Origin of the sequence: Dactylosporangium sp. CS-033363 (genome assembly GCF_050942475.1) — a bacterium.
Taxonomy (GTDB): domain Bacteria; phylum Actinomycetota; class Actinomycetes; order Mycobacteriales; family Micromonosporaceae; genus Dactylosporangium.
Map to the genome: position 1 here is coordinate 4,690,927 of NZ_CP192032.1, position 55,938 is coordinate 4,746,864.

At 72.3% G+C, this 55,938-nt stretch carries 54 protein-coding genes (2 of these 54 cut by a window edge); 32 read left to right on the top strand and 22 right to left on the bottom strand.

Annotated elements, in window-relative coordinates; all coding sequences use genetic code 11:
* The 4 genes from ACQPZ4_RS21680 to ACQPZ4_RS21695 form a co-directional block, all read right to left on the bottom strand.
* A protein-coding gene (locus ACQPZ4_RS21680) for an FHA domain-containing protein (RefSeq protein WP_433064045.1) crosses the window boundary here: on the bottom strand, positions 1-416 show its 5' portion. 727 nt of this gene lie to the left of the window's left edge; the window shows 416 of its 1,143 coding nt (coding positions 1-416); the start codon lies at positions 414-416; its stop codon lies beyond the left edge, outside the window.
* A 10-nt stretch (positions 417-426) separates the two neighbouring features.
* Entirely contained in the window at positions 427-1,941 is a 1,515-nt protein-coding gene (locus ACQPZ4_RS21685; protein WP_433064048.1) for a protein kinase domain-containing protein, read from the bottom strand.
* A gap of 98 nt (positions 1,942-2,039) precedes the next feature.
* On the bottom strand, positions 2,040-2,663 hold the full coding sequence (locus ACQPZ4_RS21690; RefSeq protein WP_433064051.1) for a hypothetical protein: 624 nt from the start codon (positions 2,661-2,663) through the stop codon (positions 2,040-2,042).
* A gap of 25 nt (positions 2,664-2,688) precedes the next feature.
* Entirely contained in the window at positions 2,689-3,165 is a 477-nt protein-coding gene (locus tag ACQPZ4_RS21695; RefSeq protein WP_433064053.1) for a MarR family winged helix-turn-helix transcriptional regulator, read from the bottom strand.
* 58 nt (positions 3,166-3,223) lie between these two features.
* Here ACQPZ4_RS21695 and ACQPZ4_RS21700 point away from each other — a divergent pair, with 58 nt between their 5' ends.
* From ACQPZ4_RS21700 to ACQPZ4_RS21715, 4 genes are all read left to right on the top strand, one after another.
* Positions 3,224-4,054 carry an LLM class flavin-dependent oxidoreductase gene (locus ACQPZ4_RS21700; RefSeq protein WP_433064056.1) on the top strand — a complete coding sequence of 277 codons (831 nt, stop codon included), beginning with the start codon at positions 3,224-3,226 and terminating at the stop codon, positions 4,052-4,054.
* 40 nt (positions 4,055-4,094) lie between these two features.
* On the top strand, positions 4,095-4,538 hold the full coding sequence (locus tag ACQPZ4_RS21705; protein WP_433064059.1) for a MarR family winged helix-turn-helix transcriptional regulator: 444 nt from the start codon (positions 4,095-4,097) through the stop codon (positions 4,536-4,538).
* Positions 4,539-4,630: 92 nt separating this feature from the next.
* On the top strand, positions 4,631-6,061 hold the full coding sequence (locus ACQPZ4_RS21710) for an MATE family efflux transporter (protein WP_433064061.1): 1,431 nt from the start codon (positions 4,631-4,633) through the stop codon (positions 6,059-6,061).
* Positions 6,062-6,081: 20 nt separating this feature from the next.
* Positions 6,082-6,648 (top strand): dihydrofolate reductase family protein, encoded by a 567-nt coding sequence (locus ACQPZ4_RS21715; RefSeq protein ID WP_433064063.1) that lies wholly within the window; start codon positions 6,082-6,084, stop codon positions 6,646-6,648.
* Position 6,649: 1 nt separating this feature from the next.
* On the opposite strand, the gene ACQPZ4_RS21720 is transcribed toward ACQPZ4_RS21715, so the two are convergent.
* On the bottom strand, positions 6,650-6,832 hold the full coding sequence (locus tag ACQPZ4_RS21720) for a hypothetical protein (protein ID WP_433064066.1): 183 nt from the start codon (positions 6,830-6,832) through the stop codon (positions 6,650-6,652).
* A 155-nt stretch (positions 6,833-6,987) separates the two neighbouring features.
* Between ACQPZ4_RS21720 and ACQPZ4_RS21725 the strand changes: the two genes are divergently transcribed.
* From ACQPZ4_RS21725 to ACQPZ4_RS21740, 4 genes are all read left to right on the top strand, one after another.
* Positions 6,988-7,920 carry an AraC family transcriptional regulator gene (locus tag ACQPZ4_RS21725; protein ID WP_433064069.1) on the top strand — a complete coding sequence of 311 codons (933 nt, stop codon included), beginning with the start codon at positions 6,988-6,990 and terminating at the stop codon, positions 7,918-7,920.
* A 71-nt stretch (positions 7,921-7,991) separates the two neighbouring features.
* Positions 7,992-8,303 carry a hypothetical protein gene (locus tag ACQPZ4_RS21730; RefSeq protein WP_433064072.1) on the top strand — a complete coding sequence of 104 codons (312 nt, stop codon included), beginning with the start codon at positions 7,992-7,994 and terminating at the stop codon, positions 8,301-8,303.
* 171 nt (positions 8,304-8,474) lie between these two features.
* A complete protein-coding gene (locus tag ACQPZ4_RS21735; protein ID WP_433064075.1) occupies positions 8,475-8,621 on the top strand; it encodes a hypothetical protein in 147 nt (48 codons plus the stop codon).
* A 286-nt stretch (positions 8,622-8,907) separates the two neighbouring features.
* Complete coding sequence (locus ACQPZ4_RS21740; protein ID WP_433064077.1) at positions 8,908-9,414, top strand: AAA family ATPase; 507 nt, start codon at positions 8,908-8,910, stop codon at positions 9,412-9,414.
* Between the two features lie 207 nt (positions 9,415-9,621).
* On the opposite strand, the gene ACQPZ4_RS21745 is transcribed toward ACQPZ4_RS21740, so the two are convergent.
* A complete protein-coding gene (locus tag ACQPZ4_RS21745) occupies positions 9,622-10,005 on the bottom strand; it encodes a VOC family protein (RefSeq protein WP_433064080.1) in 384 nt (127 codons plus the stop codon).
* 46 nt (positions 10,006-10,051) lie between these two features.
* Between ACQPZ4_RS21745 and ACQPZ4_RS21750 the strand changes: the two genes are divergently transcribed.
* Positions 10,052-11,167, top strand: coding sequence for a M48 family metalloprotease (locus ACQPZ4_RS21750; RefSeq protein ID WP_433064083.1), 1,116 nt, complete (start codon positions 10,052-10,054; stop codon positions 11,165-11,167).
* Here ACQPZ4_RS21750 and ACQPZ4_RS21755 read toward each other — a convergent pair.
* Positions 11,154-11,858, bottom strand: a complete 705-nt coding sequence (locus ACQPZ4_RS21755) for a hypothetical protein (protein ID WP_433064086.1) — start codon at positions 11,856-11,858, stop codon at positions 11,154-11,156. The two genes, ACQPZ4_RS21750 and ACQPZ4_RS21755, sit on opposite strands and share 14 nt — an antisense overlap.
* A gap of 43 nt (positions 11,859-11,901) precedes the next feature.
* Here ACQPZ4_RS21755 and ACQPZ4_RS21760 point away from each other — a divergent pair, with 43 nt between their 5' ends.
* Positions 11,902-12,813: an aldo/keto reductase gene (locus ACQPZ4_RS21760; protein ID WP_433064089.1), complete on the top strand. Its 912-nt coding sequence runs from the start codon at positions 11,902-11,904 to the stop codon at positions 12,811-12,813.
* Positions 12,795-13,370 (top strand): hypothetical protein, encoded by a 576-nt coding sequence (locus ACQPZ4_RS21765; protein WP_433066603.1) that lies wholly within the window; start codon positions 12,795-12,797, stop codon positions 13,368-13,370. The genes ACQPZ4_RS21760 and ACQPZ4_RS21765 overlap by 19 nt, the downstream gene beginning before the upstream one ends.
* Here the strand turns inward: ACQPZ4_RS21765 and ACQPZ4_RS21770 are convergent.
* On the bottom strand, positions 13,367-13,942 hold the full coding sequence (locus ACQPZ4_RS21770; protein WP_433064092.1) for a TetR/AcrR family transcriptional regulator: 576 nt from the start codon (positions 13,940-13,942) through the stop codon (positions 13,367-13,369). The genes ACQPZ4_RS21765 and ACQPZ4_RS21770 overlap by 4 nt on opposite strands.
* Positions 13,943-14,045: 103 nt before the next feature.
* Here ACQPZ4_RS21770 and ACQPZ4_RS21775 point away from each other — a divergent pair, with 103 nt between their 5' ends.
* Complete coding sequence (locus ACQPZ4_RS21775) at positions 14,046-14,597, top strand: hypothetical protein (RefSeq protein WP_433064095.1); 552 nt, start codon at positions 14,046-14,048, stop codon at positions 14,595-14,597.
* Positions 14,598-14,599: 2 nt separating this feature from the next.
* Here ACQPZ4_RS21775 and ACQPZ4_RS21780 read toward each other — a convergent pair whose 3' ends face one another.
* Positions 14,600-20,662 (bottom strand): caspase, EACC1-associated type, encoded by a 6,063-nt coding sequence (locus tag ACQPZ4_RS21780; RefSeq protein ID WP_433064097.1) that lies wholly within the window; start codon positions 20,660-20,662, stop codon positions 14,600-14,602.
* Between the two features lie 23 nt (positions 20,663-20,685).
* Here ACQPZ4_RS21780 and ACQPZ4_RS21785 point away from each other — a divergent pair, with 23 nt between their 5' ends.
* A complete protein-coding gene (locus ACQPZ4_RS21785) occupies positions 20,686-21,120 on the top strand; it encodes an effector-associated constant component EACC1 (RefSeq protein WP_433064099.1) in 435 nt (144 codons plus the stop codon).
* 13 nt (positions 21,121-21,133) lie between these two features.
* Here the strand turns inward: ACQPZ4_RS21785 and ACQPZ4_RS21790 are convergent, their stop codons facing one another.
* Genes ACQPZ4_RS21790 through ACQPZ4_RS21815 form a run of 6 tightly spaced genes read right to left on the bottom strand, consistent with a single transcriptional unit; the run spans position 21,134 to position 27,397 of the window.
* Complete coding sequence (locus ACQPZ4_RS21790; protein WP_433064102.1) at positions 21,134-22,123, bottom strand: zinc-binding dehydrogenase; 990 nt, start codon at positions 22,121-22,123, stop codon at positions 21,134-21,136.
* 2 nt (positions 22,124-22,125) lie between these two features.
* Positions 22,126-22,839, bottom strand: a complete 714-nt coding sequence (locus tag ACQPZ4_RS21795; RefSeq protein ID WP_433064105.1) for a phosphonatase-like hydrolase — start codon at positions 22,837-22,839, stop codon at positions 22,126-22,128.
* A 9-nt stretch (positions 22,840-22,848) separates the two neighbouring features.
* Positions 22,849-23,958 carry a TIGR03364 family FAD-dependent oxidoreductase gene (locus tag ACQPZ4_RS21800; protein WP_433064107.1) on the bottom strand — a complete coding sequence of 370 codons (1,110 nt, stop codon included), beginning with the start codon at positions 23,956-23,958 and terminating at the stop codon, positions 22,849-22,851.
* Positions 23,955-25,664, bottom strand: a complete 1,710-nt coding sequence (gene phnE, locus ACQPZ4_RS21805; protein WP_433064109.1) for a phosphonate ABC transporter, permease protein PhnE — start codon at positions 25,662-25,664, stop codon at positions 23,955-23,957. The genes ACQPZ4_RS21800 and phnE overlap by 4 nt, the downstream gene beginning before the upstream one ends.
* Positions 25,661-26,446, bottom strand: coding sequence for a phosphonate ABC transporter ATP-binding protein (phnC, locus tag ACQPZ4_RS21810; RefSeq protein ID WP_433064111.1), 786 nt, complete (start codon positions 26,444-26,446; stop codon positions 25,661-25,663). The genes phnE and phnC overlap by 4 nt, the downstream gene beginning before the upstream one ends.
* Positions 26,447-26,458: 12 nt before the next feature.
* Complete coding sequence (locus ACQPZ4_RS21815) at positions 26,459-27,397, bottom strand: phosphate/phosphite/phosphonate ABC transporter substrate-binding protein (protein ID WP_433064114.1); 939 nt, start codon at positions 27,395-27,397, stop codon at positions 26,459-26,461.
* Between the two features lie 163 nt (positions 27,398-27,560).
* Here ACQPZ4_RS21815 and ACQPZ4_RS21820 point away from each other — a divergent pair, with 163 nt between their 5' ends.
* From ACQPZ4_RS21820 to ACQPZ4_RS21875, 12 genes are all read left to right on the top strand, one after another.
* A complete protein-coding gene (locus ACQPZ4_RS21820; protein ID WP_433064117.1) occupies positions 27,561-28,292 on the top strand; it encodes a GntR family transcriptional regulator in 732 nt (243 codons plus the stop codon).
* A gap of 84 nt (positions 28,293-28,376) precedes the next feature.
* Positions 28,377-30,572 (top strand): alkaline phosphatase family protein, encoded by a 2,196-nt coding sequence (locus tag ACQPZ4_RS21825; RefSeq protein WP_433064120.1) that lies wholly within the window; start codon positions 28,377-28,379, stop codon positions 30,570-30,572.
* A gap of 92 nt (positions 30,573-30,664) precedes the next feature.
* Positions 30,665-31,195, top strand: a complete 531-nt coding sequence (locus tag ACQPZ4_RS21830) for an SUKH-4 family immunity protein (RefSeq protein ID WP_433064123.1) — start codon at positions 30,665-30,667, stop codon at positions 31,193-31,195.
* On the top strand, positions 31,195-33,477 hold the full coding sequence (locus tag ACQPZ4_RS21835) for a hypothetical protein (RefSeq protein ID WP_433064126.1): 2,283 nt from the start codon (positions 31,195-31,197) through the stop codon (positions 33,475-33,477). The genes ACQPZ4_RS21830 and ACQPZ4_RS21835 overlap by 1 nt, the downstream gene beginning before the upstream one ends.
* Before the next feature lie 160 nt (positions 33,478-33,637).
* Complete coding sequence (locus ACQPZ4_RS21840) at positions 33,638-34,075, top strand: hypothetical protein (protein WP_433064128.1); 438 nt, start codon at positions 33,638-33,640, stop codon at positions 34,073-34,075.
* 72 nt (positions 34,076-34,147) lie between these two features.
* Positions 34,148-34,237, top strand: a complete 90-nt coding sequence (gene kdpF, locus ACQPZ4_RS21845) for a K(+)-transporting ATPase subunit F (RefSeq protein ID WP_344617409.1) — start codon at positions 34,148-34,150, stop codon at positions 34,235-34,237.
* On the top strand, positions 34,237-35,892 hold the full coding sequence (kdpA, locus tag ACQPZ4_RS21850) for a potassium-transporting ATPase subunit KdpA (protein ID WP_433064131.1): 1,656 nt from the start codon (positions 34,237-34,239) through the stop codon (positions 35,890-35,892). Before kdpF ends, kdpA begins: the two co-directional genes overlap by 1 nt.
* Positions 35,889-37,901 carry a potassium-transporting ATPase subunit KdpB gene (gene kdpB, locus ACQPZ4_RS21855; protein WP_433064133.1) on the top strand — a complete coding sequence of 671 codons (2,013 nt, stop codon included), beginning with the start codon at positions 35,889-35,891 and terminating at the stop codon, positions 37,899-37,901. Before kdpA ends, kdpB begins: the two co-directional genes overlap by 4 nt.
* Positions 37,901-38,749, top strand: a complete 849-nt coding sequence (locus ACQPZ4_RS21860; RefSeq protein WP_433064136.1) for a potassium-transporting ATPase subunit C — start codon at positions 37,901-37,903, stop codon at positions 38,747-38,749. Before kdpB ends, ACQPZ4_RS21860 begins: the two co-directional genes overlap by 1 nt.
* Positions 38,750-38,821: 72 nt before the next feature.
* The gene (locus tag ACQPZ4_RS21865) at positions 38,822-39,511 is read left to right on the top strand and encodes a response regulator (RefSeq protein ID WP_433064138.1); all 690 of its coding nucleotides are present in this window, start codon (positions 38,822-38,824) and stop codon (positions 39,509-39,511) included.
* A gap of 54 nt (positions 39,512-39,565) precedes the next feature.
* Positions 39,566-40,867, top strand: a complete 1,302-nt coding sequence (locus tag ACQPZ4_RS21870; RefSeq protein WP_433064141.1) for a diaminopimelate decarboxylase family protein — start codon at positions 39,566-39,568, stop codon at positions 40,865-40,867.
* Positions 40,868-40,921: 54 nt separating this feature from the next.
* Positions 40,922-41,497, top strand: coding sequence for a hypothetical protein (locus ACQPZ4_RS21875; protein WP_433064144.1), 576 nt, complete (start codon positions 40,922-40,924; stop codon positions 41,495-41,497).
* On the opposite strand, the gene ACQPZ4_RS21880 is transcribed toward ACQPZ4_RS21875, so the two are convergent.
* Complete coding sequence (locus tag ACQPZ4_RS21880) at positions 41,494-42,900, bottom strand: DHA2 family efflux MFS transporter permease subunit (protein WP_433064147.1); 1,407 nt, start codon at positions 42,898-42,900, stop codon at positions 41,494-41,496. The genes ACQPZ4_RS21875 and ACQPZ4_RS21880 overlap by 4 nt on opposite strands.
* Positions 42,901-42,973: 73 nt before the next feature.
* Here ACQPZ4_RS21880 and ACQPZ4_RS21885 point away from each other — a divergent pair, with 73 nt between their 5' ends.
* Complete coding sequence (locus ACQPZ4_RS21885) at positions 42,974-43,585, top strand: TetR/AcrR family transcriptional regulator (protein ID WP_433064150.1); 612 nt, start codon at positions 42,974-42,976, stop codon at positions 43,583-43,585.
* Here the strand turns inward: ACQPZ4_RS21885 and ACQPZ4_RS21890 are convergent.
* The 3 genes from ACQPZ4_RS21890 to ACQPZ4_RS21900 all read right to left on the bottom strand — a co-directional run bounded on the left by ACQPZ4_RS21890 (position 43,564) and on the right by ACQPZ4_RS21900 (position 48,363).
* Positions 43,564-44,214: a response regulator transcription factor gene (locus ACQPZ4_RS21890; protein ID WP_433064152.1), complete on the bottom strand. Its 651-nt coding sequence runs from the start codon at positions 44,212-44,214 to the stop codon at positions 43,564-43,566. The two genes, ACQPZ4_RS21885 and ACQPZ4_RS21890, sit on opposite strands and share 22 nt — an antisense overlap.
* Positions 44,211-45,560, bottom strand: coding sequence for a sensor histidine kinase (locus tag ACQPZ4_RS21895; protein ID WP_433064155.1), 1,350 nt, complete (start codon positions 45,558-45,560; stop codon positions 44,211-44,213). The genes ACQPZ4_RS21890 and ACQPZ4_RS21895 overlap by 4 nt, the downstream gene beginning before the upstream one ends.
* 142 nt (positions 45,561-45,702) lie before the next feature.
* Entirely contained in the window at positions 45,703-48,363 is a 2,661-nt protein-coding gene (locus tag ACQPZ4_RS21900) for an MMPL family transporter (protein ID WP_433064157.1), read from the bottom strand.
* A gap of 158 nt (positions 48,364-48,521) precedes the next feature.
* Between ACQPZ4_RS21900 and ACQPZ4_RS21905 the strand changes: the two genes are divergently transcribed.
* The gene (locus tag ACQPZ4_RS21905) at positions 48,522-49,673 is read left to right on the top strand and encodes an MFS transporter (protein WP_433064160.1); all 1,152 of its coding nucleotides are present in this window, start codon (positions 48,522-48,524) and stop codon (positions 49,671-49,673) included.
* A 37-nt stretch (positions 49,674-49,710) separates the two neighbouring features.
* Entirely contained in the window at positions 49,711-50,361 is a 651-nt protein-coding gene (locus ACQPZ4_RS21910) for a hypothetical protein (RefSeq protein WP_433064163.1), read from the top strand.
* On the opposite strand, the gene ACQPZ4_RS21915 is transcribed toward ACQPZ4_RS21910, so the two are convergent.
* Positions 50,351-50,692: a DUF952 domain-containing protein gene (locus tag ACQPZ4_RS21915; protein ID WP_433064165.1), complete on the bottom strand. Its 342-nt coding sequence runs from the start codon at positions 50,690-50,692 to the stop codon at positions 50,351-50,353. The two genes, ACQPZ4_RS21910 and ACQPZ4_RS21915, sit on opposite strands and share 11 nt — an antisense overlap.
* Positions 50,693-50,830: 138 nt before the next feature.
* Here ACQPZ4_RS21915 and ACQPZ4_RS21920 point away from each other — a divergent pair, with 138 nt between their 5' ends.
* A complete protein-coding gene (locus tag ACQPZ4_RS21920) occupies positions 50,831-51,211 on the top strand; it encodes a RidA family protein (RefSeq protein ID WP_433064167.1) in 381 nt (126 codons plus the stop codon).
* A gap of 48 nt (positions 51,212-51,259) precedes the next feature.
* On the opposite strand, the gene ACQPZ4_RS21925 is transcribed toward ACQPZ4_RS21920, so the two are convergent.
* Positions 51,260-52,756, bottom strand: coding sequence for a DUF7402 domain-containing protein (locus ACQPZ4_RS21925; RefSeq protein WP_433064170.1), 1,497 nt, complete (start codon positions 52,754-52,756; stop codon positions 51,260-51,262).
* Positions 52,757-52,930: 174 nt separating this feature from the next.
* Between ACQPZ4_RS21925 and ACQPZ4_RS21930 the strand changes: the two genes are divergently transcribed.
* Entirely contained in the window at positions 52,931-53,260 is a 330-nt protein-coding gene (locus tag ACQPZ4_RS21930) for a hypothetical protein (RefSeq protein ID WP_433064172.1), read from the top strand.
* A gap of 10 nt (positions 53,261-53,270) precedes the next feature.
* Here ACQPZ4_RS21930 and ACQPZ4_RS21935 read toward each other — a convergent pair whose 3' ends face one another.
* Positions 53,271-53,942 carry a dienelactone hydrolase family protein gene (locus tag ACQPZ4_RS21935; protein WP_433064175.1) on the bottom strand — a complete coding sequence of 224 codons (672 nt, stop codon included), beginning with the start codon at positions 53,940-53,942 and terminating at the stop codon, positions 53,271-53,273.
* Positions 53,943-54,323: 381 nt separating this feature from the next.
* Here ACQPZ4_RS21935 and ACQPZ4_RS21940 point away from each other — a divergent pair, with 381 nt between their 5' ends.
* Entirely contained in the window at positions 54,324-54,986 is a 663-nt protein-coding gene (locus ACQPZ4_RS21940; RefSeq protein ID WP_433064178.1) for a phosphoribosyltransferase, read from the top strand.
* Between the two features lie 595 nt (positions 54,987-55,581).
* Positions 55,582-55,938, top strand: the 5' end (the start) of a protein-coding gene (locus tag ACQPZ4_RS21945) for an NAD(+)/NADH kinase (protein ID WP_433064181.1). It continues 606 nt past the right edge of the window; 357 of the gene's 963 nt are visible here — the first part of the coding sequence; its start codon is at positions 55,582-55,584; its stop codon lies off the right edge, out of view.

Genomic DNA, 55,938 nt, shown 5'->3' on the forward strand with positions numbered 1-55,938 from the left:
CGCAGCGACGGCACCTGGGTGGTGACCGGGTTGCGGGGGACCGGCGGCAGGTCCGGGTCGCCGAGCACGGGCGCGTCGAGGCTCAGGGTCAGGCCGTACGTCCACGCGTCCCCCGGCACCAGCACGGTCAGCCGCTCCTGGTCGACCGCGCGCCGGCTCAGCGGCCAGCCCGCCCGCGCGACCGGCAGCGGCATCGTGAACCCGTTCGCGTCGGCGATGTGCAGCGGGCGCTTGCGGCTCATGTTCGTCACGCACCAGGCGCCGTCCTCGACGCGGATGCGCCCGGCGGTCCTGCTCACGCCGGGGTCGTCCGCGGCGAGGCAGACGGTGCACGAGGGGTCGCGCCCGAACGTGAGCTCGTCGTCGGGGCTCAGGCTGTACCGCTGATCGTCGACCTCCACCACGAGCCGGGCCACGAAACTCCCTTCAGCTGACGAACGCCGCTTGGCCGATGATGGTCAGGGTGCAGCACCCGAAGGTCTCCAGCTCGATGGTCACCTTGCGCGCGCCGGAGATGTCGATCTGGAAGGGGGTCGGATGCTCGGCCAGGGCCCGGCGGGTGACGGTGTCCCGGTTGTCGGTCTTGACCGTGAGCACCGCCTCGCTGAAGTCCGCCTTGGTGGCCAGGACGCCGGTCAGCGTGCGGTACTTGCCGCCGACGTTGTAGATGGCCGTCGACCGCAGATCGCAGCTGCTGCAGCCGAGGCTCTGCTCGTACGTCACGTCGTCGAGCGTCCACGCCCCCTGCACGAGGTCGGAGGTCGTCGGCTGGAGGTTCACCAGCGCCACCACCACCGGCGACGGGGCCAGCGACGGCGACTTCGGGGCCGCCAGCGACTTCGCGGGCGACCCGGCGGCCACCGACGTGCCGGCCGCGGTCGGGCCGGCGCCCTCCGGGGTTTCGCCGCCGCCGCGCGAGAGGGCCGGGATCGCGACCGCCAGCGCGACGACGGCCCCGAGCACCGCGGCCGCGGCGACCGCCGCCCAGCGGGTGTCGAGCCGGGCCGCGACCGGGCGCCGCGGCGGGAGTAATCGGGCCGGCGCCGCCGTGGTGCGCACCGGCGCGGTCGAGGTGTGCAGCCGCAGCCCGCGAATCCACTCCCCGGCGGACGGGCGGCGCGCCGGGCCGGGGTCGAACATCCGGGCCAGCAGCTCGTACGTCGGGCCGGCCGGCGGCACGGTCGCCGCCAGCGCGCGCAGGGCGGACCGCAGCCGCTCCCGCTCGACCGGCGGGTGCTCGCCGGTCAGCACGTAGAGGGCCAGCCCGCCGAACGCGTACCGGTCGGAGCCCGCGCTGTACTCGCCGCCGGCGATCACCTCGGGCGCGCAGTAGCCGGGCGTGCCGGCCGGCAGCGCGGTGACGTGGCCGGTGATCCGGAACAGCCCGAAGTCGACGAGCACGGCCTGCCCGTCGCCGTTGACGATGACGTTGGCCGGGCTGATGTCACCGTGGATGACCGGGCGCCCGGACGGCGTGCCGCCGCCGGAGTGCAGCCAGTCCAGCACGTCCGCGACCTGGGTGAGGTAGCGCAGCCCCTCGGCGCGGTCGGCCGTCGCGGTGTGCGCGGGCACCCAGTCGCGCAGGTCCTGCCCCTCGACCCAGTTCATCACCAGGTACAGCGCCTGGGCCGAGCCCCGGTCGGCCTCGCCCGGCAGGTGCATCGCGGCCCCGGCGAACTGCCCGTGCACGCCGACCACGCCCGGATGGCGGACCAGGCGCAGCAGCTCGGCCTGCTCGGCCCAGCGCTCCCGCCACCGCTCGAACTCCGTCGTGTGCCGGGCCCGCAGGATCTTGACGGCCACCGGCTCGCGCCCGCCGGCGAAGGCCATGTCGGCCTTCCACAGCTCGGCCTCGCCCCCGCCGCCGACCTGGCGCAGCAGCCGGTATCGATCGGGTTCGTCGTCCGGTCCGACGTGGAACACGCGGTTGGCCGCCGCCATCAAGCATCCTCCGACAGGTGACGTGGTTGGAGCACGCACCAGGTTGGCGGAACGCAGTGATGTTTGTCCACGGGAACACGATCCCGTCGGCGTTGCAATCAGGCGAGCGCGGAGCGCTTCCGGTCCGCGAACTCGGCCTCGGTGAGCAGGCCGCGGGCGTTGTCCTCGGCCAGGTGCTGCAGCACGGCCACCCGCTGCTCGGTGCCCGGGTCGGCCAGCATCCCCTTGAGGCGGGCGAACTCGTCGCGGGTCAGCACGCCCGCGCTGCGCAGCCGGCCCAGGCTGGCCCGCACCGAGGTGCCGGCCGTGCTGCGGCGCCGCTCGAGCCAGTTGCCGGTGACGAGGCCCAGGCCGACCGGGATGAAGACGGCGCCCATGATCAAGATGCCGAGTCGGCCGTCGGACGGTACCGAATCCTGGGTTGCGGCTTTGATGATCGCGCCGAGACCCAGGGCGGTGAAGCCGACCGTCCACAGCCACAGGCCGGTGCCCTTGTTCAGGCCGCCCCGGCTGATGGCGATGCCCGCGACCCAGGCGACCGTCCCGGCGAGGAGCAGGTAGGTCATCGTCCAGGTGCCCGACGGGCAGCTGCGGGTCGAGATGTAGGGGCCGCCCGACGAGCAGCTGCCCGTGTTGGCCAGCTGGTTCAGGCCGAAGCCGAGCACGAGCAGCCCGGCCGCTCCCAGCACGATGCTCAGCGCGTCACGCGATCTCCCGGTCACGCGGCGAGGATCGCATCGAGGGGCGTCAGACGCTGTCCGGTAGGCGACCGTCCTCGGTCGCGGGCAGGTTGGCCAGCACGATCTCGGTCACCTCGCCGAAGACGCGCAGCTGCTCCTCGGTCAGCAGGTCGACGAAGTGCCGCCGGACCCAGGCGACGTGGTCCGGCGCGGCCGCCTCGATCGCCCGGCGGCCGTCCTCGGTCAGCACCACGTCGGTGGCCCGCCCGTCCGCGCGGTCCTCGCGCCGCACGACCAGCCCGCGCTCCTCCATCCGCCCGATGTGCCGGGAGAGCCGGCTCTTCGACCACTGCATCCGCGCGGCCAGGGCGGTCAGGCGCTGCCGGTGCCCGTCCGCGTCGGTCAGGTTCGACAGCACGTCATAGTCGGGCGCGGACAGGCCGGACGAGCGCAGCAGGTCCCGCCCCATTTCGGCATCCAGGAGCAACCGCATTCGCCGGTACCCGATCCACGCCCGGAACTCCCGCTCGTTCAACCACGCCATCGCCAGATCCTAGCGAGTTCGTTGACATGTAAACCGACTCGGGCCTAGGTTGGTTTACATGTCAACTCTCTCGTTCGGGCTGGGCGTGCCGGCGGGCCCCGAGCCGGGCTTCGATCCGATCGCGTACGGGCGCCGCGCGGAGGAGCTCGGCTTCGACTTCCTGTCCATCTCCGACCACCCGGCGGCCACCGGCGGCACCTACGAGGCGTGGACGGCGCTGTCCTGGATCGCCGCCTCCACGAGCCGGATCCGGCTGGCGACGCGGGTGCTCGGGGTGCCGTACCGGCCGCCGGCGCTCGTGGCGAAGATGGCCGAGACCTTCGACCGGCTCTCGGGCGGCCGGCTGATCCTGGGCCTCGGCGGCGGCTACTCGGACGGCGAGTTCCGCGCGTTCGGGCTGCCGGTGCCGACCCCGCGCGACAAGGTCGACGGCCTGGCCGACGCGATCCACATCGCGCGCGGGCTCTGGTCGACCCCGTCGTTCACGCACGCCGGGCGCGTGCACCGGGTCGAGGAGGCGGATGTGGTACCGCGGCCGGAGCATGTGATCCCGATCTGGCTCGGCACGTTCGGCGACCGCGCGCTCGCGATGACCGGCCGGCTCGCCGACGGCTGGATTCCCTCGCTCGGCTCGGCCCCGCCCGAGCGCGTCCCGGCCATGCGCGACAAGATCTACGCCGCCGCCGAGGCCGCCGGGCGCGACCCGAGTTCTCTGACCCTTGCGTACCACGTGCAGGTCGACCCGTCCGCCGAGTCCGTCGAGGCGATCGCCGAGCGGCTCAGCGGGTACACCCGCCTGGGCTTCAATGCCCTGAGCCTGGTGCCGGAGGGACCGGACCGCGCCGAGTCCGTCGAGCGGCTGGCTGCCGTCCGGGTGCTACTTAGTTAGGGGCTTGACAGTTAGGGTCCTAACTCTTAGCTTTCTCAGTATGGACGCGATGGACCGGCCCCTCACCAGCACGCTCGAGCTGCTGCGCTGGATCGGATGGGCGCAGCGCAAGGCGGGCGAGGACTGGATCCGCGCCCGCGAGCTGAGCTTCGAGCAGGGCTTCGTGCTGGGCTACCTGGCCCAGAGCCCAGGTGCCATCCAGCGCGACATCGCCCAGATCACGCGCACCAGCGCGGCCAGCGTCTCCGGGCTGCTGCAGGGCCTGGAGCGGCGCGGGCTGGTCGAGCGGCGGACCGAGGCCGGCGACGAGCGCAGCAAGCGCGTCTACGCCACCGAGGCCGGGATCGAGCTGATCTCCGGCTTCGAGGCGGCGATGACCGGCCTCGAGGACACCATCCTGGCCCCGCTCGACCCGGCCGAGCGGGCCACCCTGCACGCCCTGCTGGTGAAGATCACGGCGGAGCTGCCGCAGCCCACGCGCTGACCCCTTCGTTTCCTCACGCTTTTCCTCACGCTTTTCCTCACGCGCCGGTGACTCGCCGTCGCGCGATCCACCCTGCCTTGAAAGAGATCGCCATGAGCACCATGACCTTGGAAGCGCCACCCGAGACCGTCGGCAGCAACCGCTGGTACCTCTCCGCCGCCCCGATCGCCCGCGCCCTCGTGCACCTGTGCGTGCCGATGGCCGCCGCGATGATCGTCGGCGCCGTCTACAACGTCATCAACGCCGGGTTCATCGGCTCGCTGCACGACAGCGCCCTGCTCGCCGCGGTCACCTTCGGCACCCCGCTGCTCGGCCTGGTCATGGCCGTCGGCAGCGTGTTCGGGGTCGGCGGCGGCGCGCTCATCTCCCGGCTGCTCGGCGCGTCCGAGCGCGACCCGGCCAAGGCCGGCGAGATCAAGCGGGTCTCGTCGTTCGCCGTGTGGGGCTCGGTGCTCGCCGGCGCCGTGTTCGGCGGGCTCGGGCTGCTCCTGCTGCACCCGCTGGTCGGGCTGCTGGGTGCGGATGCGGCGGCGGTACCGGCCACGCGTTCCTACGTCGCCGTCATGCTCGCGTTCGTCCCGGTCATGGCGGCCGCGTTCTGCCTCGAACAGCTCGTGCGCGCCGAGGGCGCCGCCCGCCAGGCGATGATCGGCCTGATCGCCTCCACCGTGGCCAACCTCGTGTTCGACGTGCTGTTCATCCTCGTCCTGCCCTGGGGCGTCGGCGGCGCCGCGCTCGCCACCGGCCTGGCCAACCTCGTCAGCGTCGCGTACTGGGCCTTCTGGCTGCAGCGCAACAGCGAGCACGTGAGCCTCGCCCCGCGCTGGTTCACCCTCTCCCCGTCCGTGCTCAAGCCCGTCTTCGGCGTCGGCTCCGGCGAGCTGCTGCAGGCCGGCTTCCTGATCGTCACCGCCCTCGTCCTCAACAATCTCGCGGCCGGCTACGGCGACGGCCCGCTCGCGGCGATGGGCGTCGCCGTGCGGATCGCGCAGGTGCCGGAGTTCCTCATCATGGGCGTCACCATCGGCGTCCTGCCGCTGCTCGCGTACGCCTACGGCAAGGGCGACCGCGCCCGGCTCAACGCGGCGCTGCGGGCCGCGGCGACCACGGTCGGCGCCGTCGCCGCGGTGTTCTTCGTCGGCGTCTTCCTGTTCCGCGAGCAGGTCCTGTCGCTGTTCTCGGCCGACCACTCGGTGCTCGGCATCGGCGTCACCGTGCTCATGGCCCAGCTCACGGCCATGGTCGTCAACGGCTTCACCGGCCTGCTGACCTCGCTGTTCCAGGCGGCCGGGCGCTCGGTGCCGGCGATCGTCATGTCGCTGTCGCAGGGCGTGCTGTTCATCCCGATCGTGATCCTCGGCAACGTGTGGTTCGGCCTGGCCGGCATCATCTGGGCGCTGACCGTCACCGAGATCATCGTCTTCCTGGTCGGCGTCGCGATGTGGCTCGTGTCCCGCCGCGCGATCGACCGGGGCCTGGCCGAGGGCTCGCCGGAGCGCGCCGAAGCCGTGCTGGAAGCCTGAGCTGCGGTTAGGTTGAGTCGATGCAGACCTTGACGGTGGACTTCATCATGTCGCTCGACGGCTACGGCGCGGCCGAGGGCTGGCCCGGCTTCTGGGGGATGGAGGGGCCGGAGTACCTGGCCTGGCTGGGGGAGCAGGAGCGGCACGCGGCGCTCATGGGCGCGACCACGTACCGCCTGATGCACGGCTTCGCCACCCAGGCCCCCGGCGAGCAGGGCATGGACGCGCTGACCGCCCAGCCGAAGATCGTGTTCTCCTCGACCCTGCAGGAGCCGCTCCCGTGGGCCAACTCCCGGCTGATCACCGGCGGTGCGGTGGAGGCGGTGCGCAAGCTCAAGGCGGAGTCCGACCTGCCGCTGCGCACGCTGGGCAGCCTGTCGCTGAGCCGCTCGCTGCTCACGGCCGGCCTGGTCGACCGGTACCGGGTCGTGGTCTTCCCGGTCATCACCGGCGCCACGGGCCGGGAGCGGCTCTTCGACGGCTACCCCGACCTGAAGCTGGACCTGGTCGAGCACCGCACCTTCGACGGCCGGCTCCAGCTGCTGGAGTACGTCCCGACCGTGCTCGACGGCCCGCCCGCCCCGTAGTTCAGGCGGGGTTCCCGGCGGACCGGGGCCGGTCGCGCGTGCGGGCCGCGCTGCGCAGCTGCAGCGACTGCCGGTGGATGCGCTCGGACTCCGCGATGAGCGCCGCCGAGGCGGCCAGCGCCTCGGCCACCGCGGACGCCGGGACCCGCTCGTAGATGGCCGGCGCCGGAGCTGGTTCGACCATGCTGGTCACCGTGGCCCGCCCGCCGCTCGGCGGCTACCCCCGCAGACGAAGTCCCGGCCGGCCGCCGCATGCGCGGAACGTATAGGCGGTTCGTCTGATGTACAGCGGCACACCCCGGTCGTATGGTCGCGACCGGAGGGCGGTGCCCGGAGACGATGACGACGACGGTGTTCGAGACGCGCGACGCGGGCGCGGCCGAGCGGATGATCAGCGACACGTTCGCCCGGATGCGGATGGACGTGATCGGCGGCCGCGCCTACATGCGCATGGCGCGGACCACGCTCGGCGCGCACGCGACCCTCTCCCGGGTCACCTACGGCATGTCCTTCACCGGCGCCGGCGACCCGTTCGGGCTGCTGACCTTCGGCCGCGTGCGCGCCGGCACCGCCGTCTACCGCACCGGCGGCGTGTCGACCGACTACGCGCCCGGCGACCCGTTCCTGGCCTGCCAGCCGGACCGCGCCTGGAGCTGCGACCTCGACCACTTCGACGCCGACGTCACCTACCTCGACCCGGCCCTGCTCACCGAGGTCGCCCCGCCGGAACCGGTGCGCTTCACCGCGTACCGCCCCGTCGACGCGGCCGCCACCGCGCGCTGGAACGACGTCCTGGACTTCGCCCTGGGCCTGATCGGCCGCGACGACTGCACCGACAACCCGCTCATCGCCGGCACGACCGCCCGCCTGCTCGCCGCCACCGCCCTGACCGTCTTCCCGAACACCGCCCGCACCGACCCGACCATCGAGGACCGCCACGACGCCCACCCGGCCTCCCTGCGCCGCGCGATCGCGTTCATCGACGGCAACCCCGGCGGCGACCTGAGCATCGCCGACATCGCCGGAGCCGCCCACATCACCGTCCGCGCGCTGCAGCTGGCGTTCCGGCGCCACCTGGACACCACCCCGACGGCGTACCTGCGGCGGGTCCGCCTCGAACACGCCCACCGCGACCTGGCCGCCGCCGACCCGGCATCGACCACGGTCACGGCGGTCGCGGCCCGCTGGGGGTTCGCCAACCACAGCCGCTTCACCGCGAACTACCGCGCCACCTACGGCCGTCCGCCGAGCCACACCCTGCGCCGGGCGTGACAGATGTGTGTCATGGCTGAGCTGTCGCAGCGCGCCGGCGAGCCGCGGAGTGGCACCCGGCCCAGCGGCGGGTGGCCGAGGCCGAGGCCCGCGACCTCATCGGCGCCCTGCAGCGCGAGCTGATGCCCGATGGGGTGCCCGTGCTGCTCCGGGTGCTGCTCGCGGCCGGAGCAGCCTGCTCGCCGACGCCGACGCCGACGCCGACGCCGACGCCGACGCCGACGCCGACGCCGACGCCGACGCCGAGACTGCGGCCGGCGGGGACTGGTTCGACGCCGTCGCGCTGCCGGACGGCCGGCGTGCCGGCGCTGGTCCGGGTGCCGCACGGCACGGAGGTGGCGGATTCGCGGGGGCCGGGTACTCTTGGTCGCGAAGGGGAGTAGTCCTTCGCCGGTTCGCCGTCAGTTCGGGGCCCTTGTGGCTCCCGGTGGCCGGGCCCCGCCCCGGGGTGGACGAGACCTTCGACCCAGCAGGTGACATACGTGTTGCCGCGGACAGGGTCGAGGTCTCGCATGCGAGAGTTCGGCTCGCGTCGGCGGCGGGAAGGACACTCGATGCCCACGATCGCCGACCGCATTCGCCGGTTCCTGAGCAGCCCGCAGGGGCAGCGCCTCGTCTCCCGCGCGCAGGTTGAGCTGCGCAAGCCTGAGAACCGCCGCCGTCTGCAGCAGGTCGTGTCCCGTGTCCGCCGTCGCGGCTGAGGCCTTGACTGCGGTCGCGGCCGACGCTCGCCCGGCGGTCGCGGCTGGGGCTCGTGCCGGCGTCGCTGCTGGCGCTCGCCCCGCCGTCGCGGCTGAGGCTTGTTCCGCCGCGGTCGAGGCTGACGCTCGTCCGGCGGTTGCGGCTGCGGCTCGTGCCGCGATTGCGACTGAGGTTCGCTCCGCCGTGGCGGCGGAGGCCCGTGCCGCCGTCGTGGCTGAGGCTCGCTCCGCCGTAGCGGCTGGGGCTCGCCCCGCCGTTGCGGCTCTCTTCTATCGGGCGGACGTCGTGCTGGTGGTCGCCGGCGTCCCCGGCGCGGGCAAGACAACGCTGCTGCGGCGCCTCTTTCCGCCCGGGACCGCGGGCGTGCGCGTGCTCGACTCGGACCACACGCGCACGTGGTGGCGGCCGTACCTGGGCCGGCTTCCGTACCGCTGGTGGCGCCCGATCGTCCACGTGACCCACTACGCGCGGGTGCTGCTGGCCCTGCGCGCGCCGGGCCCCGTGGTCGTCCACGAGTGCGCGACCAAGTCCTGGGTCCGGCGGATGCTGTTCACCGCCGCGCGGCGGTCGCGCCGGCCGGTGCATCTGCTGCTGCTGGACGTACACCCGCGGGATGCCCTTGCCGGGCAGGAGTCGCGCGGGCGGCGGGTGCGTCCTTCGTCGTTCGCGACGCACTGCCGCAACTGGCGGCAGCTCATGGACGGCGCCGAGGCGACGCACGACGCCGCTTCGGTCACGCGGATGGACCGGGCGGGGGCGACGCGGCTGGAGGCGATCCACTTCACCGGGTGAGGCGGATTGTTTCAGGCCACGTCACGGGGTGCGGCGGGTTCAGGCCACCTCGTCGGGTGCGGCGGACTCGGGCCGCGTCATCGGGTGCGGCGGGTTCAGGTCACGTCGTCGGGTGCGGCGGACTCGGGCCGCGTCATCGGGTGCGGCGGGCCCAGGTCACGTCATCGGGTGTGGCGGGCTCAGGTCACGTCGTCAGGTGCGGCGGGTTCAGGCCACGCAGAACTCGTTGCCCTCGGGGTCGAGCATGACGACGTGCCCGAGCTCGTCGCCGTAGTGCTCCTCGCGGACCACGGTGGCCCCGGCCGCGACGAGCTCGGGGACCTTCGCGCGGATCAGCCGGGCCCGCTCGGCCATGTCCCACGGCCCGGGCCCGGCGACGCGTACGTCGATGTGCATCCGGTTCTTGGCCGTCTTGCCCTCCGGCACCCTCAAGAATCCAATGGCCGGCCCACGCCCGTCGGGGTCCACAATGGACGCATTACCGGGCTCGTCGAACCCGGCCTCCTTGACATAGCCCAGCGCGCCCGCCCAGAACGCCGCGAGCCGCTGCGGGTCGTCGGCGTCACAGCCGAGCGTCCAGAATGTCGCCACCGCCGCAATCTATCCTTTCGGCGATCGGCGGTGCATGATCTTCGCCGTGACGGGAGACTTCTTCTTTCGCCGGCTCGGCCGCTGGTCGCACGCGCTGGCCCGGCGGCACAGCCTGAGCGCGTTCGGGGCGCAGCTCGCCGGCCGGCCCGGCGGCCGCGCGACGTCCGCGTTGCTCATCATCACAAGCCTGCTCTTGTACTTCCTGATCCTCGCCCTCCTCGCGCTCGGCCTGTGGCTGTGCAGCCTGTCGTTCCCGGGGTTCGGCCTGGTCCCAGGCCTGCCGCTGGTGGCCATGGCGGTGGAACTGCGCCCGCGCTTCAATCGCGTACCGAAATACGCCACCGAGGTGACCGCGGCCGAGGCACCCGAGCTGCACCGCCTGATCGGCCACGTGGCGGCCGCACTGTCCGCCCCGATCCCGGCCGTCTACGTCGAGGAGGACGTGTTCAACGCCTCCGCAACACTCGTTGGATTACGCCGCCGCCCGGTGCTGGTACTCGGCCTGCCGCTGTGGGTCTCCCTCCCGGCGCAGCAGCGGGTCGCCCTGCTGGGCCACGAACTCGGCCACTTCGTCAACGGCGACCCCCGCCGCGGCCTGTTCGTGTCGCCGGCGGTGATCGCCCTGCAACGGGTCGACGAGTGGCTGCAGCCGGTGGTCGGCGTGGCCAGCATCGTGACCCGGCTCGTGCTGGGCCTGGTCACGGGCGTACTGCGCGCGGCGATCCTGCCGTTCCGCGTGGGCATCGCACTGCTGGCGGTGCGGGACGGGCAGCGGGCGGAGTACCGAGCGGACCGCCTGGCCGCCACGGTCGGCGGCCGCACGGCGGCGGTCGACCTGTTGGATATCCTGCTGCTGCGGGACAGCGTCGTCATGCTCGTCATGCGCAACGCCCGGACCGGCCGCCCGCTGGCCGAGTGGCCGGAGACGATTGCCAAACTCCTGGTCGAGGTCCGCCCCAACCTGGCCGCGCGCCGGGAGTCCTCGTTGGACAACGTGTCGCTGTTCGACTCCCACCCGCCGAACGGCCTGCGCTCCCGGGCCCTGGAGTCACTGACCTCCGAGTCGGCCGCGGTGGTGGTCACCTCGGCCCAGAACGCACGCATCGACGCCGAACTCGCGGAGCCGGCCGCCCGCTCGGCCCGCACCCTCAAACGCCTATGAACCAAACCCTGATCTTGTACCGTTCGAGCCGCTGAATCTCCGGCCAGTCCTCATTCCCGGCTCCGGCGATGCGCCGCTGGTGCTCCGCCCGCCCCGCGTGCCCGAGCGCAACCCCGTACCGCCCGGGCCCGCCGGGCAGCGGGATTTCGGGCAACGCTCCCTCGTCGGTGTCGCCCTCGATCAGGATGCGCCCGGTCGGAAAATCCAACACGGTGCGGACCTCCCAATGCCAACTCCCATCAGCGTTGGATTCACCAGGCGACCCATCGAGCAAGGTCTCGTTGGCCTTGGATTCGGCAGGCGACCCATCGAGCGGGGTCTCGTTGGCGTTGGATTCGCCGGGCGACCCATGGAGCAAGGGGTTGTTGGTGTTGGATTCGGCCGGCGGCCGGTCGAGCGGGGTCTCGTTGGTGTTGGGTTCGCCGGGCGGCCGGTCGAGCGGGGTCTCGTCGGCGTCGGCGTCGGTCGGCGGCCCGTCGAGCAGTTCCAGGATCAGTCGCGGCCGGCTGTACTGGCTTGCGCACCGCACGCGCAGCACCGCCCCGGCCGCCCCGATCATCCGCCCGCCGCGACTGCCGGGAATCCGCGCCGCGTCGGCGGCGGGTCGCTGCGCCGCGCGCGTGTCGGCCGAGACATCGCGGAGCAGGAACAATCCCTCAGCCGTTGGAATGTCGAACTCGCGTCCATCCATTGTTGGATAACCGTAGTCGGTGCGATTCGGTACCGTGGTCCGCGTGCGAGCCGCCGACCACGTCCCACTGGGCCGCACCACGCTGTCCGTCACCCGGCTGGGCCTGGGTCTCGCCTCGATCGGCGGCCTGCACACCCCGGTCTCCACCCTGGACGCGGACGAGACCATCGACACCGCCTGGCGCCTGGGCGTCCGGTTGTTCGACACCGCCCCGGTCTACGGCTACGGCCGCTCGGAACGCCGAGCCGGCCGCCGCCTGCGCACCCGCCCGCGCGACGAGTTCGTCCTGTGCACCAAGGTCGGCCGCCTCATCGAACCCGGCGGCCCGGACGGCCAACCGATCTGGGCCGACCCGCCACCGGGACTGGGCCCCCGTCTGGATTACACCGCCGACGGCGTGTACCGCTCGCTGGCCGACAGCCTCGACCGACTCGCCCTGGACCGCGTGGACGTCCTGCACATTCACGACCCCGAGTTGGATTTCCCAGCGGCCCTGGAAACCGCGTACCCGGCCCTGGCCCGCCTGCGCGCGACGGGCCGGATCGCCGCAATCTCCCTGGGCGTCAACCACGCCGACGTAGCCGCCCGCTTCATCCGCGCCGTACCCGACCCGGGCATCGACTGCGTCATGCTGGCGGGTCGCTGGACGCTGCTGGACCGTACGGGCGCGGACGACCTGCTGCCCCTGTGCCTGGAGCGCGGCGTGGCCCTGCTCGCCGCCGGGGTGTACCAGGGCGGCGCGCTGCTGGACGAGACCGATCCGGCGGCCTGGAGTATCCGCGAGACCTGCGACCGCCACGGCGTACCGGTGCTGGCGGCCGCGGTGCAGTTCCCGTTCCGCCACCCGTCGGTAGCCGCCGTGGTGGTCGGCGCCCGCTCGGCGGCCGAGATGGAACAGAGCGCGGCCCTGCTGGAGCACCCGATCCCCGATGCTCTCTGGGACGACCTCGCCTAACAGCGCACTGGCTTTGCGGCGTCCTCGTCCAACGGCGTCCTCGTCCAACGGCGTCCTCGTCCAACGGCGTCCTCGTCCAACGGCGTCCTCGTCCAACGGCGTCCTCGTCCAACGGCGTCCTCGTCCAACGGCGTCCTCGTCCAACGGCGTCCTCGTCCAACGGCGTCCTCGTCCAACGGCGTCCTCGTCCAACGGCGTCCTCGTCCAACGGCGTCCTCGTCCAACGGCGTCCTCGTCCAACGGCGTCCTCGTCCAACGGCGTCCTCGTCCAACGGCGTCCTCGTCCAACGGCGTCCTCGTCCAACGGCGTCCTCGTCCAACGGCGTCCTCGTCCAACGGCGTCCTCGTCCAACGGCGTCCTCGTCCAACGGCGTCCTCGCCCAACGGCGTCCTCGTCCAACGGCGTCCTCGTCCAACGGCGCCCTCGTCCAACGGCGCCCTCGCTCAACGGCGTCCTCGCTCAACGGCGCTTTGGTCCAGCGTCGACCACGTGTTCCTCGGCGTCGTCGAGGAGGGCGTACAGCCCCGATCCGCCGATCACGGCGCCCTATGCCTAGCGGCGCAGCAGGGCCTCTACCCCGTCGCGGAAGGTCTCCCCGATCAGCGCCGGGTCGAACAGGCACCCCGCGGCCATAGCTCCATCGCGCAGCATCACGAAATGCCGCGCGGCCGGTCCAGGCTCGTCCGTGAGGTGCGCCAGCAGCCCGGTGACCGTGTCCAGAAACCACTGCCGATGCTCCAGCACAGCCTGATGCACCGGATGCGCCGGATCGGGATACTCGGCGACAGCGTTGAGAAACGCACACCCCCGGAACCCGCGCGAGCGGATGCCCTCGGCGATCGCGTTCGCAATGGCCCGGATGGCGTCATCGGCCGGCATACCGGCAGCCAGCGCCCCGCCCATCTGTGCGCGGATGTCCTGGTCGGCCTGCCGCAGGTACGCGAGGATCAGGTCGTCCTTGCCCGGGAAGTGCCGGTACAACGTGGCCCGGGTCACCTGCGCCTCGGCCACGATCCGGTCGATTCCCACCGCGTGGATGCCCTCGGCGTAGAAGATCCGGCTCGCCGTGCCGAGCAACCGCTCCCGCGCCTCGGACGGCTTCACGGAGGTATCACTGCTGCGCACCATGCCTGCCATCTTACGCGATAGAACGTTCGGTCTTGCATTGCGAACGAAGAGCTGTCATGGTGGTCGGTAGACAGAACGTTCTACCTCTCAAAAGGAGCTCCCGATGAACGCGTCGGCACTGCGTCGGCTGTACCTCGTGCGGTTCGGCTTCGCCGCCATCTGGGCCGTCCTGCTGTTCACCACCAAGGCCGACCTGGGCCCGCTGGCGGTGACCCTGCTCGTGCTGTACCCGGCGTTCGACGTGGCCGCCGCGATCATCGACGCCCGCTCGTCGCGCGCCGGCAACGCGCAAGCTGACGCCTCCCGCGCGGGCCTCTACGCGAACATGGCCATCAGCACCCTGGCCACCATCGGCATCGCCTTCGCGGCGGCGTCGGGCATCCCGGCCGTCCTGCGAGTCTGGGGCGCCTGGGCCATCGTGGCCGGCCTCATCCAGCTCTTCGTAGCCCTCCGCCGCCGCACCCAGGGCGGCCAATGGCCCATGATCCTCAGCGGCGGCCTCTCGGCCCTGGCCGGCACCTCGTTCATCCTGGCCGCCGCGGCCGACAACCCCCAGCTGTCCAACGTGGCCGGCTACGCCCTCGTCGGCGGCATCTTCTTCCTCGTGTCGGCGCTCCGCCTCCCGCGCAACGTCCTGGCCCCGGCCAAGCCGTAGCGTCACACCACCGAGGGAAGGTCCTCCGGATCGGCCCCGGGCAGCCAGGTGAGGGCCTGGTCGAAGAGGCGGCGGGTGTCCTCGTCCGGGCCGGCCTGGGCCCGCTGCGCGAAGAGCGTGCGGGTGGTCTCGTCGTCGCCGTAGTGCTGCCCGAGCGCGTGCACGGCACTGCGGCGCACGGACCAGTCGAGGTCGTCGACCATCGCCTCGAGCAGCGTCCGGACCTCCGGATGCGGCCACGCGGAGGCGCCCAGCTCGGCCACGGCGGCCCGGCGTACCCCGACGTCGTCGTCGTGCTCGGCGCGGTCGATGAGCACGGTCCGGACCTGCTCGTCGTCGGCGAACCGGCGGCCGAGCAGCCTGCACGCCTCGCGGCGGATCGCGGGATCGGGCGCGGCGGCGCGGATCGTCAGCAGTGCCGCCAAGGCCTGCGCCCCGATGTGCTCCGGTCCAATGCTCTCGGCGACCAGGCGGAACACCTGCGGGTCGGGCTCCTCGGCGGCCAGCTCGCGCAGCAGCTCAGCCGGCTCGTCGGGGCGGAAGCTCGCGACGAGGGTCTCGAGGGCGGCCAGCCGGACGCGGGTGTCGGTGCCGCGCCGGGCCTGCCCGGCGAGCCGGTCGAGGACCCGCCCGCGGTAGTCGGGCCAGTCGGCGATGGCCTCGGCGGCCTCGCTGACGATCCTGGGTTCGGTGTCCGAGCCGATGCGGTCCAGCAGCTGCTCGCGGACCTCGGGCGACCCGCCGCTCAGGCGGATCAGGGCCCGGACGGCGGCGAGCCGCACGACGGGGTCGACCTCCTCGGCCGCCTGCCGCATGACCAGCGACCGGGTCCGGGAGTCGCCGGCGAACTGCTCGTCCAGCAGCCGGGTGGCGGTCAGGCGGGTGACGGCCGCATCGTCCAGGCGGGCGCGGTCCACGAGCAGCATGGCGGTGTCGTCGTCGGGCCAGAGTTCGGCGAGCCGGCTCAGGGCGAAGGCGCGCACGTCGGCGTCGCGGTCGGCGGTCGCGGCGCGGACGAGCACGTCGCGGTCGGCCGGGTACCGCTCCGTCAGCGTCCGCAGCGCGACGAGCCGCAGCCCGCCGTCGCCGTCGTGCGCGGCGACGTCGGCGAGCACCGCGGGTCCGGCCTGCTCGAGGCGGACGAGCACCTCCAGGGCCTCGGCGCGGGTCCGGGGATCGCGGTCGTGCCGCAGCGCGTCGGCGAGCAGCACGGGGAGGTCCTCGTCCGGGTACCGCTCGGCGAGCAGGCGCAGCGCACACCGGCGCACCGCCTCGCTTCGCTCGTCCGCGGCGCGGCCCATGAGCAATGCCCGGACGTCGGCCCCGGCCCCCTCGACGAGGGCATGGGTGGCCGACTCGACGATGCCCGCGTCCGGGTCGTCCCGGACGAGGTCCCTGAGCAGCCGTTCGAACTTGGGCCGGTCGGCGAGGTGCCGCCCGAGGGCCTGGACCGCCGCCCGCCGTACCGGCTCGGCGGGATCCCGGCCCGCCAGCTGTACCAGCACCGTGCCCGCCGCGTCGCCGAGCTCGTCCCGCGCGCCGAGGGCCCGCACGGCCATCAGCCGCACCTCCGGGTACGGATCGTCGGCCGCGCGCTCGACCAGCAGCTCGGTGGTCTGCGGATCGGTTCCGAAATGGGCGACGAGCGCCTCGACGGCGGCCAGGCGCACGGCGCCGCCCTGGTCGTCGCGGGCCCGGCCGGCCAGCAGCGCCGCACACCGCGCACGGCGGGCGAGGCCGGCCGACCGGGGCGCGGCCGCGACCTCGGCCAGCCCGGCGATCAGGGCCTGCCGGGCCCGGCGATCGGCGATGTCGCCCAGGAGGTCGTCGAGGACGTCCTCGATGCCGTCCTGCGGTGTGGCCAGCAGGGCGGCGATCCGCGTGGCGAACGAGCCGGTGATCCAGCTGACGCGGACGCCGCGGCGGCGGTACCAGAACATGAAGGCCGCCCGGCCCGGCCAGCGTTCGCCGAGCACCCGGACCGTCGGCAGGATCGCGGCCTCGACGATCTCGGCGGTGGTGCGGTCCGCGACCGAGATGCCGTGCTCGATGAACAGGATCAGCTGGCGCAGCACGGCCTGGGCGGCGATCGCCACGGTGCGCACGTCGGCCACCTCGGCCAGGCACTGCGCGGCGAGCACCAGGTTCCACGGCGGCTGCGGGAACTCCTCGGCCGGCCAGGGCCGGTTCACCTCGACCGCCAGCATCTCGATCAGCTCGCCCGCCGGCCGGTCCCGCAGCCGGCCCACGATCAGCCGCAGCACCTCGCGCCAGTCGGCGTCGGCCCAGTGCTCGGCGAACAGCCCGCGCAGCCGCTCCAGGGTCCACTCGGGGTCGCCCCGCTGGAATCGCTCGACGATCGCCTGGGCGCAGAAGAACTCCAGGAACGCGCGGTGGACGAAGCCGTAGAGCCGCGGGCCGTACCGCCCGAGCATGAAGTTCCGCTCGCGCAACTGGTCGATCATCGTGTTGGCCATGGCGTTCGCGATGCCGCGCGAGTACGAGTACCGCTCGACGAGGTAGTCCTCGAACACCACGACGAGCTCGGGCTTCGCGATGTAGTTGCCCGACAGGCCGCTCGGCCGCGACTGCATGAACAGGGCCAGCCGCTGCAGGAGCGCCTTCGTCGCATACTCGTCCAGCTCGGCGTTGTGGTGCTCGCGCAGCTGCCGGTTCACGTCCCAGTGCACGAGGAGCACCTCGGCCGCGTGGTCGTAGAGCTTCCAGCGGTCCTTGGGCAGCTCCTGGTCGCGGGCCATCACGGCGAGGATGGTCAGCAGCAGCGGGTTGCCGGCCAGCTCGCGGATCGCGGCGGAGTCGGCGATCGCGTCGCGGATGCGGGCCCGCTGCACCGCGGCCTCGTCCTCCTGCGTGCGCGCGGTGTGCGCCTGCCAGCCGGACAGAAACTGCTCGATCTGCTCGTCGTCGAGGTCGTCGAGCGTGAAGTGGTCGAAGCCCGCCTCGGTGAGGGTCCGCCGCGCGTACCCGGCGACCCGCGACGTCACCACCACCCGCGCGCTGGGGAACTGGGCGGCGAACCCGGCGATCTGGATGGCCGTGGCGTCCCGGCGCTGCGGGTCGAGGATCTCGTCCAGGCCGTCGAAGAGGAACAGCGCCCGGCCGCCGCCGCGCAGGTGCCGGGTCAGCCCCTCGCGGGGCAGGCCGAGCTGGTCGGTGTCGGCCCGGTGGTCGAGGTAGTCCAAGAAGCTCTCGCACCGCCCGTCGCCCAGGTGAGCCAGGAACGACCGCAGCTCGATGAGCACCGGGAGGTGGTCGCGCAGCCCGGTCAGGCGCGCCGGCACGGACCCGCCGGCCAGGCTCAGCGCCAGGAACCGGGTCACGGCCGACTTGCCCGAGCCCGGATCGCCCAGGATGACGACGCGCCGGTGGCCGGGGTCGGCCACCACGTCGAAGAGCTGCTCGCGGGCCTTGAGCTCGTACGATTCCCGGAGCAGGACCGCCTGCTGCCGGTCGTCGGGCAGCTCGGGATCATCCTCGGCCTGCAGCCGCTGCCTCCAGGCCCGGGGCACCTCGGGCGCGGCCTCCTCGCGCACCGACGGCTCCACGAAGACCGACTGCAGCCCGACGCTGAGATAGTCCATCGTCGGCTCGGGATTGAGCACGTCCAGCTCGACGCCCTGGTACTGCTGGCGCAGCCGGCCGAGATAGGCCTCGACCTGGTCCTGGGCCAGCGGCCCGCCCGCCTCCCCGGCCGGTTCGCGGTCCTCCGGGGCCCGATAATTGGCCAGCGCGACCGTGACCTGCGCGGAGAGGTCTTCCGGACCGGTGAAGAAGCTGCAGACGTGGTTGGTGCGCAGTTCCTCCCGCAGCGCGGTCATCCGTTCGAAGTCCTCGCCGCGGTCGACGTGAACCAGGGGCCAGGCCGCATCCTCGGACAGCAGGAAGATGTAGCAGGCCTTGTTGAGCCGGACCGCCTCGCGGTACTCCAGTTCGGTGATGGACTGGTCATGGCCGGTCGGGCGGAAGCCGTACCGCCAGGCGAACAGCCCGATGTAGATGTCACACGCGGCCACGTCGGCCAGGCACCGCTCCAGCGGCGGGCGCCCGTCGGCGACGTACGCCTCCATCGCCACGTCCACGAGGCCCAAGCGACGCAACGCGTCATGTACGACGCTGCGGCAGTCGAGGAGGTCCTTCTGCGTCGCCGAGATGTACGCCTTCGGACCGCCGCCCGGGGCGCCCCGGAATGCGGGCACGGCGATCTCCGGCCGGCCGAGCAGGGGACCGAACGCGGCCCGGAAATTGCCCGAGACCCCGGTGCCGAGCACGGCCGAGTACAACAGCTGGGCGCCGCCGGGAAACGCGCAGGCGGTGGTCACGATCCGCTCGATGTCCGTCCGGGCGATCGAATGCCGCGCGATCGCGCTCTGCACCGCCGCCGGGAGCTGCTCGACGAGCCGCTGGCGCGCACCCGGATCGAGCAACTCGGGCATCTGGGCGAGGCCGGAGGCCAGCGCCTGGACGTCACGGGGTGGGGCACCGCTCTGTTCGGCTGCGCCGCCGCCCCGGTCGGCGCGCGGGAAGATCTCGACGATCAGCATCCCGTGGGACTGCGTGACCTGGGGAATCGGCGCGCCGATGCGCTGGCAGTCGAGCAACGACCGCGGAATGCCCGAGCCCTCGCCCTCCACGACCCGCATCCAGGTCAGGATCGAGGCGAGCCGGAAATTGCGCTTGTGCGACTCGGTCTGGAGGCTGGCCAGCGGGACCGTCTCGCCTTCCGGCAACGGGCCGCCCGCCCAGGTCCCCGGGCTCATGACCCGGAGCCGGTCCTCGCGCATCTGCACGTGGACGCATGCGGTCCGGTGCTCGTAGTCCCGGTGCACCAGCGCGTTGGCGACGATCTCGCGCACGGCGATCATCGGGTAGTCGTACACGGGCTGGGACAGCGCGTCGTGCTCGGTCGGCATCTCGCCGCGGCGCGCGAGGTCCTCGACGAACTGGCGAGCCTCCTGGATCTGCTCCGGGATGCTGCCGAACAGATCGAGCTTCTTGATCGTGCCGCCCTGGAACCGGCTGCACTGCACCATCGCGGTCGCCAGCACCGCCACCGGGTCCTCGCCGAAGAGCAGGGCGCCGGCCACCGTCAGCCGGCCGGCCTGCATCAGGTGGGCCCGCTGGAGGAACTCGACCGCCGACAGTTGCTCGGGCATCCGCCGCGCGATGTCCTCGCGCAGTTCGCGGCGGAAGTTCGCCACCCGCAGCGCGCTGACCGAGGTCGCATCGGTCATCGACGACAGGAAGTCCGGGCTGTGTGCCGCCGGCACCGTGGCGGCCGGGGCCGGCGGTTCCTCGCCGGCCTCCGCCACCGGCGGCGGGGCGACCGGCTCGGCCGGGGTCTCGACCGGCCGCCGGGCGATGAGCGGGCTGCCGACGCCCTGAATGATCCAGCTGGGTTCCGGGCTGCCGGCCAGCGTGCGGCGCACGTAGTTGTAGAGGCTCTCGAGGTTGACGTTGCCCGACTCGTCGGCCGTCGCCCCGGACGTCAGGCCCTCGACCAGCGCCCGGGTGAAGGGGCTGGGCTGCCCGTCCCGCGCCGCGTCCTTCGCCGACTCGCTCGACGGGGCCGAGGCCAGGGTGAACAGACCGCGGCCGGAGAGGTGCTCGGCGATGGCGGGTGCGCCCTTGCCGAACGCGCCGCCGTGGCAGCAGTCGAGCAGAAACACCTTCGCGGTGGCGACGGAACCGAGCAGGATCGACTTGATCGAGTCGCTGCCCACCGAGGAACTCGGGAGCAGCCCGGAGTTGGAGTCCGACGCGCACAGGTAGAGCTGCGAATGTTCGATGCACCCGTGGCCGCTGAAATAGAACAGCAGCTCGTCGTCGGGCGTGGCCTGGCGGAAGAAGACATTGATCGCGCGGAGCATCTGCAGATATTGCTGATTCAGCAGGAGCGTGACATTCTCGGGCGCGAAGATGCCCGTCTTGTCGTCCGTGAGGGCATCCCGCAGGAGTTGTCCGTCGCAGCGCGGACCGCGCAGATTCGGCAGCCCGCCGGGATCGTCCGTGTATTCCGCGTTGCAGATCAGAAGCGCCTTGTGCACATCAGTTCCTGCCGACGGCCGCCATGTCGATGGTCTACTGTACGACCGCGGATGGCGACCAGGGGAGTGCGATGTCGAGTTTATTGATCACGGTCGAGCCGGGCATTTCGGGAGTCGAGCGCGACCATCCGGCCCGGCAATCGGCGGCGGCCGATCTCGAAGCAAACTTGAGAGACGCTCGCTATTTGCTTCGTGGCCCGCTTCGGCCGCCCTTGACCGGCGAGAAGGGGTGGGCGCACGAGCTCGGGCTGAGCCTCGGCAGCGCCGGGGCGGTGGCCGGCGTCGTGCAGGTCATCCATCTCTGGTTCAAGCGCGACCGGCGCCGGTCGATCGAGATCGTGACGCAGCTCGACGACACGGTCGTCAACCGCGTCACCGTCACGGGTGACACGGTCTCCGAGGCGGTGCTGCTCGAGGCGCTTCGCCGCGCGATCCCGAACGAGGAACTCGACGCCTGACCGGGAGCACCGGTCAGCGCGAGGGGTCGATGGCCTGGCGCAGCGCCGGGCCGGTGGCCGCGAACGCCCGTTCCAGCTCCGACAGCCCGAACGGCGCGGCCACCAGCTCGGCGAACGGGTACCGCTCATGGTTCGAGGCCAGGAACGAGACCGCCCGCGCCAGGTGCTCCGGCCGGTAGTTGTGCACCCCCGTCACCGTCAGCAGGTTGCGTACCACCCGCTCCGGATCGACCGGCACCGCGGGCCCCGGAAACACCGACCCGGCCAGCACCGCATGCCCGCCGACGTCGAGGGCGGCCAGGCACCCCGCCACGGCAACCGGCGAGCCCGACAACTCGAGCGCCACGTCCACGCCTGAGGGCAACGCGGAAGGCGCGACGACGGACGAGGCCCCGAAGCGCAGGGCGAGCGCGCGGCGGTCGGGGTCCGGGTCGCTCACGATGACCTCCGCGCCCGCCGTGGCCGCCATCGCGGTCACCGTCACGCCCAGCAGCCCGGCGCCCGTGACCAGGACCCGGCGTCCCGCCACCGGGGGTACCGCGTCCAGGACCGCCGCCACCGTGGCCGTGGCGCACGACGCGGGCGCCGCCACCGCCGCCGGCAGCGAGGCGGGGACCGGCACCACGGTGGTGCCCGGCGGCAGGATCGCGTGGGTGGCGAAGCCGCCGTTCAGGGTCCAGTCCGAGTCGATGCGCTCGTGGCCGAACTTGCGCAGGAGCAGGCATTTCTGGGGCCTGCCGGCAGTACAACGGCGGCATTGTCCACAGGAGACGGCCACGGACCAGACGACCCGTTCGCCCGTGGCGACGACGTGGCCGACCTGTTCGTGGCCCAGGACCGTCGGGGTCGGGGCCGAGCGGTGGCCGGCCACGGTGTGCAGGTCGCTCCCGCACACCGTGGCCAGCTCGATCTCGACCAGCACGCCGGCCGTGGGCAGGTCCGTCTCGACCAGCTCGAACGGCCGGCCCACACCGTCCCAGCGGGCGTAGCGCGCGGTCGCCACCGTCAGGACCCGGCGCCGAGGGACCCGGCGCCGAGGGACCCGGCGTCGAGGGACCGGGCGTCGATCAGGGACGGCAGGTCCACCACCGAGGTGAGGACCTCGTGGGCGCCCGCGGCGCGCAGGGACTCGGCCGGGCGGCCGCCGGTCAGGACGCCGACGACCAGGCCCGCGCCCGCGGCCACGCCCGACGCCGCGTCCGACTCGGTGTCGCCGATGACCACCAGGGAGGCGACCGAGCTGGCGCGGGTGCGCAGGAGGGCGGTCAGCGGCAGGTCCGGGTACGGGCGACCCCGTCCCGCGTCCGCCGGCGTCAGGACCGCCTCGGCGAGGTCCTGCCAGCCCAGGGCGGCGATGACGGCGTCGGCGGTGGCCCGGCCGAAGCCGGTGGTGAAGACCACGTGCAGGCCGCGCTCGCGCAGTTCGCGGACCGCCTTCTCGGCGCCGGGGATGGGCTCGCAGCGGCCCTCGTCGACGAGTTCGGCGTACGACTGCTCGAACGCGGTGTTGAGGCGCTGGGCGGTCTCCTCGTCGGCCAGGGCGCGGAAGACCTCGATCTTGGACTGGCCCATGGTGACGCGGACGTGCTCCATGGCGGCGGCGCGGCCGGGGTTGCCGGGCAGGACCCGGTCGTAGGCGCGGGCGAAGCTCTGCTCGACGAGGCCGTCGTCCTTGACGGTCGTTCCGGCGAGGTCCAGCACCACGGTCTCGAATCGCATGTCGCGTCCTTATTTCAGTAGGTCGGTCACAACTGTCTCGCCCAGGCCGAGGCCGGTGGTCATCCCGATGCCGGTGGTGACCGAGACGATCCGGACGCCCTCGGCCGGTTCGGCGATGAGGAACGGCTCCGGGGCCGAGGCGTAGACGCCCTGCCAGCGCTCGCGGACCGGCAGCTCCCGCAGGCCGAACAGCTCGCGGGTGACCTGCGCCAGCGCCGCGAACGAGGACTCGGGCTGGAACGGGGCGACGGCCAGGCCGCGGTAGTGGGTGTCGCCGACGACGAGGGTGCCGTCGGGGCGCTGGGTGTACATCTGGTTCAGGTCCAGCTCGTACAGGTCCGGGTGCTCCGCCGACAGCCGTTCGCGCAGGGCGGTGGCGGCGGGGGTGGCGGAGAAGCCGGAGTACCGCAGCAGCGACCATCCGGTGAGCACCGGCGCGGCCAGCGGGGCCCGCAGCGCGCCCGGTTCGACGAGGAGCATGTCCAGGCCGCAGCGCACGACGCCGGCCTTCTCGGCGACGTCGGGGAACAGGTGGTCGACGTCGTGGCCGACCGCGACGACGATCGACTCGGCGCGGATCGGGCCGCGCGCGGTGTGCAGCACGCCGTCCGTCACGCCCAGCGCGGCCGTGCGCCAGCGGAACTCCACGCCCTCGGCGGCGAGGTGGCGGGCCAGGGCGGGGGCGGCCTCGCGCGGGTCCACCTGGAGGTCGCGGGGGAGGAAGGCGCCGCCGACGGTACCGGCGACAGGAACGCGATCCGCGAGCTGCTCCGCGCCGAGCAGCGTGACGCCGGGCTCGCCGCCCGCCCACTGCTCCAGCACGGCCAGCTCGTCCGCGGCGCGGGCGACGACGAGCGTGCCGGACTCGCGGGCCCAGAAGCCGGCCCGCCCGGCGTAGCGCAGCCAGAGTTCGCGGGAGCGCTCGGCGTACTCGCGCGCCTGGCCGCTCTGGGCGGTCAGGCACGCGTGGCCGAAGTTGCGCACGGAGGCGCCGACGATCTCGCTGGCCCGGTCCACGACGACCACCCGCAGGCCGCTCGCGTGGGCGGCCGCGGCGTGGCCGAGCCCCACGATGCCGGCGCCGACGACGGCCAGGTCGAAGGTGTCGTCCGCCGTCACCGCAGCGCCCGGCGGATGACCATGGAGATGCCCTCGACGACCAGCACGACCGCGACGAGCACGAGAACGAACGCGGTGACCTGGTCGTAGCGGGAGACGCGGGTGGCGTCGATCAGGTAGTACCCGATCCCGCCCGCCGCCACGATGCCGAGCACCGTCGCCGAGCGGATGTTGGTGTCGAACAGGTACAGCGTGTGCCCGATCAGCGCGGGCACGCTCAGCCGCGCCGTGGCCGAGAAGAACACCTGGGTGCGGGTGCCGCCGACGGACCGTACGGCGGTCTGCGGCCCGAGCGGCGCCTCCTCGAGGGAGTCGGCGATGAGCTTGCCGAGCAGGCCCACGCCGACGAACGCGAGGGCGATGGTGCCGGCCTGCGGGCCGAGGCCGGTGATGATGATCAGCACGATGGCCAGGATCAGCTCGGGGATCGAGCGGACGATGAGCAGCACCAGCCGGGCCGCGCCGCGCACGACCCCGTTGGGCGCGGCGTTGCGCGACGCGAGGGGGCCGATGAGCAGCGAGGCGACCAGGCTGAGCAGCGTGGCGGCGGCCGCGATCTCCAGGGTGACCAGCAGCGCGTCGAACACGTCGGACCAGGTGCGCGGCTCGATCGACGGGGGCCAGGCCCGCTCGAACAGCAGCGGGAGCTGCTTCCAGAAGGTGAACAGGTCGAGCCACTTGGCCTGCGACACGATCACCGCGCCGACGAGCACCGCGACGGTGGCCACGATGCCGCTGGTCGAGACGACGCGGTCCCGGGTCCACGGCCTGCGCAGGGCGGCGTCAACGGAGGCAAAATGTCCGCTTTGTGCAGAAGGAGAAGCAGTCCGCCGCCGCGCGAGCCGCGCCCCCAGGCTGTTCCCCGCGGGCGCGGTCCCCAGCAACTGCGCCCGAATGGACGTAGAGATGATCTCGAAGATGACGCACAGCAGGAAAATAACCAGAGCAAAAGCCATGGCCCGCTTGTACGCCAACGACTCCAGCGCAAGCCGCAGGTCGTACCCGAGCCCGATGATCCCCGCATAGCCCAGCAGCACCGACCCGCGCAGGTTGATGTCGCTGCGGTGCAGGGTGGTCGCGATCCACGACGGCAGCACCTGCGGGAAGATCCCCGACCAGAACTCCTGCCCGCGCGAGGCCCCGGTGGCCCGGATCGCGTTGCGCGGGCCCTCGTCGATCTGCTCGATGGCGTCGGCGAAGAGCTTGGAGATCATGCCGATCGAGTGCAGCGCGATGGCCAGGATGCCCGGCAGCGAGCCGAGCGTGAACAGCAGCACGAACAGCATGGCCAGCACCACGTCGGGCACCGCGCGGGCGACGACCCCGATGGCCCGCCCGATCGGGATCAGCCACGGCCGCGGGCTGGTGTTGCGGGCCGAGATGTAGGCGATCGGCACCGAGAGGACCGCCGAGATGACCGTGCCGCACAGCACCACGCCGAGCGTGATGCCGATCGACGTGAACAGGTCGGCCATCGGCGGGAACCGCAGCGGCAGCATGCGGTCCAGGAACGGCTGCACCTTGTCGGCGCTCTCGGTGAACGTCTCGGCGGTGAACCCGATCTGGCTCAGCGACCAGACCGCGAACACCAGCAGCCCGACGAGCAGCACGCCGGCGACCACGCCGGCCCGCGACGGACCGGGCCGCCGCACCGCCTTTTCAAGATCAAGCGGCGTCGGTACTCCCGGTGCGTCCGTCGTGCTCACTTGGACTCCGCCAGCGACGCCGTCATCCGCCCGTAGATGCGCATCGCCGTCTCCCGGGTCATCTCGGCCGCGGGCGAGTCGAGCACGATGCTGCCGCTGCGCATGCCGATGATCCGCTGCCCCCACACGAGCGCGAGCTCGACCTGGTGCAGGCTGCAGACCACGGTGAGCTGGTTCTCCGCGGCGATCTCGCGCAGCAGGGCCATCACCTGGTCGCTCGACTCGGGGTCGAGCGAGGCGACCGGCTCGTCGGCGAGCAGGATCTCCGGGCTCTGCATGAGGGCCCGGGCGATGGCGACCCGCTGCTGCTGGCCGCCGGAGAGGGTGTCGGCCCGCTGGTAGGCCTTGTCGAGCAGGCCGACCCGGTCGAGCTGGCCGAGCGCGCGGCGGCGCAGGTCGCGCGGGTACGCCGCGATCCCCAGCCGCGGCCCGCGCAGCCCCGCGAGCGCCCCGGTCAGCACGTTCTCCAGCACGGTGAGCCGGCTGACCAGGTGGAACTGCTGGAAGACCATCCCGATGCGGCCCCGCATCCGGCGCAGCTCGCGGCCGCGCAGCGCGCCGAGGTCCTCGCCGAGCACGGTCAGGGAGCCGCTGGTCGGGCTCTCCAGCCCGTTGATGTGCCGCAGGAGCGTCGTCTTGCCCGAGCCCGAGAGCCCGAGCAGGACGACGATCTCACCGCGGCCGACCGTCAGCGACACGTCCCGCAGGGCGGCGACCTGTCCGAAGGTCTTGCTGAGCCCGTGCACCTCGACCACCGCGGGTGCCGTGTCGTCGACCGTCATGGCGTTATGTCCTCAGCCCGCGTTGCAGGCCGCGGCCTTGGTCTGCTTGCACAGGTCGCGAATGATGTCGTACTTCGCGTCGTCGACCGGGGCAAGGGCGTAGAACGTCTTCTTGAAGTTGTCGCTGTCGGCGTTCGGGATGCCGGCCGACTTGATCTGGTCGATCGTGACGTTCTGCAGACCGGCGACGACCTTCTGCTTGAGGTCGGCCGGCAGCCCGTCGGCGATCGTCATGGGGGCGCCGATGACGAACGTCTTGGCGATGGTCTTCAGGCCCTTCTGCGCCTCGACCGCGACGTCCTCGGCGAAGCCGGCCTCGCACTCGCTGCCCTGGGAGACCTTGAGCGCCGACGCGTCGTGCTTGCCGGCGAAGACCGGCGTGACGTCCTTGGTCGGGTCGATGCCGGCCTTGAGCAGGTTGTAGCTCGGGTACAGGTAGCCCGAGGTCGAGGTCTGGCTGACGAAGCAGACCTTCTTGCCCTTGAAGTCCTCGATCTTGTTGATCGGGGAGTTGGCCGGGGCGATGGCCTCGGAGTAGTAGCCGGGCTCCTGGCCCTGCTTGGTGATGATCGAGGCGAACGGCGTGATCTTGGCGCCGTTGTTCTTGGCCGTCACGTACGTGAAGCCGGAGAAGCTGGCGATGTCGACCTTGCCGGAGACGGCCGCCTCGATGAGCGCGGCGTAGTCGGACGACTCGCGGTACTCGACCTTGAGGCCGGTGATCTTCGCGATGTAGTCCTGCAGCGGCTGGTAGTTCTGCTGCGTCGATGCGGTGTCCGGGACCACGCCGAAGACGAGCGTGCCGGGGTCCTTGGCGAACTTGCCGCCGGTGGCCGCGGCCGAGGAGTCGGCGGACGTCGAGCTGTCGTCATCCGAGCCGCAGGCCGCCGTGCCGGCGAGCAGTGCGGCCGCCGTGAGCAGGCTCAACGCCGCCCGAGCGGAGAACTTCATATGACTCACCTCAGTCGTTCAAACCCGTGATTGTCGGCCGTCAAGGTAGGGAGGTGATGTGAACGCAGCGGGAACGAGCGCGGCGACTTTCGCAAACGAGCGCCAAAGGTCCGGACCTGTGACCATTTCGTTATCCACGGGCCGTGCCTTAAGGTCGGAGCCCATGCGCACCGGCATTCCCGATCACGGCCGAGTCCCCAAGTACTACGCCGTGAAGGCGCTGATCCTCGACGAGATCGCGCACCTCGGCGTGGGCTCGCCGGTGCCGCCGGAGCGCGACCTGGCCGCCCGCTTCCAGGTCGCCCGCTCGACCGTGCGGCAGGCCATCTCGGAGCTGGTGATCGAGGGCCGGCTGACCGCGCAGCAGGGCCGCGGCACGTTCGTCGCCCCGCCCAAGCTCATCCACCCGCTGTCGCTCGTCTCGTACACCGAGGCGCTGCGGGCGATGGGCCGCGCGCCGTCGCGGATCGTGGTGACGTTCGCGGAGCGCCCGGCCGACGACGAGCTGGCCGCGGGGCTGGAGATCAAGCCGGCCGCGCCGGTGATCGAGCTGGAGCGGGTGCTGCTGGCCGACGGCGAGCCGCTGGGCCTCGAAACCACGTACCTGCCGGCCGAGCGGTACCCCGACCTGCTGGGCGGGTTCGATCCGAGCGGCTCGCTGTACCGGTGGATGCAGGAACGCCTCGGCGTCGTGTGGGCCGAGGCGACCGAGCGCATCGAGACCGCCCTGGCCAGCCCGCGGGAGGCGCTGCTGCTGCAGACCAACCCCGCGCTGCCGATGCTGCTCATGCAGCGGCTCAGCCGCGACCCGTCCGGCACGCCGATCGAGCACGTCCGCTCGCTGTACCGGGGTGACCGGATCGGCTTCGAGACGCGCCTGGTCTCGGATCGGTAACAGGTACGAACCTTTCCGCCGCGTTCGTCGGGCCGTCCCCGCGGCGGCGCCTGCGGTTCAGCTCGGGCCCCGAAATTGCTCGGCATGTCCTATCGACGACTGTTTATCGGTACCGTGGCCGCGCTCCTCGCCGCCGCCGGACTGACCGCGGCAGCCGCCCCGCCGGCCGCCGCCGCGACCCTGGCCACCCAGACCTTCGACGGCCTGTCCTCGCAGCTGCAGCCGGCGCTCGACGAGTCCATCCCGGCCGGCACCCTCGGCTGGACCCACACCGCGCCGTCCGGCTGGTCGGTCGCGGTCAAGCCGGCCATGCCCGACGGCGTGCGCGAGTGGCGCGGCTGGTCCTTCACCACGATGCCGTTCTGGACCGGCGCCGACACCCAGGACCGCGGCAACTTCACGCGGGCCTCCGGCGTGTTCGCGGTCGCCGATCCCGACGAGTGGGACGACCGCGGCAGCCCCACCGCGACCACCACGTTCGACTCGACGCTCACCGGCCAGGCCGTCAGCATCCCCGCCGGTACCGCGACGCTCTACCTCGGCTTCGCCAGCCACTACCGCCAGGAGGGCAACCAGAAGGCCGACGTCACCGTCTCGTTCGACGGCGGGGCGGCGGGCACCGTCGTCCACTATGGACCGAACGCGGCCGACGCGAACGGCGGCGGCGACGCCGAGAACGCCTACGTGACGCGGGCGGTCGCCGTCCCGGCCGGGGCGACCACGGCCCGGTTCGCCTGGCGGCTCTACGACGCGGGCAACAACTGGTACTGGGCGATCGACGACGTGACGGTCGCGAACACGCCGATCACCGCCCCGCCCGCGCCCGTGCCCGACCCGGTGGTCGCGCCGACGCTGCCGGGCGGCGTGAGCACGGACAAGACCCTGGTGATCGGCCTCGACGGGCTGCGCAACGACAAGATCACCCAGGCCAACGCGCCGAACCTGTGGAGCCTCATCACCGGCGGCCTGTACGGCACGAGCCTGCTCTACAGCCAGCCGATGGCCCAGACGCTCTCCGGGCCGGGCTGGTCCTCGATCGCCACCGGCGCCTGGCCGGACAAGGTCGGCGTGCGGGACAACAGCTTCGTGGGCAAGCAGTACGGCCAGTTCCCCGACTTCCTGACCCGCATGGAGCAGAACCGCCCGGCGCTGTCCACGTTCGCCGCCGTGGACTGGGCGGCGCTGGGCAACCAGGGCACGTTCTCCGCCGCGATCGACGGCCGGGTGATCCTCGACGGCGACGGCAACGGGTACACGGGCCAGGACGCCCGCATCGCCGACGTCGCCGGCCGCGTGCTGCGCCAGCAGAACCCGGACGCCGCGTTCGTCTACCTGGGCGCGATCGACGAGGCCGGGCACTCCTCGGGCGCGGCGAGCTCCGCGTACCTGGCCGCGCTGGCCCGCTCCGACGCGCAGATCGGGCAGCTGCTGGCGGCCGTGCGGGCCCGTCCCACGTACTCCAGCGAGCGCTGGCTGATCGAGGTGGCCACCGACCACGGCCACACCGACGCCGGCGGCCACGGCGGCAACTCGATCCCGGAGCGGCGCACGTTCGTCATCGCCAACGGCCCCGGCATCGCCGCCGGCCAGCGCCCGATCGACACCCGCCTCGTCGACGTGTCCGTCACCGCGCTCACCCACATGGGCGTGGCGGTCAACCCGGCCTGGAACCTCGACGGCCGCTCGCTGTTCTCGTCCCGCGCCGACGACTTCGACGCCGCGTACCCGGCGCTGTCCGGCCGCGTCGACGAGACCGGCATCCCGGCCGGAGTCCTCGGCTTCAGCCACGCCGGCGTGAACGGCTGGAGCGTCGACAACAGCCGGATGCCCACCGGCGGGGTCACCGAGTGGCGGGGCTGGGCGCTGACCACCGACGAGTTCTGGACCCGCGCCGAGGCCGGGCAGTCCCGCGAGCTCGGCGTGCGCGGCCGCGGCGTGGTCGCGGTGGCCGACACCGACGAGTTCGCCGACAAGTCCGGCGGCAGCGCGTTCGACTCGTCGCTGAGCTCGCCCGGCTACACCGTCACCGGGCGCACCTCGGTGACCCTGGCGTACACCACGCTGTACCGGCAGGAGGGCAGCCAGAAGGGCGACGTGCTGGTGTCGTTCGACGGCGACCCGGCCACCACGGTCAAGGCGTACCGGTCCGACGCCATCGCCAAGGACGAGGCCCTGACCGTCGCGGTCCCGGCGGGCGCGCGGACCATGCGCGTCACGTTCCGCATGTACGACGCGAACAACAACTGGTACTGGATGATCGACGCCGTCACCGTCCGCTGATCCGTGTCAATACGCCCCTCCGCCCGCGTGGCGGAGGGGCGTACACTGTGCTGGCCATCTACGCATGCGCATACGTCACACGGGGGTTTGACGTGACCGAACCCGAGCGCCATTCCTGGGCCGAGCTCGTCGAGCGGGTCCGCGACGAGTGGGGCGAGCTGCTCGTGCCGGTCGCGGCCGAGCACGTCGACCCGCGGGTCGAGCCGCGCACCCGCGACTTCCTGACCACCGTCGGGCTGCCCGACGCCCAGATCCGCGACATCACGCCGATCCGGGACGGGCGGCTGCGCGAGCTGTTCGAGCGCGACGGGCGGTCCTACGTCGTCGTCGCGGCCCAGCGCCGCTACCGCTACGGGATCGACACCGAGACGGGCTGGGTGCGCTACCTGCACGACGAGCCCGACTTCGAGGTCCCGGCCAACTCCAGCATCGCCGGGTTCGTGCTGGCCGTCGGGCTGCTCAAGCACCAGCTCGACGACCTGGAGCTCGGCACCCGGGAATCGGTCGGCGAGGCCGTCGACACGATCTGGGACCAGCTGGAGGAGTGGGACCCCGACGGGCTCGAGGACGCCGAGTCCCGGTGGAACGTGCTGCTCAACGAGTATGCGGTGGAGTACGACTGATGCCGCGGTACGAGATCCGCCTCGTGCTCTTCCGGCGCGGCCTGGCCGCACTGCTCGCGCTCGTCGTCGCCGTCACCGCGCCCGGCCTGGCGCCCGCCGCCCTCGCGGCGCCGAAGCCGAACCCGAACTACACCATCGACCGGTTCGCCGAGGGCGAGCGGCTGCTCCTGCCGCTGCTCATGTCGCGGTACCGGCACACCGAGCAGACCCGCAACGACCCGAACATCGACAACTTCATCGGCTACGGGCGCAACCTCGCCGACGCGCACTGGCGCACCACCGAGAACGGCAGGACGATCGACTGGTACGTCACCGCGCCCAGCGTCAGCCCGTTCAAGGCCAACACCAAGGTCGCCCTCGTCGACATCTTCCAGTTCGACGAGAGCACCGGCCTGTGGCGGCTGGTGAACCCGGCCGGGCAGCAGCTGCTGGACGCCAAGGGGCAGCCCGTCGCGTGGGACAAGTCCTCGCAGGCCAGCCTGGTCGTGGACATGAGCCAGGAGCCGTCCCTGGCCGAGGACCTCAGGCAGGGCAAGCTGCACTCCGAGCCGAACATCCGCTGGGTGCTCGACCGCAAGGTCGGCCCGGCGCTCAACCGCAGTGACCTGGCGAACCTGGTCGACGAGGTCGGGTCGGAGAAGATGTTCTGCTCCGGGCCGAGCGACTGCGTGAACGAGCTGAAGCGGACCTTCTTCCCGAAGCTCGAGCGCGGGGTGATCCTCACCGACCTGCCGAGCGAGTCGATGCTCAAGCGCACGGCGTACCCGAGCGGGCCCGCCAAGAAGAAGGTCAGCGAGCAGGCCAAGCAGGAGGCCCGCGACCAGCTCGCGAACAAGCAGTACTCCGACGCCGTGGTCGAGCAGTCCGTGCAGGACTGGGACAAGCAGGGCCGCCCGGTCGCGGCCGGCGCGCAGGTGGCGATGGGCGGCAAGGGCTTCGGCACCGGCTCCGGCAACGCCGCCGCGACCGGCCCGGCCGAGCTCGCCGGCACCGACCCGGGCGGGATCGACTTCACGACGCTGCAGCTGCGGTACCTGTCGGAGAGCCCCGGCGGGGACCTGCGCTACGCGTACAGCGCGTCGCCGGCCGGGCCGGGCGCCGCCTCCGACGTGAACGGCGGGCGGGCGGCGATGGCCCAGATGTCCGACGCGTTCTACGTGTGGCTGAACCTGCCGACGTCGAAGTTCTGGGTCAACCTCAACCCGAGCGAGCCCGACCGGATCATCGACGCCAAGCTCGCCACCACCGACGTCGGGCGCATCCTGCTGCAGGCCGACCTCGACATGAAGAAGATGTCGGCCAAGCTGACCAACCCGAACACCGACCTGGGCCGGCAGTTCTGGGGCGAGCCGGACCCGAACGCGCCGGAGGAGTGCGTGGTCACCCGGCAGTGGATCGTGCCGAAGCCGGCCACGGTCTACCAGGCCGACGGCGGGATCTACATCCTCGACGCCCCGCTGGAGGTCAAGGCCGAGTCGCAGCTGTCCAAGGGCAAGTTCGGCGACCCGTCCTGCCCCGCGCCCAGCGACCGCATGGAGAAGGTCTTCGAGCAGCTCATCCTGCCCAAGGTCGAGGACGCGGTGAATTCCGCGCCCGAGTTCGCCGAGCTGCGCCGGGTCTACCTGGCCCGGGTCGCCGCCGAGTGGTACCGCGAGCGCAAGACCGGCGCCCTGACCTCGATGATCGACAGCGGCGACGTGCACCGCTGGCCCGCGATGCAGTCCTGGCAGCCGAAGCAGGTCTTCGACGCCTACGTGAAGTCCTACCGCGACCACGAGTACAACGTGACGAAGAACGTGGATCGGGGCGGCTACCGGTACACCTTCACCTACAGCGACGGCGGCGTGGACTTCGGCGACGTCAAGTTCTCGGGCGTCGCCAAGAGCGAGTTCCAGCAGCAGTACGGCGACGTGTCCAAGGCCGTCGGCCAGTCCTTCCAGCAGCGCGCGCCGGACGCGCACAACCGGATCTGGCTGGGCGCGACGGCCAAGGTGCAGCCGCGGCCCCTCGACTACACCAGCGGCGAGGACCAGTACGGCGACGACGGGCCGCCGCCGGAGCGCGCGCTGGAGCCGGCGCGCTCGTACACGGCGGTCTACGGCTGGACGCTGGCGGCCGTGCTGGTGCTGTTCGTCGCCGCGCTGGTCCTGGTGCTGGTGCTCAACGTGCGGGCCGCGGCCCGCCGCCGGCCGCCTGCGCCGGTCGGGCCGTACTACCCGCCGCCTCCTCCGCCGGGCGGCCCGCACTACCCGCCGCCTCCGCCGGGCGGGTATCGCCGCTGACGTGTGACCGCCGTCTCGGCGGCATCAAGAAGGCGTCAAGAAACGGGTCCCTGGCGTAGGGATTCTGCAAAGACACCTGGGCAGGGAAAACGGCCAGGTCTTCACTTGCAGCGGGCCGGATGGAAGGCCCTCGCGCAAGTGTCGAGGCAGGTGTTTTCCCATGCGTTCCCTGTGGGCCGCGCCGACCGGCATCACCCTGGCCGGCGGCGCCGCCGCGGTGGTGGCCACGGCGGCGTTCACGGCCGCCGTGTTCACGCCGCCGGAGCTGGTGGCCCGGCTCGTCGCGATGGCGGCCTGCGTCGCCGCGGTCGGGGTGTTCGGCGGGAACCTGCCCGCCGCGCTCGGCACGGCCGGGATCGCCTGGACCGTGCTCAACGGATTCCTGGTGAACCGGCTGGGCGTGCTCACGTGGCACGGCACCGCGGACGCGATCCGCCTCGCCGTGCTGCTCGGCGCGGCCACCGCCGGCTGGCTGATCCTGCGCACGCACCGGGTGCTGCGGCACCGGCGCGACGTCGTCCGGATGCGCGTCTGGCTCTACGGCGACGGGTTCTCGTCGTCGGTACGCCCTTACAAGGAGGCAAGCCCCCGTGGCTGATGTGGTGTTCGTCCTGCTGACGATCGCACTCTTCGCGATCCTCGGCCTGGCGGTGCGGGCGGTGGAGCGGCTGTGAACGCCGAAAACCTCGTCGGCCTCGTGCTCGCGGTCGCGCTGACCGCGTTCCTGATCGCTGCCCTACTCTTCCCGGAACGGTTCTGATGGCCGGCATCCTCTTCATCGCCTCGCTGATCGTGGTGCTGGTGCTGCTGTACCGCCCGTTCGGCGACTACATGTTCCGCGCCGTCACCGCGACCCGGCACCTGCGCGCCGAGAAGGTCATGTACCGCGCGGTCGGCGTCAACCCGGACGGCGAGCAGTCGTGGGGCGTCTACGCCCGCAGCGTGCTCGCCTTCTCCGCGGTGTCGATCCTGCTGCTGTACCTCTTCCAGCGCTTCCAGAACCATCTGTGGCTCAGTCTCGGCTTCGACCCCGTGGCGCCCGGCCAGGCCTGGAACACGGCCGTCAGCTTCGTGACGAACACGAACTGGCAGTCGTACTCCGGTGAGTCCACCATGGGGCACCTCGTGCAGATGTCCGGGCTCGCGGTGCAGAACTTCGTCTCCGCGGCCGTGGGCGTCGCCGTGGCGGTGGCCCTTGTGCGCGGCTTCTCCCGGGCCCGGACCGACCAGCTCGGCAACTTCTGGGTCGACCTGGTCCGCATCACGGTGCGCATCCTGCTGCCGGTGGCCATCCTCGGCGCGATCGTGCTGATCGCGGGCGGTGTCGTGCAGAACCTTTCCGCCGGTACCGACCTGACGACCCTCGCCGGCGCCGCGCAGCACGTCACCGGCGGCCCGGTCGCCTCGCAGGAGGCCATCAAGGAGCTCGGCACGAACGGCGGCGGGTTCTACAACGCCAACAGCGCGCACCCGTTCGAGAACCCGACCGGCTGGACGAACTGGTTCCAGATCTTCCTGATCCTGCTGATCCCGTTCTGCCTGCCGCGGGTGTTCGGCCGGATGGTCGGCGACAAGCGCCAGGGCCTGGCGATCGCCGGCATCATGGCCATCCTCGCCATCGGCTCCACGATCGCGCTGAACGTCATCCAGATCCACCACCCGGGCACCGTCCCGACCGCGGTCGGCGCGGCCACCGAGGGCGTCGAAACGCGCTTCGGCGTCGCCCAGTCGGCGACCTTCGCCGCGGCCACCACGCTGACCTCCACCGGCGCGGTGAACTCCTTCCACGACTCGTACACCGCGCTGGGCGGCATGGTCCCGATGCTGAACATGATGCTGGGCGAGGTGGCTCCCGGCGGTACCGGATCAGGCCTCTACGGCATGCTGATCCTGGCCGTCATCACGGTCTTCGTGGCCGGTCTGATGGTCGGGCGGACGCCGGAGTACCTCGGCAAGAAGATCGGCGCGCGGGAGATCAAGTTCGCGTCGCTGTACCTGCTGACGACGCCCGCGCTCGTGCTGGTCGGCACGGCCATCGCGATGGGCTCGCCGACCGCGCGCGCCTCGATGGCCAACCCGGGCGCGCACGGGCTCTCTGAGGTGCTCTACGCGTTCACGTCCGCGTCGAACAACAACGGCTCGGCGTTCGCGGGCATCAGCGTCAACACCGACTTCTACAACACGGCGCTCGGCCTGTGCATGCTGCTCGGCCGGTTCCTGCCGATCATCTTCGTGCTCGGCCTGGCCGGCTCCCTGGCCAAGCAGCAGCCGGTGCCGGCGTCGGCGGGGACGCTCAGGACGTACCAACCCCTCTTCATCGGCATGGTCGTGGCCGTCACGGTCGTCGTCGTGCTGCTCACCTACCTGCCGGCGGTCGCGCTCGGCCCCCTCGCGGAAGGACTCGGCACCTCATGATCGCCGCCGGTCTGCTCGATCCCAAGCAGCTGTGGAAGTCGGTTCCCGACGCGCTGCGCAAGCTCAACCCGGGAACGCTGTGGCGCAACCCGGTCATGTTCATCGTTGAAATCGGCTCCATTTACACGACGGTGCTCGCCATCGCCAACTCCAGCGTCTTCGCCTGGGCGATCGCGGCCTGGCTGTGGCTGACCGTGCTGTTCGCCAACATGGCCGAGGCGGTGGCGGAGGGGCGCGGCAAGGCCCAGGCCGACACGCTGCGCAAGGCCAAGCAGGACACCATGGCGTACCTGCGGGACGGCACCACGCTGCGCGCGAGCGAGCTCAAGCAGGGCGACATCGTGGTCGTCGAGGCCGGCCAGATCATTCCCGGCGACGGCGACGTGATCGAGGGCATCGCCTCGGTCGACGAGTCGGCGATCACCGGCGAGTCCGCCCCTGTCATCCGCGAGTCGGGCGGCGACCGGTCGGCGGTCACCGGCGGTACCAAGGTGCTGTCCGACCGGATCGTCGTGAAGATCACGCAGCTGCCGGGGGAGTCGTTCATCGACCGGATGATCCGGCTGGTCGAGGGCGCGAACCGGCAGAAGACGCCGAACGAGATCGCGCTGAACATCCTGCTCGCCTCGCTCACCATCATCTTCATGCTCGCGGTCGTCACGCTGCAGCCCCTCGCGATCTACTCGGGTGGCCCGGTGTCCGGGATCGTGCTCGTGGCGCTGCTCGTCTGCCTGATCCCGACGACCATCGGTGCGCTGCTGTCGGCCATCGGCATCGCCGGCATGGACCGGCTCGTGCAGCGCAACGTCCTGGCCATGTCCGGACGCGCCGTCGAGGCGGCCGGCGACGTGAACACGCTGCTGCTCGACAAGACGGGCACGATCACCCTGGGCAACCGGCAGGCGGGCGACCTGCTGCCGGTCGACGGGGTCACCGCGGCCGAACTGGCCGAGGCGGCGCAGTTGTCCTCGCTCGCCGACGAGACCCCGGAGGGGCGTTCCATCGTCGTGTACGCCAAGGAGCACTACGGCCTGCGCGAGCGCGATGTGCACGGCGCGGCCTGGGTCCCCTTCACCGCCCAGACCCGCATGTCCGGGGTGGACGTCGACGGCCGCGAGGTGCGCAAGGGCGCCGCGACCGCGGTCATGAAATGGGTACGCGAGAACGGCGGCCGGCCGACCGAGGAGGTCGGGTCCATTGTGGACGCCGTGTCGACCTCCGGCGGCACCCCGCTCGTCGTGGCCGAGCGCGTCGCCGGGCAGTCGGCCCGCACCCTGGGCGTCATCCATCTCAAGGACGTCGTCAAGCAGGGCATGCGGGAGCGGTTCGACGAGATGCGCCGGATGGGCATCCGGACCGTGATGATCACGGGCGACAACCCGTTGACGGCCAAGGCGATCGCGGAGGAGGCCGGGGTCGACGACTTCCTGGCCGAGGCCACCCCCGAGGACAAGATGGCCCTGATCAAACAGGAACAACAGGGCGGCAAACTCGTCGCGATGACCGGCGACGGCACCAACGACGCCCCCGCCCTCGCCCAGGCCGACGTCGGGGTGGCGATGAACACCGGGACATCGGCCGCGAAAGAGGCCGGGAACATGGTCGACCTCGACTCCGACCCGACCAAACTCATCGAGATCGTCGAGATCGGCAAACAACTGCTGATCACCCGCGGCGCCCTGACCACGTTCTCGATCGCCAACGACATCGCGAAGTACTTCGCGATCATCCCGGCCATGTTCGCCGCGATCTACCCCGGCCTGGACCGGCTCAACATCATGCACCTGCACTCGCCGACCTCGGCGATCCTGTCCGCGGTCATCTTCAACGCCCTGGTCATCGTCGCGCTGATCCCCCTCGCCCTGCGCGGGGTCCGGTACCGGCCCGGCTCGGCCGCCGCGATGCTGCGCCGCAACCTGCTCGTCTACGGCGCCGGCGGCATCATCGTGCCGTTCATCGGCATCAAACTCATCGACCTGCTCATCATGAACATCCCGGGGATCTCCTGATGCGACTCCCAGCCTGGCTCGCCCAACACCTGGCCGCCCTCCGCGCCCTGCTCGCCCTCACCGTCGTGCTCGGCGTGGTCTACCCACTGCTCATGGTCGCCATCGCCCGGATCCCGGGCCTGTCCGGCCACGCGGACGGCTCACTGCTCGACCGCGACGGCAAGGTCGTCGGCAGTGCCCTCATCGGACAGTCCTTCGTGGACGATCAGGGCAACCCCCTGAAGCAGTACTTCCAGTCCCGCCCGTCGGCCGCCGGTGACGGCTACGACCCGACGTCGACCTCGGCCTCCAACCTCGGCCCGGAGAACGTGGTGGACACGCTGCCCGACCCGAGCGTGCAGGACGACGAGGGCAAGCAGGGCCTCCTCACCCAGGTCTGCGCCCGCAGCAAGGCCGTCGGCGACTTCGAGGGCGTCGACGGCTCCCGGCCCTACTGCACGCCCGGCGGCGTCGGCGCGGTCCTGGCGGTCTACGCCGACCACGCCGTGAGCGTCAACGAGGCGTGCCCGGCGGCCCCGTTCGTCGCGCAGTACCAGGGGAAGCCCGTGCAGTGCGCCAAGCCCGGCGAGGACTACAGCGACGGCACGATCACCCCGATCCGCGGCGACGCGCCCGCGAACCCGGTGGTGCCGGCCGACGCCGTCACCGCCAGTGGCAGCGGGCTCGACCCGGACATCAGCCCGGCGTACGCCGCGCTGCAGGTGCCCCGGATCGCCAAGGAGCGCGGCATGTCCGAGGCCGACGTGCGCAAGCTCGTCGACGAGCACACGGACGGCCGGACGCTCGGCTTCCTCGGCGAGCCGGGCGTGAACGTCCTCGAGCTCAACCTGGCCCTCGACCGGAGGTAGCCGACCAGTGCCCCCGGCCCGTCACCCCCGAGCAGGGTGGCGGGCCGGGCCCGTCGGCGGAAAGGGATTCCGTTGCACCGCACCCGTGTCCTCATCGTCGACGACGAGCCGCAGCTGCTGCGGGCCCTGCGGATCAACCTGCAGGCCCGCCAGTACGAGGTCGTCACGGCCGGCGACGGCGCCGCCGCGCTGCGGGCCGCGGCCGAGCAGCATCCGGACGTCGTCGTGCTCGACCTCGGCCTGCCCGACCTGGACGGCCTCGAGGTGCTGCGCGCCCTGCGGGCCTGGACGCCCGTGCCCGTCGTGGTGCTGTCCGGCCGGCTCGGCAGCAGCGAGAAGGTCGCCGCGCTCGACGCCGGGGCCGACGACTACGTCACCAAGCCGTTCAACGTCGACGAGCTGCTGGCCCGGCTGCGCGTGGTGGCCCGGCGCCGCCCCGAGCCGGAGCCCGCCACCGTCGTGCGCGTGGGCGAGTTCGACGTGGACCTCGTCGCCCGGGACGTGCGCCACGCGGCCGACCCCGCGCAGCGGCTGCACCTGACCCGGACCGAGTGGCGGCTGCTGGAGCTGCTGCTGCGCAACCCCGGCCGGCTCGTCGGGCACCGCGAGCTGCTACAGCACGTCTGGGGCCCGACGTACGTGGGCGAGACCCACTACCTGCGCCAGTACATGGCCCAGCTGCGCCGCAAGCTCGAACCCGACCCGGCGCGGCCGCGGCATCTGCTGACGGAGCCGGCGATGGGGTACCGCTTCCAGCCGTAGAGATTGCGTCAAGGACCCTTCTCGAACCGCCCCGCCGATGTCAGCGTTGCTGGCGTGACCCTCACGGAAATCCTTCCCACGTTGCGCTCCTCCCTCCCGCCCCATCTCGACGCCGGCGTGTGGCCCCGCACCACCCGCTGGTCCGAGCGCGGCGACCTGCGCGCCGGCGGCGTCAGCCTCGCCGCGCTGGCCGCGGAGCACGGCACCCCCACGTACGTCGTCGACGAGGCGGACGTGCGGGAGCGCTGCCGGGCCTATGCGGCGGCGTTCGGGGCGGGTGACGTGGCGTACACCGGGAAGGCCCTGCTGAGCATCGACGTGGCGCGCTGGGTGGCCGCCGAGGGACTGGGCCTCTACGCGGGCTCGGCCGGCGAGGTGCGCGTGGCGGCGCTGGCGGGCTTCGCCATGGACCGCGTGGTGCTGTACGGGAGCGCGAAGTCCACTGAGGACCTCGACACCGCGTACGCCGCCGGGGTGGGCACCATCGTCGTCGAGTCGCTGGGCGAGATCGCGCGGATCGCGGCCACCGCTCCCGCCGGGCAGCGCGTGCTGCTGCGGGTCCTGGCCGGGCCCGCGGACTGCGCCGACCGCCGGTTCGGGCTGCACATCGCCGACGGGGAGGCGGCCGCGGCGGTGGCCCGGATCGCGGCGCAACCGGGGCTGCGGCTGGCCGGCTTCGACTGCTCGGTCGGGCATCAGTTGAACCGCTTCAGCCTGTACGAGCAGGAGCTGGGCCGGCTCTGCTCGTTCGCCGCCGCCAACGGGATCGTCCCGGAACGGCTGAACCTCGGCGGTGGTCATGCGGTGGCGTACCGGCCGGCCGAGCTGGATCTGGCTCTGGGCGCCTTCGCCGCGCGGATGCGGGCCGTGTTGCACCTGGAGGCCGGGCGGCACGGGCTGCCGGCGCCTCGCCTGACCGTATCGCCGGGGCGCGCCGTGGTGGCCCGGGCCGGGGTCACGGTGTATCGGGTGCTTGCCGTGACCGAGACCCGGACCGGGGGCCGGTTGGTCGCGGTCGACGGCGGCATGTCGGACTGCCCTGCTACGGCGCTGTGCGGGAGCCGGCACAGCGCGTTGCTCATCGGGCGGGCGGGGGCGGATCTCGCGCCGGCGGTGGTGGTGGGGCGGCACAACGACGCCGACGATGTGGTGGTGCCGGACGCCTCGCTGCCGGCCGACGTGCACCCGGGGGACCTGCTGGCGGTGGCGGGGACGGGCGCCTACCACCATGCGCGGGCCACGAACTTCCACCTGGTGACGCGTCCGGCCCTGCTCGCCGTGGCCGACGGCCGCTCCCGGGTGCTGGTCCGCCGCGAGTCGCTGGACGACCTGTTGGCCCGAGACCTGGGCCGCTGACATGCGCACTCCAGTTCCGCGCTGCGCGCCACTCGCGGTGCCGGCGGTGGCGCGGTGAAGGATCTCGACGCGATGAGTGGCCTGCTCGCGGTGCGGCTCGGGGCCGTGCGGGCCGTGCCGAGCGGGGTGGGGGACCTCGCCCGGTTCCGCGATTCGTGGCCGGAGCGGTCGGTGGAGCTGCATGCCGCCGTCGACGGGCTGGGGGTGGCCGAGACCGCCGCCGCCCGGGAGTTCGCCGTCGTGCGGGCCAAGGTTGCCGCGCCCGGGCTGCCGACCCCGCCGCGAGCGGCGCCCGGGTTGCGGGCCCGGCTGCGGCGGGCCGACGCGATGGCCCGGCGGCGGCAGTGGGCCCGCGTCGCGGCCGACTGCGCCGAACTTGACGAGGCGGTGACCGCCGCCCGCCGCCGCGCCGACGAGCTGCACGCCGCCGCGACCGCCCTCCTGCGCCGCCGCGACGAGCTGCGCGGGGGGCTGGAGGCCTACGTCGCCCATGCTGCCGCGGCTGGACTCTCCTCCGGTCACGAGCGGGCCGCCCGGCTCCTGGACACGGCGCCGTGCGACCTGCGCGCGAGCGCCCGTGCCGTGGAGGCGTACCGCTCGGCGCTGGCCGCACGCCTCGGGAAGCGCTAGGCGGCGGCCTTGGCGACCTCAGGAGTCGCCTCCGGCGCCGGCTCCGTGGCGCGGCCCGGAAGCGCGAAGGACAGCGCGATCGCCACGCCCGTGAAGCCGACCGTCCACCAGAAGGCGACGTCGAAGGCGTGCGCCGGCGTGCCCGAGGTCGAGGCCAGGATGACCGCCAGCAACGCCACGCCCGCCGAGCCGCCCACCTGCTGGGCGATGCGGGTCACCGTGCTCGCGTGCGGGATCTTCGCGTGGGCGAGGCCCTGGAACGCCACGCTCATCAGCGGGATCAGCACCATGCCGAGGCCCAGGCCGCGGACGAACAGGGCGGCCAGCAGCGGCCAGGTCGCCGTGTGGGCGTCGGCCAGCGCGAACGGGACCGTCGCCACGCCGACCATGATGAAGCCGACGATCGAGACCCAGCGGGCGCTGATGCGGTCCAGCATGCGCGCGGCGACGGTACGGCTCAGCAGCGATCCCACGCCCTGCGGGATCAGCAGCAGGCCCGCGCCCAGCGCCGAGTTGCCCCGCAGTTCCTGCCAGTAGAGGGGGAGGAGGAGCATCGCGCCGTACAACGAAGCGCCGGAAAGGAACAGCAGGGACGTCGCGGCCCAGGTCGGGCGGGAGCGCAGGACCTCCAGGTCGACCAGCGGCTCGCCGCGGCCGCGCAGGGCCCACAGGACGAAGGCCACCAGGAGCGCCGCGCCCAGGATCATCGGCGCGAGGACGTCCGCGCGGGTGAAGCCGCCGGCGCCGGAGACGTTGGACAGGCCCCACAGCAGGGCGACCAGCGCGGGGGAGAGCAGGGCCAGGCCGACGACGTCCAGGCGCACCCGGCGGCCGGGCTGGTCGGCCGGGATCAGCCGCGCGGCCAGGACCAGGCCGAGCAGGCACAGCGGCACGTTGACCAGGAACAGCCAGCGCCAGGAGCCGACGCCCAGGATCAGGCCGCCGATGACCGGGCCCAGGATCGGGCCGAGGGCGGCGGGCAGGGCGACGACCGACATGAGCCGGGCGCGGTCCGGGCCCTGCGCGGCCTGCATGACCATGGTCATCATGAGCGGCATCATCGCGCCGCCGCCGAGGCCCTGGACCACGCGGAAGGCGATGAGACTCGGCGCGTCCCACGCGAACGAGCAGAGGACGGAGCCGAGCAGGAACGCGCCCAGCGCGTACATCCACAGGCGCTTGGCCCCCATCCGGCCCTGCAGCCAGCCGACGAGCGGGATGACCACGCCCAGGGCGAGCAGGTACGCGGTGCTGACCCACTGAATGGTCCCGACTCCGGTGTCCAGATCGGCCGCGAGCTGGTGCAGCGCGACGCTGACGATCGTGGAGTCGAGGATGACCGTGATGCCGCCCACCAGCACCGCGATGGCGGTGCGCAGGGCCTTCGGATCGATGCTGGACATCCGTTTCCGCCTTTTAAGATACGCGTTTGTACCTAACGAGCTTCACGGTACGTGCCCGTGTTAAGATACGCAAGTGAGTCTTAAGACCCGCCGACGCGGAACGGAGCTGGAGGACGCGATCCTCGAGGCCGGGTGGGACGTGCTGGTCGAGCGCGGCTACCACGGCTTCACCTACGAGGCGGTCGCCGAGCGGGCCGGGACCAGCCGGCCGGTGCTGTACCGGCGCTGGCCCCAGCGCGAGGACCTGCTGCTGGCCACCGTGGCGAAGTCCTGGGCGACCCAGCCGATCGAGATCCCGGACACCGGGGACCTGCGCGAGGACATGCTCGGCTTCCTGCGCGCGGCCGACGCGGGCCGCTCGCGGACGATGATGCTGGTCGGCGTGCAGCTCATGGAGTACTTCCGGGAGACCGGCACCAGCTTCGACGAACTGCGGGCGCACCTTCGGCCGCTGGGCCGGCGCAACGGCTGCGAGGTCATCGTCGAGCGGGCGGTGCGGAGGGGCGAGCTGCCGGACGTACCATATCCGGCTCGTGTCGTTGTTCTGCCCTTCGACCTTCTGCGGCACGACCTGCTCATGACCATGCGGGCGGTGCCGGACGACAAGCTGGTCGAGATCGTCGACGTGATCTGGTTCCCGCTGCTGCGCGCGACGGCCGAGGGTTACGCCATCAAACCGCTCTGATAGGCGATCACGACGAGCTGCGCGCGGTCGCGGGCGGCCAGCTTGGTCATCGCGCGCTGCACATGGGTGCGCACGGTGAACACGCTCAGGTGCAGGGCGGCGGCGATCTCCTCGTTGGACCGGCCCTCGGCCGCCATCCGCAGCACCTCCAGCTCACGGTTGGTCAGCTCGCGCAGTCCGGGGTGCGGCACCGGCGCCGGGGTGGCCAGGAACCGCTCGATGAGCGCGCGGGTCGCGCCGGGCGACAGCAGCCGCTCGCCGGCCGCGACGGTGCGGATCGCCTCCAGCAGCGCGTCGGTCGTCACGTACTTGCCCAGGAACCCGCTCGCCCCGGCCCGCAGCGCGCGGGCCACGTGCTCCTCGCTCTCGAACGTGGTGAGGATCAGCACCCGCGTCCCGGCCAGCGCGGGATCGGCGCAGACGGCCTCGGTCGCGCGCAGCCCGTCCGTGCCGGGCATCCGGATGTCCATCACGATCACGTCCGGCCGGTGCCGCCGCGCCAGGTCGACCGCCTGCGCGCCGTCGGCCGCCTCGGCCACCACCTCGAGGTCGGCGCACGAGTCGATCAGCAGCCGGAACGTGCCGCGCAGCAGCGCCTGGTCGTCGGCCAGCAGCACCCGCGTCGTCACGGCGCCGCCGGCAGCGTGGTCGTGACCTCGAACCGCTCGCCGTCCGTGTCGCGCACCGACAGCGCGCCGCCGATCGCCCGGGCGCGCTCGCGCATCCCCATGATCCCGAACCCGCGGCCACGCTCCGGCTGGTCGGCCCGCCGCTCGTTGCTCACCGTGATGATCAGTTCCATCCTCGTGTACCGCAGGACGAGCGCCGCCGTCCCGCCCGCCGCATACTTCGTGGCGTTGGTGAGCGCCTCCTGGATGATCCGGTACGCGGTCAGATCGACCCCGGCCGGCAGGTCGCGCCGCTCGCCCTCGACGGCGACCTCGACTTCCAGGCCGGCCGAGCGGGTCGCCTCCAGCAGCCGCGGCAGCTGATTCAGGCCCGGCGGCGGCTGCAGGCTGTCAGCGTCCGGTCCGGCCGACCGGGTCCCCTCCGTGCCCGGCGATGGCTTCGGGCCGGGTGGTGGCTTCAGGCCCGGCTTCAGGCCCGGCTTCGGTTCCGGCGGCGGCTTCGGGCCCGGCTTCGGTTCCGGGGGCGGCTTCAGGGCCGGTGCTGGCTCCAGGCTGTCGACGTCCGGCCCGGCCTGGCGCAGGACGCCGACCGTGTCGCGCAGCTCCAGCATCGCCGTCGACGTGGTCGACTGCAGGTCGCGCAGCATGCGCCTGGTCAGGTCGGGATTCGTTTCCAGGAAATGCGCGGCGGTACCGGCCTGTGCGTTCGCCACCGCCATGTGATGCGCCACGATGTCGTGCAGGTCGCGGGCGATGCGGATGCGCTCCTCGGCCACGCGGAGCCGCGCCTCCTCCTCCCGGGTGCGCTCGGCGTGCTCGGCGCGGGCCTGCACCGCGTCGAGCCAGGCGTGCCGCAGCCGGGTCCGGCTCCCCATCGCGAGCGGGAGCAGCAGCCACAGCGCCGGGCCGAGCGCGCGCAGGGCCACCATGTCGTCGAAGTTGTCGGTGCCGACGGCGGTGGCGACGACGGGGACGATCGCGACCGCCCCGTACGCCCAGGCCGTGCGCGGCGTGCCGGTGGCCGCCAGCCAGTACAGCGCGACCATGAGCGGGGCTAGCAGCAGCGGGGTGAGCAGGTAATCCAACACGCCGAGGATTACCGCGCAGGCGGTCGTGACCAGCACCGCGACCCGCGGATGGGCGCGGCCCCGCAGCAGCGGCAGACAGGCGAGGGCGGCGATCGCCCCGCCGGTCCAGCGGTCGGCCGCGGGGCCGTCTCCCGGTCCGGCGAGGCTCACCCCGAGCGCGGCGCCGAGCAGCAGGGCCAGCACCACGGCCGCGTCGGTGAGCCGCGGATTGCGCTCGGCGTACCCGTCAATGCCCTCATGCGCGGCGTGCCCGTCCATGCCCTCATTCTCCGCGAGTGGCCTGCTTCTGTCGGAGGTCTCCGCGAGTGGCTGCTCATTCGCCTCCGTTCCGTGTGTGGCTGCTCGTTCGCCTCCGCTCCGCGTGTGGCTGCTCGTTCGCCTCCGTTCCGCGTGTGGCCGCTCATTCATCTCCGCTCCGCGTGTGGCCGGCCCATTCGCCGTGTGCGGCCGCTCGTTCTCCGGGAGTGGCCTGCGTCTGCTGAGGTTCTCCGCGTGTGGCCGCCCGTTCTCCGCGTGCGGCCGCGAGCATCGCGGACTCCGGGGGCTTCCGCTGGATTTTCGTGCCCTCGACGTCGACCCGGGGGACGATCCGGTCCAGCCCGCGGGGCAGCCACCAGGCCCGCCGGCCCAGCAGCGCCATGACCGCGGGGACGATCGCCAGGCGGACGACGAACGCGTCGAAGCACACGGCGGCGGCCAGGGAGAACCCGAGCATCTTGATGAACGGGTCCTGTTCGGTGACGAACCCGGCGAACACCGCCATCATGATCAGCGCGGCCGCGATCACCACCCGGGAGCTGCGGCGCAGGCCCGTCTCGACGGCGGCCCGGGGGTCGAGGCCGTTGATGTACGCCTCGCGCATCCGGGAGACCAGGAACACCTCGTAATCCATCGCCAGGCCGAAGACCACCCCGATGGTGAAGATGGGCACCGCGCTCTGGATCGGCCCGGTCTGCTCGACGCCGAACAGCCCGGCCGCGACGCCCCGCTGGAAGACCAGCACGACGGCGCCCAGGGCGGCCAGCACGGAGAGCAGGAACCCGAGGGCGGCCTTGAGCGGCACGAGGATCGAGCGGAACACCACGAGCAGCAGGAGCACCGCGAGCCCGACGACCGTCGCGAGGTACAACATCAACGCTTGTTGGATTTTGGCCGACAGGTCGATGTTGATCGCGGTGGTGCCGGTGACGTGGAAGGTCGCCCCGGTGCCGGCGACCATCCCGGGCCGGGCGGCGCGCAGGTCGCGGACCAGGGTCTGGGTGGCGGCGTCGGTGGGCGCGGTCGTCGGCACCGCCTCGAACAGCGCGGTATCCCCGGCCTCGTTGAATTGCGGCGGGGAGACCGAGGCCATCCCGCGGACCTTGCCCACCTTGTCGGCGATGGCCGAGACGGCCGACTGCGGGTCGGTCGCGCCCTTCGCGTCGACCACGATCATCAGCGGGCCGTTGAAGCCGGGCCCGAACGCCTTCGCGAGCGCGTCGTACGCCCGGCGCTGCGTGGTCGTCGCCGGCCGCGCCTCGTCGCCCGGCATGCCGAGCCGCAGGTCGAGCGCGGGCACGGCAAGCGCGGCGAGGACGAGGAAACCCAGGATCGCGATGGATTTCCGCACCGGCCGTTGCCGTTCGTGCGCCGCCGCGCACGAGCCGTCGGTGGCGTCGCCGATCCGCCGCAGCCGTTCCAGAGCCCGGCGGGCCAGCGTCCGGTTGGGCGACGTCAGGTTGGGCGACGTCAGGTTGGGCGACGTCCGGTCGGGCAATGTCTGGTCGGCGAGTGGCTGGTTGGGCGTTTGGTCGGCCAGCGTTTGGTCGGCCAGCGTCCGGTTGGGCGGCGTCCGGTCGGGCAATGTCTGGTCGGCGAGTGGCTGGTTGGGCGTTTGGTCGGCCAGCGTTTGGTCGGCCAGCGTTTGGTCGGCCAGCGTCCGGTTGGGCGGCGTCCGGTCGGGCAATGTCTGGTCGGCGAGTGGCTGGTTGGGCGTTTGGTCGGCCAGCGTTTGGTCGGCCAGCGTCCGGTCGGGCGGCGTCCGGTTGGGCGGCGTCCGGTCGGCCGGCGCGCGGCGGGGCAGCACCCGGTCGGGCACGAACCCGATCACCGCGGGCACGAGCGTGAGCGCGATCAGCACCGCGATCACCACAGCGGCGACGGCGGCCAGGCCCATCTTGGTGAGCATCGGCATGCCGACGACGGTCAGCCCCGCGAGGGCGATGACGACGGTCAGGCCGGCGAAGGCGACCGCGGATCCGGCGGTACCGGTGGCCACCTCGACCGCCTCGATGGCGGTGCGGCCGGCGGAGCGCTCCTCGCGGTACCGGGCGAGGACGAACAGCGCGTAGTCGATCCCCACGGCCAGCCCCAGCATCAGCGCCAGCGTCGTGGTCGTCTGCGACAGGCCGAAGGTCTTGCCGAGCGCCAGCAGCGACAGCATCGTCACGCCGACCCCGAGCAGCGCGGTGAGCAGCGGCAGCCCGGCCGCCACGAGTGACCCGAGCGCGACGAGCAGGATGACGGCGGCGAGCGAGATGGCCACCAGTTCGGCGATCCCGCCGGGCCCGGGCGCCTCGAGCGCGTCCCCGCCGGCGTCCACGGTCAGCCCGGCCGCCCGGGCGCTCTCGGCCGCGGCGCTGATCTGGTCCCGGCTGGCCACCGTGACCTTGCTGGCCGGGACCTTGTACATCACGCTCGCGTACGCGGCCGACTTGTCGTCGCTGACCCCGCCGCCCTCGAACGGGTCGCCGACCATGGCCACCTGCTCGCCGCCGCCCAGTTTTTCAACGGCCGTTGTAATTGCCGTCCGGTACCGCTCGTCCTCGACGCTCGCGCCCTTGGGTGCCACGAACACGATCGTCGCCCCGCCCGCGTCGGCGGCCAGGCCGGGGAAGCGCTGCCGCATCAGCTCGAACGTGCGCTGCGACTCGGTGCCGGGCATCGAGAAGTCGTCGTCGGGCGCGGCGGGCGCGGTCAGCCCGGCGACGATCGCGCCGGCGAGGACGAGCAGCCACACGAGGAGCACCGGGAGCCGGCGCCGGAACGAGAACCGGCCGAGCCGGGCGAGGAGTTTTGCCACGATCACGACGATGTCGTGGTCGCCGGCCGGTGTCGTCGTGCCGGTTGACCTTGGCGACTACTGCAATTCCAGTATTCGGTTGACAGTGCCGATAATCTGATCCTCCGTACCTCCGTGAGGTCGAGGGGGCCCGTCCCCTTCGATCCACAGGAGTTTCGATGCGCCGGGCACCCGCCCTGTCCTTCCTGCTCGTCACCGTCTTCGTCGACATGCTCGGCCTCGGCCTGATCGTGCCGATCCTGCCCGCGCTGATGACCGCGCTGACCGGCGACGCGTCCGCGGCCGCCCGCTGGTCCGGGGTGATCGGCTCCAGTTACGGGCTGCTGCAGTTCGCGTCCGCCCCGCTGCTGGGGCGCCTCTCCGACCGGTACGGCCGCCGCCCAGTCCTGCTGCTCTCGCTCGCCTTCCTCGGCGTGGACTACCTCGCGCACGGGGTGGCGTCCTCGGTCTGGCTGCTGGCCCTCTTCCACGGCCTCGCGGGTGCGTGCGCGGGCACGAACACGGTCGTCAACGCCTACATCGCCGACGTGGTCCCGCCGTCGGGCCGGGCCCGCGCGTTCGGCCTGATCGGCGCCGCGTTCGGCCTCGGCTTCGTGGCGGGCCCGGTGGTGGGCGGCCTGCTGGGCGCGGTCGACGTGCGGCTGCCGTTCCTGGTCGCGGCGGGGCTGGCGTTCGCGAACGTCCTCTATGGATGGTTGCTGCTGCCCGAGTCGCGGCGCGGAACCCAAGGCCCGGTCGCGAGTCCATCGCTTGTTGGATTGCTCCGCCGCCCGGTGCTGGGCCGGCTGGCCCTGGCGCGGGCCTGCGCCGACATCGCGCGGATGACGAACCAGGCGGTGTGGACGTACCTCGTCACGTCGCGGTTCGGCTGGGACACCGCCCACCTCGGCGTGGTGATGGCCGCGGGCGCTCTGGTCGGCGTTGGATTCCAGGCCCGGCTGGTCGGCCCGCTCGTGCGCGTGCTGGGGGAGAAGCGCGCGGCCGTGCTCGGAAGCGCCCTCGGTGTGGTGGTGCTGGCGGGGACGGCTTTTGTGGAGGTACCGGCGGCGCTCTATGTTCTTCAGGCTCTGGGTGTGCTGGCCTCGGTGGGCAGTGCGGCCGCGCAGGCCTGGCTGTCGGAGGCCACCGGCCCGGACGAGCAGGGCGCCGTCCAGGGCGTGTTCACGGGCATCGGCGCCCTCGCGGAGGCGGCAGTCCCGATCGCGGCCGGCGCGGCGTTCGCGTTCTCGCCCGGCCTGCCGTTCCTGGCCGCCGCCGCGTTCGCCCTGGGCTCGACCGTGGTGCTGATGTCTGCTATCCGCCAACGTTGATGTGTTCCCGGGCCGCCGGGCCTACGCTCGGCGGCCAGTGGAACTCATCGCCAGCGCCGACGTCGCCGCCGACAACATCCTGGATTATTCAGTGAGCCCGGCGGCCCAGGCCTACGTCATCGCCGAGCACATCGTGCGCATCCCGCGCTGCCAGGTGCTCGCGGTGGGCAGCCTGTCCAACGTGCAGCCGCCGGACTACCCCTTCCCGGGCGTACCGTCGGCACCGCGCTATTTCTCCACCGGCGCCCACGTGTACGTGTCGCTGCAGGACGGCGCCACGGGCAAGTGGGACTACACGGTGGCGGCGCGGGCGGAATCCAACGACTGCCGCGCCGTGGGCTTCCGCGTCTTCGTCCACCAGGGCTGGGCGGGCGGCGTGGGCCTGATCTTCCGCACCGGGATCGCCCCGCTGCCGTACGGCCAGCTGGTCCAGGAGCACTACAGGATCGTGTTCGACGCGATCACCGGCATCATCTGCTACACCGCGACGACGTCCCGCTCGGGCAAGCCGGACGACGACGGCGAGGACCCGGACGAGTACGCAATCCGAGCGGCGCGGGATTTCGCCCCGGACGGCGTCCAGTTGCGGGTGCGCTCGCTGGACCGCCCGCTGCCCCCGGGCCGCCACTTCCGCGTCGACCCGGCCAGCGGTTCCGTCATCGAGGTTCAGCAGCGCCCTACGCCGTGAACTCGTACCGCCCGTCACTCCCGCGCGTCAACGCCCGCACACCGACGACGGCATCCACGTTCAACGGCCCGTAGACATGCGGAAACGGCTCGTCCCAGCCGGGCGCCGGGTCCCACCGCAGCGGCGAGGTGAGCTTCTCCTCGTCGATGGCGAGGACGACGAGGCCCTCGTCGTCGCCGTAGATCATGTTGGCGACGGGCGCGACCTGCGCTTCGGTGCCGCCGTGCATGAAACCCTGCTCCTCGATGGTGCGGCCCTTCGTGGACAGGCGGTACTCGCCGTCCCGCTTGGCCCGCTCCCAGTCGCTTTCGAACGCGATGTGATAGATCAAATTCCGCTCCCCGTTGAATATCGCCGATGCAGCCTACCGCCCACCCGCACCCGACAAGGGGCGGCCGACGCGTGAGCCGAATCGATGCGGGGCCCGTGTTTCCCGGCGGAGCCTCCCCACGACCGAAGGAGCCGGCCCGTGCCCAAGGAAGTCATCTCCACGCCCGATGCGCCGCAGTTCTCCGCCTACAGCCAGGCCGTCAGGGCCGGTGACACGATCTACGTCGCCGGGACGGTCGGGGTCGATGTCGCCACCGGGGAGCTGGCCGGGGCGACCGTTCGCGAACAGGCCCGGCAGTCGTTGCGCAACTGCCGGGCCATTCTCCGGGCCGGTGGGGCAGACCTCGCCGACGCCGTCATGGTGCACACGCTGCTCCGCGACCCGGAGGACGCCGACGCCCTGATCGAGGTGTTCGACGAGTTCTTTCCCGCAGTACGGCCGCCGCGTTGTGTCAGCAAGCTCGGCGTCAACCGGCCGGGGATTCTCGTGTCCATCGCGATGGTCGCCGTCGTCGGCTGACGGGGCGGGGCGGGCGTGGCGGCCTGTGCCACGCCCGCCGCTCGCAGGTCAGGACGCGTAGGCCTTGATTTCCAACAGGCCGACGGAATTGGTGCCGTTGGACTGCAGCAGCACCCGCAGCCGCGTCGTGGAGACCTGGGTGAAGGTCACCGTGATGTACGTGTTCGCCGTGACCGGGTAGCCGCTCGCCCCCGGCACGTCGGCGTACGCGCTGCCGGTCCAGTACTGCAGCTTCCAGCTCGCGGGTACGTCGATGCCCTGGTTGTCGTCGAAGAGGTACACCTGGGCGCGTTTCAGGGTTTGCGCGGAGGACCACTGCAGCTCGGCCCACTGCTGGCCGCTGTTGGGCCAGGTGCCCCAGCGCGGGTTCACGGTGTCGTTGGAGGACGTGGGGTCGATGCCGTCGTTCAGCGCGGCGACGGATTCCCACGGTGAGGTGTACGAGGCGACCGCCGTGGCCGAGCGGGCCAGGTTGCTGTCCGGCGGGGTGGTGGTGCCGCCCTTGATGAGGAACAGGTTGTCGGCGACGTTGTAGTACTGCGACAGGTACGACCCGGCCGGCGGGTTGGTGCTGTAGTAGTCGTCGTGGTTGCAGTCCAGCCGGTTGTCGTGGGACTGCGCCGTGCACACGGTCCGCACGGTGACGCTCGGGTCGTCCTTGTAGCACATGACGTCCCACTCGTCGGTGCAGTGGCCGAAGCCCGAGGCGTTCGGCGCGTTGTTGTTCACGGCGCCGAGGGTGTGGCCGAGCTCGTGGGCGGCGACCCCGGCGGTCCAACAGCCGTTGTCCGCGCGGGCGTACTCCGGTCCGGTGTTGGAACGGTTCGCGTCGCTCTTGCGGGTGTCGCCCGCGAGGCCGCCGATGCCGCAGTACACATTGGCGTCGACGAATTGCAGGTACTTGCGGTCGGTGCGCGTGTAGCCGGCCGCCTTCACCGCGTTGAGCAGGGGCGCCCAGTCGTTGGCGTTCAGCGCCGAGTCGGCGATCTGCACGTTGCGCACGACCGGGCGGCAGGCACCGTTGACGGTCTCGGTGACGTACCGGACGTGGCGCTCGCCGCCGGTCTCCTTGGCGCTCTCGTTGAAGATGGTGTCGACGCCCTCGGCGAGGGTGCGGAACGTCTCCAGGTACTGCGAGTAGCGGCTCGTCGATCCGTGGATGTACAGCACCTCGACCCGCCGGCCGCTGGTCCCGTCGCCCTCGCACACGGCGAGGGACTGCGCGGACGCGGACGCCGAAGCCAGCGCCGGTACGGTCGCCTTGACCGACAACCCGGCCGGCGGCGCGTCCGGGCCGTGCGTGCACATGGTCGGGCTGGTGCCCTTGACCTCGAGCAGCCCGGCGCCGCACGGGCCGGCGGGGCGGCGCTGCAGCCCGTCGTACACGAGGCCCTTCGCGGGTTCGTTGGCCGGCACGGCCGTGAGGTCGGCGGTCTGACTGGTCCGGTCACCGGCGAACGCGGTGCCGGCGAAGACCCCGGTGACGCCGAGGCCGATGGCGGCGGCCGCGGCGACGATGATCCGTGCTGTTCCGGATCTGGGCATGGTGGCGGACTCCCTTCACGGGGCAGGGGGGCGAAATCCTTTTCGGCACCCTGGCAGCCCGCATTGTCGGGAGTCAATGTTGTGACGAGTTGTTCCAAAACCACGGCACACCGAAATCATTTCGGCGTGAAAGGTACAGGGAACCGATCACCGAGCCGCGGCGTCTGTGTCGGCATGGACATCGACGACGAGCGGCCGCCGACCGGTTCGGTGGTCGGCGGCCTCGCGCAATCGCTCGGGCTCTACCTGCTGGCGCTGGCGGTCTGGGTGGTGCTCGCGCGGACCGGGCCGCCCTACCAGCCGCATCGCAACACGGTGCTGTTCCAGGAGTTCGCGCTCGGTGCGTTCGTGGCGTCGCTCGCGCTCGGGATCTGGCGGGGCATCCGCGGGCGCGGGCGGTCGGCCATCGGCGTCATCCTGGGCACGTTCGCCTGGCCCATGCTCGGCTTCGTCGCGGTCGTGCTGGCGGTCCAGTACACGCTCTCGCACCTGGACCGGGGCTGAGCCGCGGACCTCAGTAGCCGTCGAGGGTCAGGTCGACACCTGCGAGGTGGCGGTCGAACCACTGGGCCGCCGCGCCCGCGACCTGGTCCAGCGCGCCCGGCTCCCCGAAGAGGTGGGTCGCGCCCGGTACCACCCACAGCGTCCACGGCCCGCCGAGGTTCGGCGCCGCGGCCTGGTTGAGCTCCATGACCTGCTGGTCGCGCTCGCCGACGAGCAGCATGACCGGTGCCACGACCTCGGCGATGCGCGGGCCGGCCAGGTCCGGGCGGCCGCCGCGGGAGACCACGGCCCGCACCCGGCGCGGGCGGTCGGCCGCCGCCAGCAGGGCCGCGGCGCCGCCGGTGCTGGCTCCGAACAGGCCCAGGGGCAGCCGCGCGATGGCCTGCTGCTCGCCGATCCAGTCGATCACGCCCGTGAGGCGCTCGGCGAGCAGGTTGATGTCGAAGCGCAGCTCGGCCGTACGGGCGTCGACGCGCTCCTCGTCGGTGGTGAGCAGGTCGGTCAGTACCGTGGCCAAACCGACGCCGTTGAGCCGCTCGGCCACCATCCGGTTGCGCGGGCTCAGCCGCGAGCTGCCGCTGCCGTGCGCGAACAGCACCACCCCGCGGGCCGGCGCCGGCACGAACACGTCCGCGTCCAGGACGACCCCGGCGGACGGGACCGCCATCACCGTGTCGGTCATGATCCCTCCCTTGCCGTTTCGCCCTGGCTACCCCGCCCGGGCCGGGTCACGCATGACCGGCGGGCCGAAGGGTAAGTGGCGGGCCATGGGACGGTACGGGGACGAGGTCGCCGCCCCCGCGGCACCGCTTCGGGACCCGGGCGACCTGGACGTGCAGCTCGACCGCTGGAGCAACGACGTGCCGAGCGTGCTCGGGGCCGCCGAGCGTGCTCGGGGCGCGGTACGACGCGCTCTGCTGGTTCGACGAGGCCCATGCCGTGTTGCCGCTGCACCTCGCCGCGGTGGATTCTCGCGAGCCGGAGACTTATCCATCCGGGACGCCGCGGGCCACGCCGGAGGAGACCGAGCGCATCCTGGCGTGGCTCGGGTTGAGGAGGCCGCATGATCTTCGTGGACCGCACCGAGGCGGGGCGCGCGCTGGGCGAGGAGCTGGCGCGGCACGGACTGGAGGCCGGCCCGGACGGCAAGCCCCTGGTGCTGGCGCTGCCCCGCGGCGGCGTGCCGGTCGCGGTCCCGGTGGCCGAGCGCCTCAGCGCCGACCTCGACCTGGTCCTGGCCCGCAAGATCGGCGCGCCGTGGCACCCGGAGTTCGGGGTCGGCGCGATCGCCGAGGACGGCCCGCCGGTGTTCGACGCCGGTGCATTGGATTACCTCGGCCTCACCGAGGACGACCTGGCACCGACGGTGGCGGCCGAGCGCGCCGAGCTGAGCCGCCGGGTGCGCCTCTACCGCGGCGACCGCCCCGCGCCCACGGTCACCGGCCGCCGCGTCGTGCTGGTCGACGACGGCCTGGCCACCGGCGTCACCGCGCACGCCGCCGCGCGCTGGCTGGCCGAGCAGCGCCCCGAGCGCATCGTCCTGGCCGTGCCCGTCTGTTCGCGCGAGGCTCGTGCGCGCCTTTCCGATCTCGCCGGTACCGTCGTGTGCCTCCACGCCCCCCTCCAGTTCGCCGCCGTGGGGCAGTGGTACCAGGACTTCGCCCAGCTCACGGACGCCGACGTGGACACGGCCCTGCGCGGCTGCTCCGGATCCGCCGCCCGCTGATCGCACCCCGCCTCCCACCGCGGCAACGCGAGCTCCGCCGTGTCGTGCGCTACGCAATCGATTGCGCAATCGATTGCGCAATCGTTTGCCCCCGCGGCATGGCGTCGTTCGTGGCGAAGCGGTCACCCTCGTGCTGACCGGGATCGCGGCGGTGTCCGGCATGGCGCGGTGTCCGTCATGGCGCGGGGGTCGTGCATTCGCGCATCGTTTGCCGCGGGACGGTGCCCGCCGCGGCATGGCGTCGTTCGTGGCGCAGTGTCCGTCGTGGGGCGTGCTTGTCCGATTGCGCAATCGTTTGCCGCCGCGTGACTCGCGGGCGCGGTGTCCTTCGCGGCGCGGTGTCCGTCGCGAAGCTTGGTTGTCCGGTTGAGCAATCGTTTGCCGTCGAGTGGCTCGCGGCGCGGTGTCCGTCGTGGCGCGGGGGTTGTCCGTTTGGGCAATCGTTTGCCGCTGGGTGATCGTGCCGTGATGGCCTGCCGGCGCGGTCTGGCGCGGTCTGGCGCGGCTCGGCGTGTTCGGCGTGGTCCGGCGTGGTTGCGGAGGGTTCATTGCCCGGCCACGGCGCGGGCGGGCCGCACCGGGCAGACTGGGCGGCATGAGTGTGGAGCCAAAACTCGGCACGGTGGGCCTCGTGCTGCACCCGAGCAAGCCGGTCGCGGCCTCGGTCGAGACGATCGTGGCGGCCGCGCGGGACAACCCGGTGCGGGTCCTGGCGCGGGAGCACGATCGTGGGAGGGTGCCGGAGTCGGTCGGTACCGTGGACGATGAAACGTTCGCCGAAGTGGTCGACGGGATCGTGGCGCTCGGCGGGGACGGCACGATGCTGGGTGCGATGCGGCTGACCGTGGCGCGGCCGGTGCCGATCCTCGGGGTCAACCACGGCAACCTGGGTTTCCTCACCGAGATCTCGCCGCCGGAGCTGCCCGATGCGCTGGCCCGCCTGGCCGCCGGG

Excerpts from the sequence above, each read along its gene's own strand:
- ACQPZ4_RS21685 (WP_433064048.1), bottom strand. The coding sequence starts at position 1,941 with ATGGCGGCGGCCAACCGCGTGTTCCACGTCGGACCGGACGACGAACCC.
- ACQPZ4_RS21695 (WP_433064053.1), bottom strand. The coding sequence starts at position 3,165 with ATGGCGTGGTTGAACGAGCGGGAGTTCCGGGCGTGGATCGGGTACCGG.
- ACQPZ4_RS21700 (WP_433064056.1), top strand. The coding sequence starts at position 3,224 with ATGTCAACTCTCTCGTTCGGGCTGGGCGTGCCGGCGGGCCCCGAGCCG.
- ACQPZ4_RS21705 (WP_433064059.1), top strand. The coding sequence starts at position 4,095 with ATGGACGCGATGGACCGGCCCCTCACCAGCACGCTCGAGCTGCTGCGC.
- ACQPZ4_RS21710 (WP_433064061.1), top strand. The coding sequence starts at position 4,631 with ATGAGCACCATGACCTTGGAAGCGCCACCCGAGACCGTCGGCAGCAAC.
- ACQPZ4_RS21715 (WP_433064063.1), top strand. The coding sequence starts at position 6,082 with ATGCAGACCTTGACGGTGGACTTCATCATGTCGCTCGACGGCTACGGC.
- ACQPZ4_RS21720 (WP_433064066.1), bottom strand. The coding sequence starts at position 6,832 with ATGGTCGAACCAGCTCCGGCGCCGGCCATCTACGAGCGGGTCCCGGCG.
- ACQPZ4_RS21725 (WP_433064069.1), top strand. The coding sequence starts at position 6,988 with ATGACGACGACGGTGTTCGAGACGCGCGACGCGGGCGCGGCCGAGCGG.
- ACQPZ4_RS21735 (WP_433064075.1), top strand. The coding sequence starts at position 8,475 with ATGCCCACGATCGCCGACCGCATTCGCCGGTTCCTGAGCAGCCCGCAG.
- ACQPZ4_RS21755 (WP_433064086.1), bottom strand. The coding sequence starts at position 11,858 with ATGGATGGACGCGAGTTCGACATTCCAACGGCTGAGGGATTGTTCCTG.
- ACQPZ4_RS21770 (WP_433064092.1), bottom strand. The coding sequence starts at position 13,942 with ATGGTGCGCAGCAGTGATACCTCCGTGAAGCCGTCCGAGGCGCGGGAG.
- ACQPZ4_RS21775 (WP_433064095.1), top strand. The coding sequence starts at position 14,046 with ATGAACGCGTCGGCACTGCGTCGGCTGTACCTCGTGCGGTTCGGCTTC.
- ACQPZ4_RS21785 (WP_433064099.1), top strand. The coding sequence starts at position 20,686 with ATGTCGATGGTCTACTGTACGACCGCGGATGGCGACCAGGGGAGTGCG.
- ACQPZ4_RS21795 (WP_433064105.1), bottom strand. The coding sequence starts at position 22,839 with ATGCGATTCGAGACCGTGGTGCTGGACCTCGCCGGAACGACCGTCAAG.
- phnC (WP_433064111.1), bottom strand. The coding sequence starts at position 26,446 with ATGACGGTCGACGACACGGCACCCGCGGTGGTCGAGGTGCACGGGCTC.
- ACQPZ4_RS21815 (WP_433064114.1), bottom strand. The coding sequence starts at position 27,397 with ATGAAGTTCTCCGCTCGGGCGGCGTTGAGCCTGCTCACGGCGGCCGCA.
- ACQPZ4_RS21820 (WP_433064117.1), top strand. The coding sequence starts at position 27,561 with ATGCGCACCGGCATTCCCGATCACGGCCGAGTCCCCAAGTACTACGCC.
- ACQPZ4_RS21825 (WP_433064120.1), top strand. The coding sequence starts at position 28,377 with ATGTCCTATCGACGACTGTTTATCGGTACCGTGGCCGCGCTCCTCGCC.
- ACQPZ4_RS21835 (WP_433064126.1), top strand. The coding sequence starts at position 31,195 with ATGCCGCGGTACGAGATCCGCCTCGTGCTCTTCCGGCGCGGCCTGGCC.
- ACQPZ4_RS21840 (WP_433064128.1), top strand. The coding sequence starts at position 33,638 with ATGCGTTCCCTGTGGGCCGCGCCGACCGGCATCACCCTGGCCGGCGGC.
- kdpA (WP_433064131.1), top strand. The coding sequence starts at position 34,237 with ATGGCCGGCATCCTCTTCATCGCCTCGCTGATCGTGGTGCTGGTGCTG.
- kdpB (WP_433064133.1), top strand. The coding sequence starts at position 35,889 with ATGATCGCCGCCGGTCTGCTCGATCCCAAGCAGCTGTGGAAGTCGGTT.
- ACQPZ4_RS21860 (WP_433064136.1), top strand. The coding sequence starts at position 37,901 with ATGCGACTCCCAGCCTGGCTCGCCCAACACCTGGCCGCCCTCCGCGCC.
- ACQPZ4_RS21880 (WP_433064147.1), bottom strand. The coding sequence starts at position 42,900 with ATGTCCAGCATCGATCCGAAGGCCCTGCGCACCGCCATCGCGGTGCTG.
- ACQPZ4_RS21895 (WP_433064155.1), bottom strand. The coding sequence starts at position 45,560 with ATGGACGGGCACGCCGCGCATGAGGGCATTGACGGGTACGCCGAGCGC.
- ACQPZ4_RS21905 (WP_433064160.1), top strand. The coding sequence starts at position 48,522 with ATGCGCCGGGCACCCGCCCTGTCCTTCCTGCTCGTCACCGTCTTCGTC.
- ACQPZ4_RS21925 (WP_433064170.1), bottom strand. The coding sequence starts at position 52,756 with ATGCCCAGATCCGGAACAGCACGGATCATCGTCGCCGCGGCCGCCGCC.
- ACQPZ4_RS21930 (WP_433064172.1), top strand. The coding sequence starts at position 52,931 with ATGGACATCGACGACGAGCGGCCGCCGACCGGTTCGGTGGTCGGCGGC.
- ACQPZ4_RS21935 (WP_433064175.1), bottom strand. The coding sequence starts at position 53,942 with ATGACCGACACGGTGATGGCGGTCCCGTCCGCCGGGGTCGTCCTGGAC.
- ACQPZ4_RS21940 (WP_433064178.1), top strand. The coding sequence starts at position 54,324 with ATGATCTTCGTGGACCGCACCGAGGCGGGGCGCGCGCTGGGCGAGGAG.